Below are 56143 nucleotides of genomic sequence, written 5' to 3' on the forward strand. Positions count from 1 at the left end.
GTGGTCGCCGACTCGGAGCCGCCCTGGCGGCCGCCGTCTCCGGTGTCGTCGTCCCGGGTGGGCGGCTGCGGCAGCATGGACTGCAGCGGCGCCACGTCGTCCTCTATGGCGTCGAAGACCGACGACACCTGCTCGCTGACGTCCCCGAGCTGCACGGGCAGGCGCTCGCGCAGTGCTCCCCAGGTTTCCCGGTGGGACTGGGAGAAGGCGGAGAGGGCCTGCATGGGGGCCAGTGAGTCGGGGTCGCGGGCGTAGGCCGCGCTGAGCAGGCGATGGCCCTCGGACGCGTCGTGCCGCATGCCGGACAGGGCGCGGCGGACCTCGCCGAGGGACTCGTGGTCGAGGGGTCCGCTGCGGTCGCGTTCCATCAGCCGGCGTGCTTCGTTCAGCCGGGTCGATGCCAGGTCCAGGTAGGCCCGGCCGCGCTCGTCGTCCCCGTCGGCGAGGCCGAGGCGGAAGTCCTCTATGCCGCGCTTGAGGCCGTAGAGCGAATCGCCGGGCAGGGCGTCCGAACTTGCGGCGGCGACTCCGCCGAAGGCTCCCGCGGCCACGCTCACGCTCAGTCCGCCCGCGGTGAGGCCCTTGGCCAGCCGCGAGCGCGGCCGGAACCTCTTCAGCGGGGCCGCCCGGTGGGTGCCGCGCGCCCTGCGCTGCTCCGGGACCGAAGTGTCCGCCGCCCCGCCGCCCGCGGTGCCCTCTTGCAGCATGGCCTCGAAAGCGGCCACCAGCTGGGCCCGCTGGACGACCTTGACCTCGGGATCCAGCTGGGGCCGGGGCAGCGTCTCCAGACCGGTGGCGAGGGTCAACAGACGACCCTGCTCGGTCGGTTCCGCGGTGGCCCCGGCAGTCGCCGGTCCTCCGGACTGCTCGGTCGCCGCCCCGGGGTCGGACTGCTCCTCCAGAGCCTGGGCGAAGGCGTTCGCCCGCCGGTGTGCCGATACGTTCGCGATCACTGGCGGCACCTCCTCTCGTCATGACGGTCGACTCCCCAGGGGGTCCTGAGGGTTGCACCCCCTGATCGGAACCACCCGATCGTGTGATCGGAGTCGGTCGGGGCGCGACCACAGGGAGCCTGCATCCCGCACAACGAGCGGCGCGGCACTTGGGTTACGGACGGTGGATGATCGGACCGCGGACTCAACCGACTTTCACCGACGGTGATTTGGGGAATGCGGAGGGTTGCGGCGGCGGGTGGGGGTGCGGGTGGGGGCGGGAGTGGTGTGTTGCGGCGCCCCGGGGCGCCCGGGGCTCAGCGTGCGTCGTCCGGCAGCAGCCGGGCGAGGGTGCGCACGGCCCGGTACTGGAGCGTCTTGATGGCGCCCTCGTTCTTGCCCATGACGCGCGCGGTCTCGGCGACCGAGAGGCCCTGGAGGAAGCGCAGGGTCACGCACTCCTGCTGCTGCGGGTTGAGTCGTCGTACGGCGTCCAGCAGGGCGGCGTTGGAGAGTGATTCGAGGACGGAGTCCTCGGGGGACCGCTCGACCTCGTTGGCGTCGAGCATCTCGCCGGTGGTGACCTCCAGCCGGAAGCGGCTGGACTTGAAGTGGTCGGCGACGAGGTTGCGGGCGATGGTCACCAGCCAGGCGCCGAAGTCGCGGCCCTGCCAGGTGAAGGTGCCGATGCGCCTGAGCGCCCGCAGGAAGGTCTCGCTGGTGAGGTCCTCGGCGGTCGCCTTGCCGCCCACGCGGTAGTAGATGTAGCGGTACACGGTGTCGCTGTACTGGTCGTAGAGCCGTCCGAAGGCGTCGGCCTCGCCGGCCTGGGCCCGCTCGACCAGGTCCATCATGCGGGCGCTGTCGCTGTCCGCCGCGGGGCGGCGGTGGGTGGTGGCCGCGGTCCCGGACGAGGACGACCGGGCTCGTCTGCCGACGGCGGCGCTTCCTTCGGCCAGTGCGTAGCACGGACCGGCGGGCACGGCGGCCGCGGCGAGGGCGGGGACGGCATACGCGGTGGGGACAAGGCCGCGCAGCAGGTCTTGGGCTGATTTGACCGTCGCGCGCAGCGTAGCCAGGCCCGAGGCGTCAACCCCGACGTGTGGGTACACGGGACTCCCAGAGGCAGAGCTTCCATCACGTGCAGTACGGAACCATTCACCCGTCGTAGCGAAGGTGGGGTACCGGAATGCGTCTGAGGAGAATAACGCTTCGTGCAGGCACTGCTACGCCCAGTTGCTCAAATCATCGATTACGTCGCTTCTGTGGCCGATTGACGCTCGATCAGATGCTGCAGAGTGATCAGTTAATGACCGGAACGGTTCGGGTTCCTGGTGACTACAGAGCGTGTTGTGGTCGATGTGAGGAAAGTGGACTGGAGAGGGTGTCCCGCGGGTACGTCACATCGATTGGGTCAACGACGGCGGCGGTGCAGCGCGATGGCCGCCGCGGTGCCGCCGGCCACCGCGCCGACGCCCGCGGCCGCGGGGATGCCGACCTTGGCCGCCTTGCGGCCGGTGCGGTAGTCGCGCAGGCGCCACTCCAGCTCGCGGGCGTGCTTGCGCAGCTTGGAGTCCGGGTTGATCGCATAGGGGTGGCCGACCAGCGACAGCATCGGGATGTCGTTGTGGGAGTCGCTGTAGGCGGCGCAGCGGGTCAGGTCCAGGTACTCCGCCGTCGCCAGCGCGCGCACCGCCTCGGCCTTCGCGGGGCCGTGCAGCGGTTCGCCGACCAGCTTGCCCGTGTAGACGCCGCCGATCGACTCGGCCACCGTGCCGAGCGCGCCGGTCAGGCCCAGGCGGCGGGCGATCACCTGGGCGATCTCCACCGGGGCCGCCGTGACCAGCCAGACCTTCTGTCCCGCGTCCAGGTGGGCCTGGGCGAGGGCGCGGGTGCCGGGCCAGATCCGCTCGGCCATGTACTCGTCGTAGATCTCCTCGCCGATCGACTTCAGCTCGGAGACACGGTGGCCCTTGACGATCGACAGGGCGGAGTCGCGGGCGTCCTGCATGTGCTCCGGGTCCTCGAGCCCGGCCAGCCGGAAGTACGCCTGCTGCCAGGCGAACCGGGCGAGGTCGCGGGTCTCGAAGAACTTCCGCTTGTACAGGCCCCGGCCGAAGTGGAAGATCGCGGCGCCCTGCATCACGGTGTTGTCGAGGTCGAAGAAGGCGGCTGCCCTGTCGTCGCCGTGGACCGGGAACTCCGCTTCCACGCCGGTGTCGGGCGCGGTGGCCTCGGTGGACTGCGCGGATTTGCGGGCTGCCTCCGCCGAGGCCTCGCCTGCCAACACGCTCCGCGCCGTGGCGGAGCGCCTACGGGGGGTGAGCCATCGAAGAGCGGCCATGCCCGTGAGCATAGCCAGTTTGTTCGGAGGGTTCGGAGTCGAGAGGTTCGCAGGCTGTGAACTCTGGGCGACCGTGTCGTTGAAGAGGCGCCCGCGCGGGCGCGTCGGCAGCCCGGCCCGGCAGGCGGTCCGCCCGCTGCCGAGGGCTCGGCGTACGCCGTCGTGCGCGCGAGAATGGCCGGCATGAGTCCCCTCTTCCGCCGAAAGCCCTCGCAGACCCCGGGGGCCCCGCAGCCCGCGCAGTCTCATGAGCACTCCGAGAACCATCTCGTCACCCTCATCCGCAAACCCGGTTGTCATCTGTGTGATGACGCACAGCTCGTCGTCGAGAAGGTCTGTGCCGACCTCGGTGTCCCCTGGGAGGGGAAGGACATCACCCAGGACCGCCAACTGCACGACGAGTACTGGGAACAGATCCCGGTCGTCCTCGTCGACGGCAGGCAGCACACCTTCTGGCGTGTGAACGAGGAACGGCTGCGCAAGGCACTGACCGACGAGTCCAAGTAGTCCGGATGGTCGCTTAGGATCGATGGTGACTTGGTCTCGGGGGCGTTGATCGTGAGGAGCGTGTGCGGCTTTGCCCCCGATGGGAGAGGAACGCGTGCGCGTATACGCCGGTTCCCGGTTCGTGCGCCGGGCGCGCGTGAGCCCGGTCACGTTGGCCGGGCAAATCGGACACCATCTTTGTGCACGCGTTCACAAAGACATAGCCTGCATTCGACGGGGCGGTCATGTAGGGACGTATGACCGCCTACAGCCCCGCTCTACCCGCAGGAGCACCGTGGCAACTGGCCGAACACACCGACCGGCGACCCGCAGCCGAGGGATTCCCGAGGCCACCGTCGCCAGGCTTCCGCTGTACCTCCGCGCCCTCACCGCGCTCTCCGAGCGTTCGGTGCCCACGGTCTCCTCCGAGGAGCTGGCGGCCGCGGCGGGAGTCAACTCCGCGAAGCTGCGCAAGGACTTCTCCTACCTCGGCTCCTACGGGACCCGGGGCGTCGGCTACGACGTCGAGTATCTCGTCTACCAGATCTCCCGCGAACTGGGGCTCACCCAGGACTGGCCGGTAGTGATCGTCGGTATCGGTAACCTCGGCGCCGCGCTCGCCAACTACGGCGGCTTCGCGTCCCGCGGTTTCCGGGTCGCCGCGCTGATCGACGCCGATCCGGGAATGGCCGGAAAGCCCGTCGCCGGTATCCCGGTGCAGCACACCGACGAGCTGGAGAAGATCATCCAGGACGACGGTGTCTCGATCGGCGTGATCGCGACCCCCGCCGGTGCCGCCCAGCAGGTCTGCGACCGGCTCGTGGCCGCCGGTGTCACCTCCATCCTCAACTTCGCGCCGACCGTGCTGAACGTCCCCGAGGGCGTCGACGTGCGCAAGGTCGACCTCTCCATCGAGCTGCAGATCCTCGCCTTCCACGAGCAGCGCAAGGCCGGCGAGGAGGCCGCGGCCGACGCCGGCGTCGTGCCGCCCGCCGTCGCCCGCAAGCAGCGGCCCTCCACCGACCAGGGACCCGACGGGGACGTGCCCGCCGTGATGCCGGCATGAGCCTCCTCGTCGTCGGACTGAGCCACCGCAGCGCGCCCGTCAGCGTCCTGGAGCGGGCGTCCCTGAGCGCGGACGCGCAGCTCAAGCTGTTGCAGGACACGGTCGCCGCCGAACCGGCCGCCGAGGCCGCGGTCCTGGCCACCTGCAACCGCATCGAGCTGTACGCCGACGTGGACAAGTTCCACGCCGGTGTCGCCGAGCTGTCCACGCTGCTCGCCCAGCACAGCGGGGTCGGCCTGGAGGAGCTCACTCCTTATCTTTACGTGCACTACGAGGACCGGGCCGTCCACCACCTGTTCTCGGTGGCCTGCGGGCTCGACTCGATGGTCGTGGGCGAGGGCCAGATCCTCGGCCAGATAAAGGACTCCCTGGCCCGGGCGCAGGACCTGCACACCGCCGGCCGGCTCCTGAACGACCTGTTCCAGCAGGCGCTGCGGGTCGGCAAGCGGGCCCACTCCGAGACCGGCATCGACCGCGCCGGGCAGTCCCTGGTCACCTTCGGCCTGGAGCAGCTGGCGGCGGGGGCCGAGGTCCAGACGTGGGTGCGGGGCAAGAAGGCCCTGGTGATCGGCGCCGGCTCGATGTCCTCGCTGGCCGCGGCCACGCTGGCGCGGGCCGGGGTCGCCGAGATCGTGGTCGCCAACCGCACCTTCGAGCGGGCCGAGCGGCTCGCGAGGATCCTGACCGAGGGCGACGACACGGACGTGCTGGCCCGCGCGGTACCGATGGACTCGGTGCCGGGCGAGCTGACACGTGCCGACGTGGCCGTCTCCTGCACCGGTGCGACCGGGATCGTCCTCACGGCCGACGCCGTGGCGGCCACGGTGGAGGGCCGTACCGGCGCCCCCGCCGCCGAGCTCGGCGACGCGCACTCCGAGGCCGACGCCGGCGTCGGCGCCGTACGGGAGGCGGCCGAAACGTCGCTGCCGGGTGCCGGTACGGACGAGAACTGTCCGCTCGACCTGTCCCCCGTACCGACCGGCTTCTCCGTCATGGGTGAGGCCGCCGTGGCCGGCATGGACGCGGCGACGCTGGAGCAGCACGGGGCCTGGGCCGCGGGCGGCGCGGTCGCGGACCGGACGCGCGAGGCCGGACGGCCGGGCGCCGAGGCGGACGCCGAGCTGATCACCGCGCTCGCCGCGACGGCCGCGAGTGTCGGGCGCATCCCCGAGCGGCGGCGGCCCGAGCCGGTCGCCGAGGTGCCGCGCCCGCAGCCCGTGCTCTTCCTGCTCGACCTCGCCATGCCGCGCGACATCGACGCCGCCGTGCACCGGCTGGCCGGGGTGCGCCTGGTGGACATCGAGTCGCTCGCCGACGCGTCCGCGGACGCACCCATGGCCGCCGACGTCGACATGGTCCGCCGGATCGTCGCCGACGAGGTCGCCGCGTTCGGTGCCGCCCAGCGGGCCGCGCACATCACGCCCACCGTGGTCGCGCTGCGCAGCATGGCCGCGGATGTCGTGGCCGGTGAGATCGCCCGCCTCGAAGGGCGGCTGCCGGGCCTGGACGGCAAACACCGCGCCGAGATCACCCAGACCGTCAAGCGTGTGGTCGACAAGCTGCTGCACGCGCCGACGGTACGGGTCAAGCAGCTCGCCGCCGAGCCCGGCGGTGCCGGGTACGCGGACGCGCTGCGCACCCTGTTCGACCTCGACCCCGAGACGGTGGCCTCCGTCTCCCGCGCCGAGAACAGCACTGAGAAGAACCGAGGGCCGGCATGACTGAGAAGGCACTGAGGCTGGGGACCAGGCGAAGTAAGCTCGCCATGGCCCAGTCCGGGCAGGTGGCGGACGCCGTGAGCCAGGTGACCGGTCGGCCCGTTGAGCTGGTCGAGATCACCACGTACGGGGATGTCTCCCGCGAGGCGCTCGCGCAGATCGGCGGCACGGGCGTGTTCGTGGCCGCGCTGCGCGACGCGCTGCTGCGGGGCGAGGTGGACTTCGCGGTTCACTCGCTCAAGGACCTCCCCACCGCGCAGCACGAGGGCCTGGTGGTGGCCGCCGTTCCGGAGCGCGAGGACCCGCGGGACGTGGTCGTCGCCCGGGACGCGCGCAAGCTCACCGACCTGCCCCGCGGGGCGCGGATAGGTACGGGCGCGCCGCGACGCATGGCGCAGCTGAACGCGTACGCCCGCACCCACGGGCTGGAGATCGAGACGGTCCCGATCCGGGGCAACGTCGACACCCGCATCGGGTACGTCCGCAGCGGTGAGCTCGACGCGGTCGTGCTGGCCGCCGCCGGGCTGAACCGGGTGGGCCGCATCGACGAGGTGACCGACTTCCTGTCGGTCGACACGGTTCTGCCCGCCCCCGGCCAGGGGGCACTCGCGATCGAGTGCGCGGCGGACAACGCCTCGCTGATCGCCGCGCTCGCCGAACTCGACGACCCGTACACGCGGGTCGCCGTGACGGCCGAGCGGTCACTGCTCGCCGCCCTGGAGGCCGGCTGCAGCGCCCCGGTGGGCGCGCTTGCCGACCTCCTGGCCGACGGGCAGATTGTCAAGGAAATGCGCCTGCGCGGCGTCGTCGGCACGACCGACGGCTCGACGCTGGTGCAGCTGTCCACCACCGGTCCCGTGCCTGAAACGCACGAGGCGGCACTGGCACTCGGTCGCGAACTCGCCACCGAGATGCTCGCCCAGGGCGCGGCCGGTCTGATGGGGGAGCGAGCACAGTGAGCCCCACCACCTTTACCGCCGGTCCGGAACACGGGCACGTCACCTTCCTGGGTGCCGGACCCGGAGATCCGGGACTGCTGACTCTGCGCGCCGTGGAGGCACTGGCGCACGCGGACGTCCTCGTCGCCGAGCACGAGGTGCTCGACGTCGTACGCACGCACGCGAGGCAGGGCGTGTCGGAAGTGCACACGGACACCGATCCCTCGGATCCGGGCACAAGCGCGCCCCAGCTGAAGGTAGTTGACGGAGCGTCAACGACCTCGGGCGTCCCCGCCGTGCGGGATGCCGCACATCTTGTCATGGAGGCCGCACGGGGCGGCAGGCGGGTCGTGCGTGCGGTGACCGGGGACCCCGGGCTCGACACGTACGCCGCCGAGGAGATGCTGGCGTGCGCCGCGGCCGGCGTGCCCTTCGAGGTCGTCCCCGGTATCGCGAACGCCGTCGGCGTGCCCGCGTACGCCGGTGTTCCGCTGCGGGACGCCGAGGGCGCCGACGTGCGGTTCGTGGACGCCCGTACGGCGTCGGGCCGCTGCTGGACCGAGGTCGGTGCCTCCGACGGGACGGTAGTCGTGTCGACGACGCTCGACTCGGTGGCCGCGGCCGCCGGTGAGCTGGTGTCGGCCGGCCGCAAGCCGGACACCCCGATGACGGTGACGATCGCCGGTACGACGACCCGGCAGCGCACCTGGTCCGCCACCCTCGGCACGGTCGCGCAGACGCTGAAGCAGGCGAAGGTGCTGCCGTCCCCGGACGGTGGCCGGCCGGTGATAGCCGTGGTCGGCGAGCGTTCCGCCGCCGCCCGGCGCGACCAACTGTCGTGGTTCGAGTCCAAGCCGCTGTTCGGCTGGAAGGTCCTCGTGCCGCGCACGAAGGAGCAGGCGGCGTCGCTCTCCGACCAGCTGCGCTCGTACGGCGCCGTGCCGCACGAGGTGCCGACCATCGCCGTCGAGCCGCCGCGCACACCCCAGCAGATGGAGCGGGCGGTCAAGGGCCTGGTGACGGGCCGGTACGAGTGGATCGCGTTCACGTCGGTCAACGCGGTGAAGGCGGTCCGGGAGAAGTTCGAGGAGTACGGTCTCGACGCCCGTGCCTTCGCGGGCATCAAGGTCGCCGCGGTCGGCGAGCAGACCGCGAACGCGCTGATCGCCTTCGGTGTGAAGCCGGACCTGGTGCCGAGCGGGGAGCAGTCGGCCGCCGGTCTGCTGGAGGACTGGCCGCCGTACGACCCGGTCTTCGACCCGATCGACCGTGTCTTCCTCCCGCGTGCCGACATCGCGACCGAGACGCTGGTCGCGGGGCTGATCGAGCTGGGCTGGGAGGTCGACGACGTCACCGCCTACCGGACGGTGCGCGCGTCGCCGCCGCCGGCCACGACCCGCGAGGCGATCAAGGGCGGCGGCTTCGACGCGGTGCTCTTCACGTCGTCGTCCACGGTGCGCAACCTGGTCGGTATCGCGGGCAAGCCGCACAACGTGACGGTGATCGCGTGCATCGGCCCGGCGACGGCCAAGACGGCCGAGGAGCACGGTCTGCGGGTGGACGTCATGGCCCCCGAGCCGTCCGTCCACAAGCTGGCGGAGGCCCTGGCCGACTTCGGCCTGCGGCGCCGCGCGTCGGCCTTGGAGGCCGGGGATCCGGTGACGCGGCCGAGCGAGCGGCGGCCGGGGGCGCGGAGGCGGCGGTCTTCGACCTGAGGTGACGTGAGGTGAGGTGAGGCGGGGCGCTCTTTGCGGGGCGCCCCGCTTGCGATCAGCCCTCGGCCTCTGCGGCGTACGGCAGGAAGGTCGCCCAGGTGGCGGGGGTGAGGGCGAGGCGGGGGCCTTGGGGGGTTTTGGAGTCGCGGACGAGAATGCGGTGAGGGGCGGCGGCCACCTCGACGCAGGACGGGCCGTCGTCCGAGCTGTAGCTGCTCTTTATCCACTCCAGCTTGCCATCGGCTCCGTCAGAGGGCTTGAGGGTCATAACTCTCCCAGCACTTTCTCGATGAAGGCCAGCGACTCTCGTGGTGTGAGAGCCTGCGCGCGGATAATCCCATAGCGCATGTCGAGGACCGTGGTCTCTTTCGGGTCGGTGATCACGCGGTTGGTCAGCTGAACTTCGTTCAGGCCCACGGTCGTCCCGTCCTTGAGCTTGAGCAGTCGCAAGGGGCCGCCGAGGCCCGAGTTCTCTTCTCGGCTCAGCGGGAGGACCTGTAGGTCCACGTTCCGCGTGCGGGCCACACCTGACAACCGCTCGATCTGGCTGCGCATCACCATCTTGCCCCCGATCAAACGGCGCAGCGTCGCCTCGCACAGCACGAAGCTGAAGAGCGGACGAGCCGTTGGGCTGCAGAGGATCTCCTGACGAGCGAGCCGAGCGGCTACTCGCTGCTCCAACTCTTCCTCCGCGAACTGCGGTCGTCGTGAGCCGAACACGGCTCGTGCGTATGCCTCGGTCTGTAACAGCCCGTCTACGACCGAGTTGTTGTAGGAGCAGATCTCCACGGCCTCGGCCTCGAGCCGCTTAACATCCCGTACCTTCTTCGGATACCGGGCTTCCGTCACGTCCCCCTTCATCGCGGCAATCTTCCCGCCCGCGCCCAACACCTCGTCCGCGCGGTCCAGATACTCCGGCCGGGGAATCCGCCGCCCCCGCTCCACCGAGGACACCAGGTCCTCGCCGTACCCGATCGATGCCCCGAACTCGGCCTGGGTGAGGCCTGCCGACTCTCGCCACAGCTTCAACTGCCGCGTGACGGTTCGCATCACCGCCCCGGCTTCCTCGTCGTCCGGCCCTGCTTCCCACTCACTCATGTCCGCAGCCCTCCCGCAATCACGACCGCACGGTCCGGTCGTCTTCACAACGTAAGCACGTCCGATCACACTGGGTGACGTAACCGGAGAATCTCCACCCTTCGACCGTGTCGCCCGGGCCTGCGTTGACAGGCGGCGGGCGGGTGCGTGTAATGGGGGCGGTGCCGCGTGGCGCCGGTCAAAGAGCAGTGGGCCGGCCGGCGATCGGGCGAGCGCCCTCACTCAAGGGGTACGTGTTGAGTTCCTGCTCCGCGCCCTGACATGACGTAGCGCGTTCGCACGTCGTCGTCCCTCTCTCCCTTCATGGAGACACAGAAACGTATGCCCACGTCACCTTCGCGGCCTTCGCGGCCTTCGCGGCCTTCCGAGTCGTTCCAGTCTTTCCATCAGTCCGTCATTGACGAGTTCCGCGCCAACGGGGGGAAGGTCGGTGGCCCCTTCGAGGGCGGGGACCTGCTTCTGCTGACGACCACCGGCGCCCGGTCGGGAGCCTCGCGGACCACCCCCCTCGGATACGTCCGCCACGGGGACTCGCTCCTGGTCGTCGGGTCCAACCTCGGCGGTCCGCGGCATCCCGGCTGGTACCACAACCTGCTCGCCCATCCCGTGGTCCGGGTCGAGATCGGCACCCGTTCCTTCGAGGCCCTCGCGGTCCCCGCCGAAGGCGCCCGGCGCGAGGAGCTGTTCGCGCACGTCGTGCGGGCGGAGCCCGGCTACGGCGACTACCAGGCCGGAACCGATCGGCTCCTGCCGGTCGTGGTGCTGGAGCGAGCCGAGCCCGACGGCTGGGAGGGGCCCGGCGAGGTCCGCACCCTCGCCGACAAGCTCATGGAGGTCCACACCTGGCTGCGGGCGCAATTGGCCCAGGTGCGGGCGGAGGTCGACGCGCACTTCGCCGCGCGTGCCGCGCACCAGGGGGCCGGTGCGCCGCCGGCACCGGGGCTCGGGTTGCAGATCCGGCAGCGGTGCCTGGCGTTCTGTCAGGCGCTGGAGTTCCATCACGCGAGTGAGGACGGGCACTTGTTCCCGGGCATCGCCCGTCACCATCCCCACCTGACCGACGTCTTCGACCGGCTCGACGGCGAACACCGCACGGTCGCCCGCATCCAGGGTGAGCTGGCGGCGCTGCTGGCCGGCATCGCCATCGCCGATCCGCGGCGCTTCCGTACGGAACTGGCGGCGATGTCGGCGGAGCTGAACGCGCACCTCGACTACGAGGAGCATGCGCTGCTTCCGCTGCTGGCCGATGTGCCGTGGCCGCCGGTCATGCCCTGACGCGGGCGTCGTCCGGGCCCGTCGAGCCGACCGCGGAAGCTCGGCCGCGCCGAGGAACAGGGGTCGCGTGGGCCGACTCCCCGTCGGCAAAGGCACGGGTGGGGCGGGCGTAGCGTAGGAGGTATGTCGACGTACGGTTCCTTTCCCGGCACCCGGCCCCGGCGGCTGCGGAGCACTCCTGTCATGCGTCGGATGGTCGCCGAGACCCGGTTGCACCCCGCCGACTTCATCCTCCCGGCCTTCGTGCGCGAGGGCGTGGGCGAGCCGGTGCCGATCGCGGCGATGCCCGGGGTCGTGCAGCACACCCGGGACACGCTGAAGAAGGCCGCCGCGGAGGCGGTCGAGGCGGGGGTCTCCGGGATCATGCTCTTCGGGGTGCCCGAGGAGGAGAAGAAGGACGCCGCCGGGACGGCGGGCACCGACCCCGACGGGATTCTGCAGGTCGCCCTGCGTGACGTGCGGGCCGAGGTCGGGGACGAGCTGCTCGTCATGTCCGACCTGTGCCTCGACGAGTTCACGGATCACGGGCACTGCGGGGTGCTGGACGCTCAGGGGCGGGTCGACAACGACGCCACCCTTGAGCGGTACGCCGAGATGGCGCAGGTGCAGGCCGACGCGGGCGCCCATGTGGTCGGGCCGAGCGGGATGATGGACGGGCAGATCGGCGTCGTCCGTGACGCGCTCGACCAGATCGGGCGGGAGGACGTCGCCATCCTCGCCTACACCGCCAAGTACGCGTCCGCCTTCTACGGGCCCTTCCGCGAGGCCGTCGGGTCCTCGCTCAAGGGCGACCGGAAGACCTACCAGCAGGACGCCGCCAACGTGCGGGATTCGATGCGGGAACTGGCCCTCGACCTGGAGGAGGGCGCCGACATGGTGATGGTCAAGCCGGCCGGTCCCTACCTCGACATCGTGGCCAAGGTCGCCGAGGCCGTGGACGTGCCCGTCGCCGCCTACCAGATCTCCGGCGAGTACTCGATGATCGAGGCCGCCGCCGAGAAGGGCTGGATCGACCGCGACCGGGCCATCCTGGAGGCGCTCACCGGCATCAAGCGGGCCGGTGCGCGCAACATCCTGACCTACTGGGCCACCGAGGTCGCTCGCACACTGCGCTGAGCGGCGACCTCGACCGGTGCCTGGTGCAAGGGGTGCGTGGGGTGTGGGCACCCGCACCCCTTCAGTACCCGAGGGCTGCGTCCATGCTGGTCTGCCAGTAGGTGACCGTCAGCGCGGTGTCGACGTACACGCCGCCGGACGGCAGGGCGACCGTGGCGATGGAGCCGTCCTCGAAGGGGATCGTGAGGGTCTTCGTCTCGTAGCCGTTCTCGCCGCTGCCGTCGCCGGACGACAGCACCACACCGGCGTAGCCGGACTTGCCGGGCTCGACGCCGGTCAGCGACTGCGGCTTGGTCGCCTCCGCGACCGGCGGCACGGACTGGGCCTCGCCGAAGCGCGCCGCCGGGTACGGGGGCAGCATGCAGGTCTTCGAGCCGGTGTTGGTGGCGGTCAGCAGGAGGTGGTTGATCGGGCGGGACACCTTCGTCGCGGTGATCTTCACGTCGGAGGCGGAGCACTTTCCGGGCATGTCCCCGTCGTCCTGGCCGTCCGAGTCCGACGCGCCGGTGTTCGAGGAGCCGGACTCCGACGACCCGGAGCCCGACGATCCCGAGTCCGTGGCGTCGCCGCCGTCGGCGGAGCCATTCGCGGCGTCGGATCCCTCGCCGCCGTCCGAATCGCTCCCGCCGGTGGACGGCTTGGCCTGTTCGCCGGCCGGGACGGAGGAGGACCCGGCCGGGGCGCCCGTGTCCGATCCCTCGCCCTCACAGGCCGTCAGGGCGAGTGCGGCCAGCGCGACCGTGGTGGCGGCGAACAGGCGGGTGCGGCGGGTGGTGCGTGCGGACATGAGAGGTCCCCTTCGGGTGGAGTCGAGGTGAGCCGCTCGACCGTTGGCCGGGAGCGGCTGCTTGGATGACCACAGCTTGGGTCGGGGGCCGTCCCGGTCGCCAGCGGTGCCGGGACATGCGGGACGCTGGGACGCTGGGAGCGGCTCTGACCTGCTGAAACGGTGTTCCGCTGGGATGCCGTACGGGGATATGGGAGAGGGAGAGTCGGGTGGCGGGGGACGACTTCGCGGTACTGCTGCGGGAGCTGAAGGAGCGGTCCGGGCTCAGCTACGGGGCACTGGGCAAGCGGCTGCACATGAGTGCGTCGACCCTCCACCGATACGTCAGCGGGGAGGTCGTGCCCACCGAGTTCGCCCCCGTCGAACGCCTCGCGCGCGTATGCCGGGCGACCTCCGAGGAACTGCTCGAACTCCACCGCCGCTGGATCCGCGCGGACGCGCTGCGCGGCGTGAAGAAGGAGGAGACCGAGGAGAAGGAGCAGGCGCTCACGCCGCACGAACCGCCCGCCCCCGGCGCCCCGCCCACGCCCCGCGAACCCGCCCCGCCCCGTCGCCGGGTCCCGCGCGCCGCGCTCTACGCCGCGACCGGCGTCGTCGCCGTCAGTGCCGCCGTGGCGCTCGTGGCGAACCTCGTGTCGGGCACCGACGGCGGCGGGCGGCACGGTCCGGCCGGGGCGGCCGCGGAGACCTCCGCGTCGGTGTCCGGGACCTCGACCGCCGGGTCGGCGTCCCCGAGCGCGAGCGCCTCCTCGTCGCCGTCCGCGTCCTCGTCCGCGTCCCGGTCCGGGTCGCCCTCCGCGTCCGCGTCGCAGCCGGGCACGGCCACGCCGAGCCGCCGCGCACCCGCCGACGGTCCCGTGCTCACCGTGTCGACCACCCCGTACCACTGGGACGTGCCCTGCGAGCACGCGTTCCTGGTCGACCGCAGCCCGCAGAACGTGCCGGAGCCGCCCGCCCAGCAGGACGCGGTCGGCTGGGCCACCCCCCTCGGCGCGGTCTCCGCGAACCGGCAGATGGCCGTCCTCACCGTGCAGGGCACCGGCGCGGAGACGGTGGTCCTGAAGGACCTGCACGTCCGCGTGGTGAGCAGCAAGCCGGCGCTGGACTGGAAGCAGTACGTGATGGGCAACGGCTGCGGCGGCCAGGTGGACACCGGGTCCTTCGACGTCTCCCTCGACCTGGGCAACCCCCTGGTGACGCCGGTCTCCGGACAGCGCGACTTACCGTACAGCGTCAGCGAGTCCGACCCTGAGGTCTTCAAGGTCAACGCGCACACCAGCGGCCACGACGTCAGCTGGTACCTGGAGTTGGAGTGGTCCAGCGGCGCGCGGCACGGCACCGTGCGCGTCGACGACCACGGCAAGCCGTTCCGCACCAGCGCCTCCCTGGACGGCTCCTACTACGCGTACCCCCTCGGCGGCGACGGCTGGGAGCTGGTCGAGGGCGACTGAGGCGGGGGCGGGGCGGGGAAGGTGCGGATGGCGGATCGCCGTCAAGTCGCTGCGGGGGCCGGGTAACGACATCGAGCGCTTCTCCACGGAGACCGGGCTGGAGCTCGCGGCCGGCGGTCGCACGGGTGTCCGGATCGCGGAAAGTCGCCTGTAGACGGCACGTACTTCCTTAGGGTGCGGGCATGACCGTGACTGAGAACGTGTCCGCCCCACCCGCGCCACCGGCCCCACTCGCCGCTTCCGCCTCGTCCGCCCCCCCGCCGCCGCTCGCCGCGCGGACCCGGTCGGTCGGCGGTTCGCCCGTGCGGGACATCCTCGCCGTCACCGCCCGCCCCGAGGTGATCAACTTCGCGGGCGGGCTGCCGGCCCCGGAGCTGTTCGACGCGGAGGGCATCGCCGCCGCGTACCGGGACGTCCTCGCCGAGGTGCCCGCGCGGGCGCTCCAGTACTCCACCACCGAGGGCGAGCCCGTTCTGCGGGCCGTGCTCGCCGCCCGCACCTCGGCGCGCGGACTGGACACCGACGCCGACGACATCCTCGTCACCACCGGCTCGCAGCAGGCGCTGTCGCTCCTCGCCACCGCCCTGCTCGAACCCGGCGACACCGTGCTCGTCGAGAGCCCCTGCTACCTGGCCGCGCTCCAGGCCTTCGGCCTCGCGGGCGCCCGGGTCGTCGCCGTGCCCGGGGACGAGGACGGGATCGACCCCGAGGCGCTGGAGGAGCTGGTGCTGCGCGAGCGCCCCAAGCTGCTCTACACCGTCCCCACCTTCCAGAACCCCACCGGCCGCACCATGCCCGCCGCCCGCCGGGCCGCCGTGGCCGAGGTCGTCGGCCGGTGCGGGCTGTGGATCGTCGAGGACGACCCGTACGGCGAGCTGCGTTTCGAGGGCGAGCGGGTGCCGTGGATCGCCTCCTACGAGGGTGCCCGGGACCGGACCGTGCTGCTGGGGTCCTTCTCCAAGGTCATGGCACCCGGCCTGCGCCTCGGCTGGCTGCGGGCGCCCGCCGGACTGCGCCGGGCCTGTGCGGTGGCCAAGCAGGCCGCCGACCTGCACACCCCGACCGTCAACCAGCTCGCCGCCGCCCGTTACCTGGCCGACCGGGACCTGGACGCCCACGTCGCGCGCGTCGCCGCCGCCTACGGCGCACGCCGGGACGCCATGCTCGCGGGGCTGGCGGAGGCGCTCCCGGCGGGGTCGGCGTGGGCGCGCCCCGAGGGCGGCATGTTCCTGTGGGCGCGCCTGCCGGAGCGGTACGACACCACGGCGCTGCTCCCCGGGGTGGTCCGGCACGACGTCGCGTACGTCCCCGGCGCTCCCTTCCACGCCGGCGAGCCCGACCGCGCCACGCTGCGGCTGTGCTTCGTCACGCAGGCGCCGGACCAGATCGCGGAGGGGCTGCGGCGGCTGGGGGAGGGGCTGCGGGAGGCGTCGGGAGAGGCGTCGCGGGAGGCGTAGGCCCCTGGCCCAGGTCCAAGAGCCGAGGCGCGGGCGCCGCACCCGCGCTTACGGTGAGGCCATGCCTGACAGCGCACGGACGACGACGGACTTCGACCTCGACGAGTACCTCGACGCGTACCTCGACCGGATCGGATGGGAGGGGGAGCGGCCCGCCGTCGACGCGGACACGTTGCGCGGCCTGCAGCTCGCGCACCTGAGGGCCGTCCCGTTCGAGAACCTCGACGCCCTCGCCGGTACGGCACCCTCCCTCGAACTCGCCGACCTGACGGCCAAGCTGGTGCACGGCCGTCGGCGCGGCGGCTACTGCTACGAGCACAACACGCTGTTCGCGGCGGCCCTGGAGGCGCTGGGATTCGGGGTGACCCGGCTGACCGCCCGGGTCGTCGTCGGCGCGGACCGCTTCGAGGACCGCCCGCGCACCCACATGGCGCTCCTGGTGGAGATCCCCGGCGACCCACGGCCTTACCTGGCCGACGTCGGTTTCGGAGCGATCGGTTCCTTGCTGGAGCCGGTGCCGCTGACGGCGGACACCGAGTTCCACGACGCCGGCCGCCGGCACCGGCTGGTGCACGTACCGCACCGGGGGCCGCTGGAGATGTGGGTGCTGGAGGCGTACCGGCAGGCGTCCACGGGCGGTTGGGCGGCCCAGTACGCCTTCACCCTGGAGCCGTTCGAGCGGTCCGACTACGAGATGATCAACTGGCACGTCGCCACGAACCCGCGCTCTCCGTTCTCCCGGCGCCCCTACGTCCAGCGCCTCATGCCCGACCGGCACGTGCTGCTCGACGGCGACCGCGTCACCGAGACCCGCGACGACGGCACGGTCACCGAGCGGAAGCTGACGGACGAGGCCGAGGCCCGCCGGGTGCTGGCGGAGGACTTCGGCATCGACGCGCCCGAGGGTCTGACGCTGCTGGGATGAGGGCGGCCCGCCCTCCCCACGGGGGAGAGGACGGGCCGTGTGCCGTGTGCCGGTGAGGGGGTCAGAGCCGCTCGGGCGTGCGGATGCCCAGCAGGGCCATGCCCTGGTGCAGCGTGCGGGCCGTGACGTCGGACAGGAACAGGCGGTTCTCCGCCACGTCCCGCGGCGGCGCCGGTTTGATCACCGGGCACTTGTCGTAGAACGACGTGAACAGGGACGCCAGCTGGTAGAGGTACGCCGTCAGCTTGTGCGGGGCGTACTCGCGGGCCGCCTCCGCCACCGTCTCCGCGAAGGCGTCGAGGTGCAGGCCGAGGGCGCGCTCCGCCTCGTGCAGCTCCAGCTCCGGGTGGGCCCCGGGGCGTACGTCGCCGGCCTTGCGCAGGATCGACTGGATCCGGGCGTAGGCGTACTGGAGGTAGACGGACGTGTCGCCGTTCAGCGAGACCATCTGGTCCAGGTCGAACTTGTAGTCCCGGTTGGCCGACGTCGACAGGTCCGCGTACTTCACCGCGCCGATGCCCACCTGGGTGCCCCGCTCGGCGATCTCCTGCTCGGAGAGGTCCTGCGCCTTCTCCCGGACGACGGCGGACGCGCGGTCGATCGCCTCGTCGAGGAGGTCGACCAGGCGGACCGTCTCGCCCTCACGGGTCTTGAACGGCTTGCCGTCCTTGCCGAGGACCGTGCCGAAGGCCAACTGCTGCGCCGTCACGTCGTCGTTCAGCCAGCCGGCCCGGCGGGCGGTCTCGAAGACCATCTTGAAGTGCAGGGACTGGCGGGCGTCGACCACGTACAGCAGCGTGTCCGCCTTCAGGTTGAAGACGCGGTCGCGGATCGCGGAGAGGTCGGTGGCCGCGTAGCCGTAGCCGCCGTCCGACTTCTGCACGATCAGCGGGACCTGCTTGCCGTCCGGGCCCTTGACGTCCTCGAAGAAGACGCACAGCGCGCCCTCGGAACGGACGGCGACGCCCGACTCCTCCAGCAGGCGGCAGGTCTCGGCCAGCATGTCGTTGTAACCGGACTCGCCGACGATGTCGGGGTCGCGGATCTCCATGTCCAGCTTCTCGAAGACGGAGAAGAAGTAGATCTTCGACTCGTCGACGAACTTCTGCCACGCGGCGAGCGTCTTCGGGTCCCCGGCCTGGAGGTCGACCACCCGGCGCCGTGCCCGCGTCTTGAACTCCTCGTCGGAGTCGAAGTGCCTGCGCGCGGCCTTGTAGAGACGGTCGAGGTTGGACATCGCCTCCTCGCCGCTCACCTCGCCGGCCTCGTGGTCCAGCTCGTGCGGGTGCTCGTCCAGGTACTGGATGAGCATGCCGAACTGGGTGCCCCAGTCGCCGATGTGGTGCCGGCGCACGACGCTCTCGCCGGTGAACTCCAGCAGCTGGACGACGGAGTCGCCGATCACCGCGGAACGCAGGTGGCCGACGTGCATCTCCTTCGCCACGTTGGGCTGGGCGTAGTCGATCACCGTCGTGCCGGGGTGCTGGGCGTGCGGGACACCGAGGCGGCCGGTGTCGTCCGCGTACCGCGCGGCGAGGTTCCCGGTGATCGCCCGGTCGCCGATCGTGATGTTCAGGAAGCCGGGCCCGGAGACCTCGACGTCCTTGATCAGGTCGCCGGTGACGATGTGCGAGACGACCTCGGTCGCCAGCTCCCGCGGGTTCGCCTTCGCCTTCTTGGCCAGGGCGAGGATGCCGTTGGCCTGGTAGTCCGCCCGGTCGCTTCGTCGCAGCAGCGGGTCCGCGGACGCCTCCGGCCGGGCGGCGGAGAGGGCGGACGTCAGCTGCTGGTTGACGAGATCGGTGAGTGACGCGACCGAGGCCATAGGAGTGGGTGCCGTTCTCCTCGTGGGTTCAGATAGACCTGGTCAGTATCCCACGGGTGGGGAAGCGGTTTTCGGCTGCGGGCCGGTGGGGGCTGGTCGGGCCCGCGCGGCGGAGCCGCATATCGGCACTGCCCCGCGCCCCTTCGGGGCGCTGATGAGAAGCGCCGGTTTTCGCGGATGCGGGCCGGGCTGGGAGAATGGAGCGGTCAGCCGTGCGACCGTCCGGCTGCTCAGCAGAACTTTCAGGGAAGAGGACGTGCCGATCGTGGCTCAGAGCACAGAGACCACCGACTGGGTCTCCCGTTTCGCGGACGAGGTCATCGCCGAGTCGGAGCGTCGTGCCCCGGGCGCGAAAACATCAGTCGCTACCGCTCCGGTCGTCGTCGTCGCGTCCGGACTCTCCCCGTCCGGTCCCATCCACCTGGGCAACCTGCGCGAGGTCATGACCCCGCACCTGGTCGCCGACGAGGTCCGCCGCCGGGGCCACCAGGTGCGGCACCTCATCTCCTGGGACGACTACGACCGCTACCGCAAGGTGCCGGCCGGAATCGCGGGTGTCGACGACTCGTGGGCCGAGCACATCGGCAAGCCCCTCACCTCCGTCCCGGCCCCCAAGGGCTCCGCGCACCCGAACTGGGCCGAGCACTTCAAGGCCGCGATGACCGCCTCGCTCGCCGAGATGGGCGTGGAGTTCGACGGGATCAGCCAGACCGCGCAGTACACCTCCGGCGTCTACCGCGAGCAGATCCTGCACGCCATGAAGCACCGGCGGGACATCGACGCGATCCTCGACCAGTACCGGACCAAGCCGAAGACGGCCGGCAAGAAGTCGCAGAAGCCCGTCGACGAGGCCGAGCTGGAGGCCGCCGAGGGCTCCGGCGCCGCCGCCGAGGACGACGGATCGGGCTCGGCCGCCGGATACTTCCCGTACAAGCCGTACTGCGGCAACTGCGAGAAGGACCTGACGACGGTCACCTCCTACGACGACGACTCGACCGAGCTGACCTACGCCTGCACCGAGTGCGGCTTCTCCGAGACGGTCCGGCTCAGCGAGTTCAACCGCGGCAAGCTGGTCTGGAAGGTCGACTGGCCGATGCGCTGGGCGTACGAGGGCGTGGTCTTCGAGCCGAGCGGTGTCGACCACTCGTCTCCCGGCTCGTCGTTCCAGGTCGGCGGGCAGATCGTCGGCATCTTCGGCGGCAAGCAGCCGATCGGGCCGATGTACGCCTTCGTCGGCATCAGCGGCATGGCCAAGATGTCCTCGTCGAAGGGCGGGGTGCCCACCCCGGCCGACGCGCTGCAGATCATGGAGCCGCAGCTGCTGCGCTGGCTGTACGCCCGCCGCCGGCCCAACCAGTCCTTCAAGATCGCCTTCGACCAGGAGATCCAGCGGCTGTACGACGAGTGGGACCGCCTCGACGCCAAGGTCGCCGACGACAGCGCCCTGCCCGCCGACGTCGCCGCCCACTCGCGCGCCGTCCGCACGGCCGCCGGTGAGCTGCCGAGGACGCCCAGGCCACTGCCGTACCGCACGCTCGCCTCCGTGGCCGACATCACCGCCGGGCACGAGGACCAGGCGCTGCGCATCCTCAGCGAGCTGGACCCGGCGAATCCGCTGCGGGCGCTGGAGGATGCCCGCCCGCGCTACGACAAGGCCGAGGCGTGGATCAACACCCACGTCCCCGCCGACCAGCGCACCCTCGTGCGCGAGGAGCCGGACGCCGAGCTGCTGAAGTCCCTCGACGAGCAGGGCCGGGCCTCGCTGCGGCTGCTCCTTGACGGGCTCGCCGACCACTGGTCGCTGGACGGACTCACCCACCTCGTCTACGGCGTGCCCAAGGTCCAGGCGGGCTTCTCCGCCGACGCCACGCCCAAGGAACTGCCGCCGGAGATCAAGACCGCCCAGCGGTCCTTCTTCGCGCTGCTGTACCACCTGCTCGTCGGCCGCGACACCGGCCCGCGCCTGCCCACGCTGCTGCTGGCGGTGGGGCAGGAGCGGGTGCGGGCCCTGCTCGGGGAGTAGGCCCGGACCGGACCGTGCTGACACGGCGACGGGGCCGCCGGCTTCTGCCGGGCGCCCCCGTCGCCGTACGTACACCCGCTACGCGATGTGCTCGTCCTCCAGCTCCGCGCTGTGGCGGTTGGTGAAGCGGCTCACCAACCGCTTGGCCTCCGGATCGGCGAGCGGCGTGCCGAACGTTGCCTCCACGTTGTCACCGAACTCGCGGGGCGTCGGATAGCTGCCGTTGATGGACTGCTTGAACACCTGGTAGTAGGCGTCCTCGTCCGGGCCCTGGGGCTCAGGCGTGCCGCCACCCTCCCCCAGCTCGCGGGTGCGGCGGGGGCCGACCGGTATGGGGAAGCTGCCGGTGTCCTCCGGAGAGGGCTCCCGCACGGGCGGCTCCTCCTCGAACTGCTGCCGGTACTGCTCGGCCTGCCGCTGTTCCGCTTCCCACTGGGCGTACTGGTCCGGGTCGTAGGCGGGGTCGTAGTCGCCGTGGTACTCGACGGACTGGGGGTCCCGGGCGTGCAGCCACGGATTCTGGTTCGGGTCCATCGCGGGGTTCTGGCCTGCTGCCGGGTGCTGGCCCGCCAGGTGCTGGCCCGCCGGGTTCTGGCCCGCCGCCGGGTTCTGGCCCGACGGGGAGTTCGGGTCCACCGCGGGGTTCTGGCCCACCGCGGCCTGCTCCCGCACGGGCTCGGGCGCCGGCTCCCGGCCGCCGACCAGCTCGGGGCGCTGCTCACCGGCGGGCTCGGCCTTCCGCAGGGAGGGCGCCGTCCCGTGGGCCGCCCTTCCGTCCGGGAGCGCGTCGGCCTGCGGCGCCGGCGGCAGCAGCGCCGGCTCGATGCCCGCCGCCGCCAGGCCCGCCGGGGCCGTCTGCGACAGGGGCACCCCGTACCGGGCCAGGCGCAGCGGCATCAGCGACTCGACGGGGGCCTTGCGGCGCCAGCCGCGCCCGAACCGCGAGCGCAGCCGGGCCTGGTAGACCAGACGCTCCTGCTCCAGCTTGATGACCTGCTCGTAGGAGCGCAGCTCCCACAGCTTCATACGGCGCCACAGCAGGAAGGTCGGCCCCGGCGAGAGCAGCCAGCGCGTGAGGCGGACGCCCTCCATGTGCTTGTCGGCGGTGATGTCGGCGATCCGGCCGATCGCGTGCCGGGCGGCCTCGACGGACACCACGAACAGGATCGGGATCACCCCGTGCATGCCCACACCCAGCGGGTCCGGCCACGCCGCCGCGCCGTTGAACGCGATCGTCGCCGCCGTCAGCAGCCACGCCGTCTGCCGCAGCAGCGGGAACGGGATGCGGATCCAGGTCAGCAGCAGGTCCAGGGCCAGCAGCACGCAGATGCCCGCGTCGATGCCGATCGGGAAGACGTAGCTGAAGTTCCCGAAGCCCTTCTGCAGGGCCAGTTCCCGCACCGCCGCATAGGAACCCGCGAAGCCGATCCCGGCGATGATGACGGCACCGAAGACGACCATGCCGATGAGAACGCGATGCGTCCGGGTCAGCTGTAGTGGCGCGGCCACCCGTACTCCCCTCCACGTGCCTGTTGTTGCGCGCAACAGAGTGGCACATGTGTGCGGGGGACGGGTGGCCGGTGGGCCGATACGACCTGTCAGCTCGACTTCGACGACGACTTCGACGACGACTTCGACGATGACTTCGGCTTCGACGACGACTTCGAGTCCGACGCCGACTTGGACGCCGACGGCGAGGAGCTCGACTTGGCGCCGTCGGTGTCGGCGGTGTTGGCCTTCGTCACCGCGGCCACCGCCTCCTTGGCCGCCTTCTGCGCGTCCTTGACCATGTCGTCGGCGTCCGGTGTCTTGTCACCGGCCAGGCCCGCGCCGTTGTAGTCGACGGTGACGACGACGTTCTCGACGCGCGCCACGACCGTCTGCTGCTTGAAGGTGCCTTCCTTCTTCTTCAGGTCGTAGCGCACGACCGACGCCTCGTCGCCCGTGCCGCTCACCGGCGCGGTCTTCACGCTCTTCGCGCCCTGCGCGGACTGGGCGTCCTGCAACTGCTTCGTGTAGTAGTCGCGCGCCAGCTTGTCGCCCTCGCCGCGCGACGCGTCCGACTCGAAGCGCAGCATCGACACGCTCAGCCAGCGGAACTGAGAGCCCTTCACGCCGTTGTCGTCCAGGCTGTCCCAGGAGCAACCGGCGCGCGTCGCCGTGTCGTTGGACGCGCCCTCCTTGCCGGAATCGGCCTTCGGCGCCAAGTCTTCCAGCGTCTTCTTCGACAGCACCGAACACGGCTCCGGAAGCTTCCCGTACGCCGCGGCCTGGACCGTCGGGGAGGGCTTCGCCGACTTGGACGCGGCCGACTTGGACGCGGCCTTGTCCTTGCCGTCGTCGGAGCCGGAGTCCGAGGAGCAGCCGGCTGCCACCAGCATCACGGGGACGGCGGCCGCGCAGACAAGGACGCGGGGGAGACGCTTCGCTTGCTGGTTTCGCTGGTCACGCTGGGCTCGTCGCTGCATGGTTCCTTCACTCATGGCACTCGTGGTTCCTGCGGTCGGAACGGGTCCGAGGGGCCACCGTACGCGGTGGGGAAACCGCGCGGCCCCGCTTCGGACGCGTCGCGCGCGGACGCGTGGGAGTCCGGGCCGGGCTCAACCGCTCAGTGAATCCGCCAGCTGGGAAGCCAGTTTCCGCGCCATGTCCTGCATTTCCTCGCTGTCCGGCACGACTCCGAGCATCGCCGACTGCTCCGCGTACTCGATGGTCACCACGACGTTCGACGTGCGGAACGCCACAGTCACCGTGCGCCGCTTCGCCGTCGAACCGGAGCTGCTCAGCTCGTCGTCCACGAACGCCTCGTCACCCAGATCGTCGAGGAGCCGGGGCTGGAGGTCGGTGGGCGTGGCACTGGCGGACGCGCTCGACGAGGGGGCGTTGGACGACGCGGAGCCGGAGGCCGGGGCGGAGGGCGCGCCGGGCGACGCGGTGCCGGACGGCGAGCCGGATCCCGGCGTGGAACCGGACGCGGACGGCGAACCCGACTCCGAACCCGACTCCGACTCCGACTCCGACCCCGAGGCCGCCGGTTCGGGGAGGTCGGCCGTCTCCACCTGCTTCGCGAAGAGCGTCTCGGCCTCGCTGTCGTCGCTCACGGAGCTGTCGTACGACACCACCCGCTCGAAGTCGACGAAGAGGTGGTTGGTGGCGTCCGCCGAATCCACCTTCCAACGGCAGCCGACCTTGCGGTCGGTGTCGTACGCGAGCGTCGCCTCGCCCGCGTACGCCTTCTCCCGCTGCTCCTCGTCCGCGATCTCCTCCAGGCCGGGCAGGAGCGAACCGAGCGCCTTGTCGCCGACCGCGCCGCACGGCTCCGGGAGGGTGCGGTACTTGCCGGGCTCGGCGGCCTCGGTCGCGACACCGGGCCGGCCCGGGTTGGAGTCGTCCGCCGTGGGACCGTCGCCCGAGCCGCCGGTGCAGCCGGCCAGCACCGCCGCCAGGACGGCGGCGACGCCGGGTACGTAGGCCTTCCGCTGCACGGTGCGGCTCCTCTCGCCGGTGTGGCTGTGGTCGGTACTCCAGTGTCCCCGCTGGTTATTCGCTTGCCGCACGGGGGCGTCCTCTGCGGACAATGTGTATCGCACGCGCTGCCGTGAACGCCGGTCGGTTGTCCCTTTGACTGCCCTTGGCGCCGGTTTTGCGCTTTGAGACTTCTGTTTGTTTTCCGGGGGAATGAGGACGAAATGTCGTACGTGGAGATGCCAGGCGCGAAGGTACCGATCCGGATGTGGGCGGACCCCGCGACGGTGGAGGAGGGCGCGCTCCAGCAGCTGCGCAACGTGGCGACCCTGCCGTGGATCAAGGGCCTGGCCGTCATGCCGGACGTGCACTACGGCAAGGGCGCGACGGTCGGGTCCGTGATCGCGATGCGGGGTGCCGTGTGCCCGGCGGCGGTGGGCGTCGACATCGGCTGCGGGATGTCGGCGGTGAAGACGTCCCTGACGGCGAACGACCTGCCGGGCGACCTGTCCCGGCTGCGCTCGAAGATCGAGCAGGCGATTCCGGTGGGACGGGGGATGCACGACAGTCCCGTCGAGCCGGGGCGGTTCCACGGGCTGGCGACGGCCGGGTGGGACGACTTCTGGGGGCGGTTCGACGGGGTGGCGGAGGCGGTGAAGTTCCGTCACGAGCGGGCCGGTAAGCAGATGGGGACGCTCGGAGGCGGAAATCACTTTGTTGAGGTATGTACTGATACGTCCGATTCTGTGTGGCTCATGCTCCACTCCGGTTCCCGCAACATCGGCAAGGAACTTGCCGAGCATCACATCGGCGTCGCCCAGAAGCTCCCGCACAACCAGGGCCTGATCGACCGCGACCTCGCGGTGTTCGTCGCGGACACCCCGCAGATGGCGGCGTACCGCAACGACCTGTTCTGGGCGCAGGAGTACGCCAAGTACAACCGGACCATCATGATGGCGCTCCTGAAGGACGTGGTCCGCAAGGAGTTCAAGAAGGCCAAGCCGGCCTTCGAGCCGGAGATCAGCGCACACCACAACTACGTGGCCGAGGAGCGCTACGAGGGGATGGACCTGCTCGTCACCCGCAAGGGCGCGATCCGGGCCGGTTCCGGTGAGTACGGGATCATCCCCGGTTCCATGGGCACGGGGTCGTACGTCGTGAAGGGCCTCGGGAACGCCAAGTCCTTCAACTCCGCCTCCCACGGCGCCGGGCGGCGCATGAGCCGGAACGCCGCCAAGCGCCGCTTCTCCACCAAGGACCTGGAGGAGCAGACGCGGGGCGTGGAGTGCCGCAAGGACTCGGGCGTCGTGGACGAGATCCCGGGCGCCTACAAGCCGATCGAGCAGGTCATCGACCAGCAGCGCGACCTCGTGGAGGTCGTGGCGAAGCTGAAGCAGGTCGTCTGCGTGAAGGGCTGACGCCCGGGACGCCGTCCGGCGTCAGCCTTCCCGGTGCACCTTCGTGTTCGACGCCTGGGCGCGGGGGCGGACGACCAGGAGGTCGATGTTGACGTGGGCGGGGCGGGTGACCGCCCAGGTGATGGTGTCGGCGACGTCGTCGGCGGTCAGGGGCTCGGCGACGCCCTGGTAGACCTTGGCCGCCTTGTCCTCGTCGCCGCCGAAGCGGGTCAGGGCGAACTCGTCGGTCTTCACCATGCCCGGCGCGATCTCGACGACGCGGACCGGGCGGCCGACGATCTCCAGGCGGAGGGTCTCTGCGAGGACGTGTTCGGCGTGCTTGGCGGCGACGTAGCCCCCGCCGCCCTCGTAGGCGGCGAAGCCCGCGGTCGAGGAGACGACGACGACCGTGCCGTCGCCGCTCGCCTCCAGCTTGGGGAGCAGGGCCTGGGTGAGATTGAGGGTGCCGAGGACGTTCGTCTCGTACATCCGGCGCCAGTCCTCCGGGTCGCTGGCGGCCACCGGGTCGTCGGCGCCGAGCGCACCGCCCGCGTTGTTGACGAGGACGCCGACGGTCTTGAAGGCCGACGCGAACTCGTCGACCGCCGCGCGGTCGGTGACGTCCAGGGGGTACGCCGTCGCCTTGTGGCCGGCCGCCTGGATCTCCTCCGCCAGCGCCTCGATACGGTCCTTGCGGCGGGCGGTGAGGACGACGCGGTAGCCGGCCCCGGCGAGCTGCCGGGCCGTGGCGGCGCCGATGCCGCTGCTCGCACCGGTGACGACGGCGATGCGGGAGGCGGCGGACGGGGCGGCTGCGGGGGCCATGGGCTGCTCCTGAGGTGGGCACGGGGCGGTACGGCGGTCGCCGCCCAGCGTAGTCAGCCGCCGTTCCTCGGCGCCCACATGATCACGGCCATCCCGGCGAGGCAGACCAGGGCCCCGGTGACGTCCCAGCGGTCGGGGCGGTAGCCGTCGGCGACCATGCCCCACAGGATCGAGCCGGCCACGAAGATCCCGCCGTACGCGGCGAGGATGCGGCCGAAGTGGGCGTCGGGCTGGAAGGTGGCGACGAAACCGTACGCGCCCAGGGCGAGGACACCGCCGGTGGCCCACAGCCAGCCGCGCTGTTCGCGTACGCCCTGCCAGACCAGCCAGGCGCCGCCGATCTCGAAGAGGGCGGCGACGACGAAGAGGGCGGCGGAGCGCAGGACGAGCATGCGGGCAGCTTCGCACGCGCCGAGTGCGCACCGGGCGGCGGACCTGCGGAATAGACGGCCGGGGCGCTCCGTACCACCGATCTTGCCGGGCATTCTTTAGGGCCGGGGCGGATGCCCTCTCCCGCGTAGCGGGGCAGGAGTGGCCGGATCGACGTCGGGGCGATCCGGCGTACCAGCCGGCTCGGCGGCACGTCGCACTACGGAGATCAGCCATGAGTTCAGAGAGCGGTCGTCGGCGGCAGCCGCAGCCGCAGCCATCGCGTGCACGTCGTCGGGAAGCCGGAGGTTCACATGCTTGGTCATAGGACCATTTTGGCACTGGACCCATGATGGAGCTACTATGGGTCCATGAGTCGTTTCCGGATGTATCCGACGAGCGAGCAGGAGCAGCGGATGCTGCTGCACTGCGCGCACGCCCGGTACGTCTGGAACCTGGCCGTTGAACAGCACGCGCACTGGTGCAGGTGGCGCAAGGCCGCTCCCGGTTTCGCCGAGCAGTGCCGCCAGCTCACCGAGGCCCGCCGCGAGAGTGAATGGCTCGGCCTGGGAAACGCCGACGTGCAGCAGCAGGCGCTCAAGGACTTCGCCAAGGCCAAGAATGCCCGCTTCACCTCCGGCTTCGGTGAGCCGACCTGGCGCAAGAAGTTCCGGCACGAGGGCTTCCGTGTCATCGGTGCCGACCGCGTACCCGAGTACAGCACCGACGGATCGCCGAAGCTGAACGCGAAGACCGGCAAGCAGGTCATGGGCCGCTCCGTCACCCTGCGGAAGTTGAACCGCAGGTGGGCGCAGGCCAAGGTGCCTGGCTGCGGATGGGTCCGCTTCCGTCTCAGCGCCAACGGCAAGGGCGCCCGGCTCCCGCAGGCAAAGACGTTCCGCGTCACCTTCCGCAACGGGCAGTGGCACATCGCCTTCGCGGTCCTTCCTGAGCCGACCCCGGTGCCAGGTACGGGCGAGGCCATCGGTATCGACCGGGGCGTGAAGATCACCGCCGCCCTGTCGGACGGCCGCACTCTCAACTGCCCCCAGCTCACCACCCGGGAACGCGCTCAGATCCGCAAGCACCAGCGGCGCGCGGCCCGAGTGGAGAAGGCCAGCCCCACGAAGGCGGTCGAGTACGCGAAGGTCGCCAAGCTCAAGGCGCGGGAGGCGGACCGGCGCAAGGACTGGTGCGAGAAGACCAGCACGATGCTCGCGCGCATCTACGACCTCGTTCGGTTCGAGAAACTGAACATCAAGAACATGACCCGCTCCGCCCGGGGCACCGTGGAGCTGCCCGGCAAGAACGTGGCCCAGAAGTCCGTGTTCCGTCCTTCGCCATCTTGTCGCTGTCCCGCGTGACGTTGTTCAGTTCGCTGTTCGTCCCGGGGCAGGTTGCCTCTCCTCGTGTACGGACCGGGACAGGTGTCCCACGGTGTCTTGTCGCTCGCTGATGCCTGTCCCGCTTCGTATTCGCTCTCAGGGGCGGTTTGGACGTTGATCCGTTGCTGGCTGACGGGGCTGTGTGGCTCTCTGGTGATCGGGGTTGGTGCGTTCGCTCTGGTGAGGGGGCTGGGTGACTGCCGATGCGTTCGCTGATGTCGGGCACGGCGTTTTGGAGGTCGAGTACATCGATGAGGGCCGTGTACGCCGTCGTGAGCCTCTGTCGTCGGTGTGGACGGCGAGGTTCGAGTCGCTGCCGTCGGTGCGGAAGGTGCGTACGTACGACGGGCAGCGGTCGGTGACTCGGGACTACTGGTCGACGACTATGCGGAGGGCTCTCGTATGTGAGTCGCGGCTGGAGCGCGATCACGCGATGCTGATGGACTTCGATTCGCAGGTGACGGGTCTGGTGTCGCAGCCGTTCCGACTGTTCTGGCCCACGCGCCGGGGACGGTTGGGGCACGTCCCGGACTTCTTCGCCCGGCGCTGCGACGGTGGCGGGGTGGTGGTCGACGTGCGTCCGGTGGATCAGATCGAGGCGGAAGATGCCGAGGCGTTCGCGGCGACCGAGCGGGTCTGCGAACTGGCTGGCTGGTCGTTCCGGCGGGTGGGGGCGATCAATCCGGTCCTGCTGGCGAACGTGCGCTGGTTGCGGGGCTACGGCCATCCCCGTTGTTGGCGGCAGGAGACGGCCGCGCGGCTGCTGGAGGTGTTCGTCGAGCCGAGGCCGCTGTTCGCCGGGGCGGAGGCGGCGGGGGACCGGATCGCGGTGCTGCCGGTGCTCTACCACCTGCTCTGGCGGGGCATGTTGGCCACGGATGTGGAGTCGCAGGTTCTGGGGCCGGGCTGCATGGTCCGTCGACAGATGGGAGTCGATCCGTGGTGATGCGCAATCCGTTGGTGGTCCGTCCTGGCGACCGGGTCAGGTTCGACGGCAAGGTGCAGACGGTCGCCGGCCTGTCGGGGATGCTGGTGCGGCTGGCGGACGCGGCGGGCGGCACGAGCGCGATGCATCTGCCGACGCTGATGATGTCGCCCGGCTTCGAGGTGCTTGGCTCCGGCAGCAGGAGGGTGATGCCCGCGGGGCTGCTCGACCCCGTCCCGGCGGTTCAGGCCGAGGAGGTCTTGTGGTGGCACCGGCACATGGTCGAGCTGCGCACGGGACTGCCGCCGGATGCTCCGCAATGCGCCTCGCCGCGGCCTGAGTATGACCCGGTCACGCGGACGCTGGCCGAGCGCGAGGCGTCCAAGGCCGCGGAGTTGTCGGTCGAGCTGGGGCGGCCGGTCAGTGCACACACGGTGCGCTGGCGGCGGCGTCGTCATCAGGAGCGGGGCATCGCGGGCATGGTCGACGGGCGGCACGCGCCTCGCCGGCCGGTGCATGGAGGGCTTCGGCCGGAAGTCGTGGACGAGTTGCAGCAGATGATGAGCCAGGCCACGGATGGCTCGACCCGGACGGTCAGCTACTACTTCGAGCGTGTCAGCAAGACGGTCAAGGACAAGTACGGGCCGGAGGCGGTGCCGAAGCGGTCGGCGTTCTACCGGCTGTTTCAGCGCCTGGAGCGCGGCCGGCACACCACCGGGTCGGCGCGCACACGCCGGTCCCTGGCAAATCAGCCCGAGGGTGCCTTCGGCCAGGTGACGGTCTGCCGGCCGGGCGAGTTGATGGAGATCGACTCCACCCCGTTCGACGCGTTGGTACGCCTGGACCAGGGCGTGGTGGGCAGAGTCGAGCTGACCGGGCTGGTTGACGTCGCCACCCGCACGGTCACCGCGGCGGTGCTGCGGCCGACGACGAAGTCAGTCGACGCGGCCTTGCTGCTGGCCCGCTCGGTGACACCGGCGCCGATGCGCCCGGGCTGGACGGATGCTCTGCGCATGGAGCGGTCGGTGCTGCCCTACCAGCGGTTGCTCGCGCTGGACGAGCGCCTGCGGCACGCGGCGGCGGTCCCGCTGATCATTCCCGAGGCGATCGTGGTGGACGGCGGCAAGGCGTTCTTGTCGAAGAACTTCCACATTGCCTGCGACGCGTTCGGCACCGAGGTGATCCATGCGCCGCCCAGGACACCGACGCACAAGCCGCACATCGAACGCACGCTGGGATCGGTGGCCACCATGTTCGCGCAGTTCGTCTCGGGTCACACCGGCCGCTCGGCCGAGCACCGCGGGAGCCGGGTCGAGGACGAGCCGCTGTGGTCGCTGCCGCAGTTGCAGGAACTGCTGGAAGAGTGGATCACCGCAAGGTGGCAGAACCGGCCGCATGACGGTCTGCGGGACCCGCTCGCTCCGGGACGGACGTTCTCACCGAACGAGAAGTACGCCGCGCTCGTGGAGACGGCTGGCTACCTGCCTCTCGCGCTGTCGTCCGAGGACTACCTGAAGCTCCTGCCGACCCGCTGGCAGGCGGTGAATTCCTACGGAATCAAGATCAAGCACCGGATCTACGACTGCGGCGATCTCGACGGGCTGCGGCGAGAGAGGTCCGGCCTGGCCGATCACCAGGACCGGTGGGAAGTACGGCACGACCCCTATGACGTCCGTGTGGTCTGGCTGCGCGACCACCGCGAGGAGACCTGGATCACGGTTCCCTGGAGGCTGTTGTCGTCCCAGCCGGTCCCGTTCGGGGAGATGGCCTGGGACCACTCCGCCAGGGATCTGCGCGACCAGCAGGGCGCCACGGTGACCGAGGAGGCGATCTCCGAGGCGGTGGGGGAACTACTGGAACGGGCGGGCACCGGTCCCGTCGAGGAGAACGCGGCGCCACCGGTTCGCAAACGCGCCCGCAGCCGTCGAGCCGAGCGGGCAGCCGCCCGCACCCGCGCCGCTTCTGATCCTTCCTGGCCCCGCCTGGCCCCGCCGTCTGCGTCCGCTCAGGTCGAGGAGCCGGAAGACGAAACCGACGACGAGGCGGTCGCCGATGTCGTTCCGCTGCGTGTCTTCGACGCCCGCAAGGAGTCAAAGAAGTGGTGGTAGGGCCCGAGCATTTCGGCATGCCCGACAAGCGGCGCATGCCGACGACAACGCTGCCGAACTGGCGATGCTTCGTGAACGAGGACTCGCCAGAGTTCGAACTGTTCAGCGAGGCGCAGTGGCGGGCAATGGCCGATCCGGAGAGGGATGAGTACGACGAGGCACGCGTCGACTACCACTCCGAGCTGGTCATCGTGGAGACCCCGGCCATCCGGGAGATCTTGCACCAGGGACGTCTGCTGACGTTGGTGAACCGGCGGGAGATCAGTGCCCGCCGTGGTCTGATCGTCTCCGGTCCCTGGGCGACGGGGAAGTCCACCGCGATCAAGCAGCTCGGCCGAGCCCATGAACTGCGAGTACGGCGGCGATATCCCGACCATGACCGCATCCCGGTCGTCTATGTCTCGGCCCCGCCGAACGGCTCCCCGCGCAAGCTGGCCACGCGCTTCGCGCACTTCCTCGGGCTGCCCCTCAAATCCCGTCACAACGAGATGGACATCGCCGACGCGGTCTGCGAGATCCTCACCGAAGCCCGCTGTGATCTGGTCCTGGTCGACGAGATCCACAACATCCAGATGGGCACGTCCAGCGGCAAGGACATGTCCGACCATCTCAAGTACTTCGCCGAGCACATTCCAGCGACGTTCGTCTACGCCGGCATCAACGTCGAGCGGGAGGGGTTGTTCACCGGCGTTCGCGGCAAACAGATTGCCGCCCGTTGCGTCATGCAGCACACCGCGAACTTCCCCTACGGCAGCGAATGGCGCTCCATGATCGCCACGATGGAGCACGCCCTGCGGCTGCACCGCCACGAGGTCGGCACTCTGGCCCGCCAGGCAAAGTATCTCCACACCCGCACCGGCGGCAGCATCAGCAGCCTGTCCCATCTGATCCGCGCCGCCGCGATCAGCGCGATGCCGACGGCAGCGAACAGATCACCCGCCGCCTGCTGCACACCATCACGGTCGACCACAACACCCAGTCCGACAGCCCCCGCCCGCCGAGGGAAACCGAGGACGACATCGGGGACGCAGCGTGAGCGCTTCCCTCTCGTCGCGTCGGCTCCAGGCCCTGCCCCGCACCGTCGCCCCACTGCACCGCGAATCATGGGATTCCTGCATGAAGCGGCTTGCCAGGGCGAACCGGCTCCCGTTCACGCTCTTGCACGAACACCTCGACGACCCTGCTCGCATCCAGCCGGAGCCTTTGCCCTTGCTGGACGCGATCTGTGATCTGTCAGGACAGCCCCGTGACCGGCTTCTTCGCGCGCTTCCCGATCTGTGGCCATCCGGGCCCGACGACAGCGAGCCCGTCGCCAGCGTGCGGTTGGCGCGAAGTGGCTGGAAGCTCCATCCCGCATGCAGCCGCTGCCTGATGGGGAAGGGCATCACAGAAGTGCTCCCCAGGTCTTGGCACTGGGCCCCGGTCAGCACCCGGCTCTGCATGCGGCACGCTCAGTGGACAGACGACCGGGCCACGCAATTCGCTCTCCACACGGTTCCGGAAGTCGTCCAGGCCCAGCGTCGCCATCATCGCCTGAGCCGTCGACACGGGTGGGGCCCGGTCGTCCTCGCCATGCGCGCGGCCACCACCATGGTGAGCGGCTGGTGGGAGTACGACGCTCTCGTGGATTCTCGGCACAAGCGGATGTCTGCGTTGCGCGGCCCCGGCTGGCGGGCCTATGACAACGATTCGATGATCATTGCCAGCGTCTATCCCGAAACGGTTGCCCTGGCCGGCCTGCTGGCCGCACCCGGCCTGAGAGACCTGGCGTTCACTGGCCACCCGGCAGACATGCGGCGCTTCATCGACGAGGTCCGGGTACGTGTCCTGCCCGGGTACCAGTACGACTACGACGATCACAAAGACCCGCTGGTGGGCTGGATCGAACAGGAACGCCGCCGGCGCACGCTTCCCGATCCGATGACCGCGAGCCTGTGACTGTCATCCCCGCTTTCACCGGAAAGCGCCTCGTCCTCGCGCGGCACCGCCGCCGGATGACGCTGGCAGATCTCGCTCGCGCATCGAAACTGACGACGCACAGCCTCACTCATTTCGAAAACCGCCTGAAGTACCCGTCACCCCAGTCGCTGGACCGGCTGGCTGGCGCTCTGGACGTCACCCCTGAGTTCCTTCTAGCCCCACCGCCCCAACCGATCCTGCCGGAAGCGATGAGCCTGCGAAGCCCGACCAGACTGACCGCGCCCAAACGCAACAGCGCCGTTGCTGTCGCCGAACTCACCGTAGCCTTCGTCGCGTGGATCGAAACACACCTGTGGCTGCCATGCCCCAACCTGCCCTTATGGCCGCAGCTCGACGCCGAGCACGCCGCCGAGGCCCTACGGGCCCACTGGCAGATGGGCGACGCCCCCAGCGGTGAGCTGACGCCGCTCCTCGAAGTAAACGGCATCCGCATCTTTGCTCTCCCGATCGACTGCGGAGATGTTGGAGCGTTCTCCACACGCCAGTCCGGGACACCATTCATCTTTCTCCCGCCCCATCTGGACGGCGAACAGGCGCGGCAGCATCTCGCGCACGAACTCGGGCAACTCGTCCTTGGCCACAGTCGGCCAGGCCAACGGGACTCGCGCACCGCGGCCGACCAGTTCGCCTCTGCGTTCCTCATGCCCCGCACTGCCGTCGTCGCCGCGATGCTCCGCACAGCCACCCCCGAACGCCTGACAGCAGCAGCCAGCGCCTGGGGCGTTCCCACATCCGCCGTTCAACACCGCCTTCATGACCTGGAACTCCTGCCTGAGTGGACCCACAGATCGAACATCCAGAGACTCGGGGACGAAACGCCCCCTGACCACCAGCCCCGAGCCAACTCCGTTGCACGCAGCCACCTGCTGCCCAAAGCCGTGGCTTACCTCCGAGCCCGCGGGCTTCCCGTCGACTCCGTCGCGGAGCTGACCGCCCTTCACGCCGACGACACTCCACACTGGGCGACGACGATCAGCCCAGCACCTCCTGCTCCCGCCGACGAGTAGGAGCACCGAGAGGGCACCCTGGCCCAGGGGCCGGGCGGCGAACGACGTCGCCCGGGCCACCGAACGTTCCGGGCGGCGCGTGAGCGGCGCATCGTGTCATCACACGTAGCCGTCCCGCTCGCCGTCGCGGGTGCTACGCGCCAGCCTGCGGGGTCATCGACTCGGGGTGGAAGCACTCGGGGCGGTTGCGCTTGGTGTACATGGCCCAGTAGTCCTGTACGAGGTCGTCGGAGTCGGCGACGGGGAACTGCGGTCCGTCGGCCGGCAGGGCGGACTGGACTCACCTGGGCAGTCATCAGTCTCATGACCCGCCGACTCAACCGCAGCACAGCACGTTGGGCCGAGCAGCGCTCGGCCCAACGGAATCAGCTTGCACACGGCACCTGACCTGAACGAGCCGTCAGCAGGCTGACGGCGAGCCGTTCAGAGCTGCTGCCGAGCGGTCGGTGCCGCTCGCTCAGTGCATGACGATGGAGAACCAGGAGTCAGCGGGCTGGCCATTGGCGTTGTGGGTCAGCTCCTTGGCCGAGTGGTTGCTCTTGTCACAGCCGCTTCGCCAGGTGTAGCTGACGATCAGGGCCGACTGGAGCGAGGAGACGCTGGGGATGACCTTCGCCGGGTCAAACTCGGTGTTGGTGAAGGTCACGCAGTACTCGCCGGGACCGAGACGCTTGACGTTGTCGATGCCCTTGGCGTTCCGCAGCTCGCCTGCACTGGGGACTGTCGCGCCAGTGGCCCACGGCATCGCGACGGCCTCCGAAGGCGAGCCGGATGCCCGCGAGCGCACGTTGACCGTCATGTTCGACGGGCTGCGCCCCGCCTGACCGCCTCGCGCAGATCTCGAAGCCAACTCCCGACCCGCGGGTCCGTCCCGCATGCCTTGAGGGAACGTGGAGCTGCGGCGCAGGACGTGCTCTTCCGGCGTGGATAGAAGAGCACAGGGGGCAAGCCACGTTGCAGCGAACTGCGCTTCAAGCTGAGTATCCATACACTTATCCTGCCCGCAAGCAGCACTGACAATGTTTGTGCGGTGCACTGATTTGACTCTGGATCGAATATATATTCACATAGGAGAGGAGAAGGTCTCGGGAGCGTTCGACTCCCGGGCAGCAAGAAAGCGGTTCTCACATATGGCGCGTGTAAAGTACATCGACCCTGACGGCGCTTCTGGCCCCGTGGGTGCGGCCCTGCGGCAGATGCCTCGTTCGAACGTCCTGAGCCTCCTGGCCCAGGCGCCCACCGCCTTCGTTCCGTGGGTGCGGTACGGGGGCGTCCTGCTCAACGACCTCGTCCTCGACCCAGGGCTGCGTGAGCTGGCCATCCTTCAGGTGGGCAGGCTCGCCCAGCGCTACGAGTGGGAGCAGCACCTCCCGTTCGCGCGGGCCGCAGGAGTCGCTGAACAGCAGATCGCCGCGCTGGAGCGGGGTGAGACCGACCACCCGGTGTTTGACCCCGTCCAGCGCGCGGTCCTTGGATTTGTCGCCGATCTCACGCTGCGTGACGGCCAGGTCGGTGAGGCCGACTACGCGGCCCTGGCGGCTCTGCTGCCGGAGCGCCAGATCGTCGAACTGGCCCTGGTGACCGCCCATTACGTCGGCGTCGCGCGGCTGATGACGGCTCTGCGGATCGACTCGGACCAGGTGCCGATGGGCCCGGAGGCGGTCGGCCGCGGCCTGGACGGGCTGGAGGACGCCGCGGCGTCCTGATGTGTTCGGCCTCTCTTCCGTGTCCGGGGACGGAAGTCACAGAAGCGTACGCATCATCGTCCGCCACCCCGAGGCGGTGAGAAAGAAGAACCAACGCATGTCCATAACCGCGTCGAAGGACGCTTCCACTGTCGCGATCGTGACCGGCGCCGCCGGCGGGATCGGCGGCGACATCTGCCGTCGCCTCATCGACGAGGGCCGTACCGTCGCCCTGCTCGACATGGCGCTTGGCGTCCACGACACCCGCGAGGAGCTGGGCGGGCACTTCGCGGCCCAGCTCGACATCAGCCAGCCGGACGCCGTCCGGAGCACGATGGCGGAGATCGTCGCCGAACTCGGATCCGTGGGTGTCGTCGTGAACTGCGCCGGTACCGGCCACCGCGAATCGTTCGAGGACATCACCGCCGAGCAGTTCATGACCGACGTCAGGACGAACCTGCTGGGCACCTTTCTGATGAGCCAGGCCGCAGTCTTTCCCTACATGAAGGACGCCGGCTGGGGACGGCTGATCAGCATCGGTTCGGTCTCCGGCAAGCGCGGCGGGATCGGCCCGGTGCACGAGGACGGCTCCGGCGGTCGTTCCGGCGTGGCCTACGCCGCCTCCAAGGCCGGTCTCATCAACATGGCCCGATGGATGGCGCGCGAAGTGGGCAAGTACGGCGTCACCAGCAACGTGATCACTCCCGGAGTGATAGCCACGGCGCGGACCGAAGGCGTGACCTACGACTTCTCGGAGATCCCGCTCGGCCGGATCGGCCGCGGCGAGGACGTCGCCGCGGCGGTCTCCTTCCTGGCGGGCCCGGATTCCGCCTACGTCAACGGTGTCGTCATCGATGTCGATGGCGGCCTCACCCGCGCCTGACCAACCCGTTTCCGACAAGGAGAGACAGCTCATGTCGTTCGCGTCGTCCTCAGCAGGACAGGCCCGCATCTGGTGGGAGAGCGCCGGGGACGGAACCCCCGTCCTCCTCATCAACGGCCTCAGTTCTCCCTCGGCGGTCTGGTTCCGCCTGGTGCCCATGCTCGCGGGCCGGCACCGGGTCCTGTCGTTCGACAACCTCGGTACCGGCCGCACCTGCTTCGAGGGGGATTCCTTCTCGATGGAGATGATGGCCGAGGCCGCCGCCGACGTCCTGGGCGCCGTCGGGGCCCCCCGGGCTCACGTCCTGGGCATGTCCATGGGAGGACTCATCGCCCAGCAGCTCGCCCTCACGCACCCCGGACTCGTCTCCAGTCTGACCCTGGTCTCCACCCATGCCGGATCACCTCACATGGCCCAGGACCAGAGCAGTCTCGAAGCGATCAGCCGGGCGCAGGGGATGTCTCCCGAGCAGCGCACCAGCTACCTTTCCGACCTGACCTACGCCTGTGCGGGCCAGGCGGAGCGCGAGGCCGACCTCGCCGTCCGGGCCCAGTACCCCACCTCCGAGGAGGGCTACGGCAAGCAGCTCGCCGCGACGATGGGCTGGGAACGCCTCGATGACCTTCGTGGGCTCACCTGTCCCGCACTGGTCCTGCACGGGGCGCGGGACCAGCTCGTGTCCGTGGGTAACGCGCGTCAACTGGCCGAGTACATCCCCGGGGCCCGGCTGACCGTCCTGGAGGACTGCGGACACCAGGTCTTCAGCGACCAGCCCGTGATCGGCGCGCAGGCTCTCCTCGACTTCTTCGCCGACGTGGACGCCGCCGCGTAACCATCACCCGCGCACAGGCTCCCCGGCGGTACTCGCGCCGGGGAGCCTGCGCTCGTTGTCTCACACCACCGCAGACGATCCCAGGGCGGCCTTCGCGATGTGGAGGAGCGCCGGCTCCGCATGAGGCAGCCGGCGCAGGTCAGGAGTGCGCGCCGCATGATTGATGATCATGATGGCCATGTTCACGCGCACCCGGGCCGCCGCCTCCTCCTGCTGGGATCCGTCGGGGCTCAGCAGGGCCGACCATTCGCGCAGGTAGTCGTGCTGGGCCTGGCGGAAGCGCTCGCGGTCCTGCGCGGCGAGGTGGCCGAGGTCACCGATGAGCACCGAGGCCATGCCGTGTTCGACGGCCAGGACCAGGTAGGAGCGCAGCAGCCCGTCCACGGCCTCCTCTGTGCTGCCGGCATGGGCGAAGACGCGGGTCACTTCCGCCCACAGCCATTCGTTGCCGCGGTTGAGTACCGCTGCCAGCAGTTCCTGCTTGCCGGAGAAGTAGTTGTAGACGCTGGGGCCGGCGATGCCGGCCGCTTCTCCGATCTCCTCGATGGTGAGGGAGGCGACCCCGCGTTCGGCGATCAGCCGGGCAGCCGCCCCGACGATGCCCTCGCGCCGGGACCGCATCACCAAGCGCCCGCTGCCACTGCTCCCCTCCACGGGGGCCGGGGGGCCTGCGTGCATCTCTGGAAGAGAAGCGTGCGCCACGCGCCGGAAGGCTTCGTAGAGCAGCTTGGTGAAGCGGCGCGGTGGCAGCTGGATGCGGTGGAAGGAGACACTCGCCAGACCCGCCAGAATGCAGGCCGCCAGCAGCTCGGCCTGCTCCTCCTCCAGACCGGGACGCTCCCGGCACAGCCCGGTGCGCAGCAGCCCGGCCACCTCGGCGTACTCCTCACGCAGCTCGCCGCGTACGTCCGCCGGAGCGTGGCGGGCCTCGCGCAACCACAGAACGCCTGCGGCCCTGCTGTCGAGGGCCGCCGCGGCCAATGCTCGCAGTATCCCGTCGAAGTCGGCGGGATGATCGAGTGCCGCGCGGACCGGTGCGATGCTCTGCCTGGCCGCGGCAGCGAACAGCGCGTCCTTGCCGCCGAAGTGGCGGTACAGCGCCGATGGCTGGACGTTGACGGCCCGGGCGATGTCGGCCATCGAGACCCCGGTGTAGCCGACCTCGGAGAACAGACGGATGCCCGCTTCGACGATCAGGGCACGCCGGTGCGCCGGCCGCGTCCCGACGGGCGGCACCGTGTTCATTTCCTGCGTACCCACGTCAGCTCTCCAAGGAATCGGTCGACAAGTGAACGACGCTTCGTCTTCAGAGCGCAATTGTAGGAGGCGCATGTCGGCCCTCTCCGGTGCCGGGATCGGCCGGCCAGGGCTCAGCGGCTCTCGCTCGCGCTCCAGGCGACGTGGTGATGTCCTGCCGCAGGGGAGCTGCGGGGTGTGCCGGCCGGGGTCCTGCTGAAGCGCGGGGCGGGTGCAGGTTGGAGCACACCGTCGATCTCCAGCCAGTTTCGGCGGGCGGTGTTGTGCGGATCAGCGGCCGCTTCGTCGGCGGTCAGGACGGGGCTGACGCACGCGTCGCTGTCCTTGAAGACGTCTTCCCAGTCGTCGCGGGTTCTGCGCCCGATGAGCCGCGCGAAGAGGGCGTGCTGCTCGGCGGGGGCAGGGAGGTCGTCGGGATCGAGCCCGAGCCCGCGCAGGAACTGCTGGAAGAACTGGGGTTCGAGTGCCCCGACGGCTATGTGGCGGCCGTCGGCGCACTCGTACACGGTGTAGTTCGCGGCACTGCCGTCGAGCTGATTGTGGCCTCGCTCATGCCACTGTCCGGAGCCTCGGAGGCCGCTGAGCATGGCGAGCATGCTCACGGTCCCGTCGACGATGGCGGCGTCCACGACCTGGCCCTGCCCCGAGGCGCGTGTTTCGTGGACTGCGGCGAGTATGCCCAGGGCCAGGAGCATTCCGCCGGCGCCGAAATCGCCGAGCAGGTTGAGGGGCGCGACAGGCGGGCGGTCCGGCGGGCCGAAGGCGGCGAGCGCGCCGGACCGGGCGATGTAGTTGAGGTCGTGTCCGGCCGTGCGGGCGAGCGGACCGTCCTGCCCCCACCCGGTCATCCGGGCGTAGACCAGGCGCGGGTTGCGTCGCAGGCATGGCTCGGGGCCGATGCCGAGACGATCAGTGACGCCCGGTCGGAAGCCTTCGACCAAGACGTCGGCGCCCGCGACCAGGTCCATGACCGTGGTCACGCCTTCCGGGGTCTTCAGGTCGACCGCGGTTCGCCGGCGGTTGCGGAAGAGCACGGTGTGGGCGGCAGCGTGCAGGTGATCGGCAGCGGCAGGGCGTTCGACGAGGATCACGTCGGCGCCGAGGTCGGCCAGCATCATGCAGCCGTACGGTGCCGGGCCGATTCCGGCGATCTCGACGACGCGGAGGCCGGCCAGCGGCCCCCCGCTCATCGTGTGCCGCCCTGGGCGTTGTCAGAGATGGCGGAGCGCAGTTTGTACTTCAGGAGCTTGCCGGAGGGGTTGCGGGGAACGGTGCCGAGGATCAGGACGTGCGGCACCTTGTACGAGGCGAGCCGTTCCCGGCAGAAGCCGCGGACGTCCTCAAGGGTCAGGTCGGCCCCCTCGCGTGGGGTGACCACGGCGACGATGCTCTCCCCGTAGTCCGGGTGGGGGCGTCCGATGACGGCGCAGTCGGTGATGTCGGGGTGGGCGGCGAGGGCGTTCTCCACCTCCACCGAGTAGACGTTGCGGCCGCCGGTGATGATGAGGTCCTTCAGCCGGTCGACCAGGGTGACGAAGCCGTCGCCGTCGACCCGGGCGAGGTCCCCGGTGTGCAGCCACCCGTCGCGCAGCGCTTCCGCGGTCTCGGCGGGCTTGTTCCAGTAGCCCTTCATGACGGTCTCGCCGCGTAGGACCAGCTCACCGACCTCGCCCGGCAGGGTGTCCTGTCCGTGCAGGGAGACCACCCGCGACTCGGTGAGCGGCAGCGGCTGGCGTCCGCTGGCGTCGGGGCGTGAGCGGACCTGTTCACCGGTCAGGTAGATGCCGCCCGGTCCGCCTTCGGTCTGGCCGCACAGTTGCATGAACTCCACGTGCGGCAGCAGCTCGGTGAGTTGTTCCACCGTGCTCGCGGGCATGGGGGCGGCGCCGAACAGACCGGTGCGCCAGGCGGACAGGTCGCGGTCGCCGATGTCGGGCCGGCGCAGCAGGAACTGGAACATCGTGGGGACGCCGAAGTACATCGTGACGCGTTCGGCCTCCAGCGTGGCCAGGACGGTGGCGGCGTCGAATCCGGGCAGGACGATGTGCTTGGCGCCGATCAGTGTCCCGGGGATGAGCATGATGCACAGCTGCGCCCCGTGGCACAGCGGGGCGCTGTGCAGGAGCCGGTCGCCGATCCGCATGTTGCAGGTGGCGATGATGTTCACCGCGGTCCACATCACCCGATGGTGGTCGAACAGGGCGCCCTTGGGCCTGCCGGTGGTGCCGGAGGTGTAGAGGATGAGCGCGTCGTCCGCCTCGGTCACATGGTCCTCGGCCAGGTGTGCGGCACTGCCGGCGGTGAGCGCCAGCAGGTCTTGCTGGCCGTCGCTCTCGCCCAGTGACAGCAGGTGCGCCAGGGTCGGCGGGAGGCCGGCCGTCCGCGCCTTGTTCACGGTGGGGGCGACCGCCGGGTCGAACACGAGCGTGGTGGCCCCGGAGTCGGTGAGCAGGTACTCCAGCTCGGGGGGCGCGGCCGAGGGGACGACGGGGACGAAGATGACGCCGAGCCGGACCGCCGCGTAGAAGGTGATGACGAAGTGGTCGGAATTCGGCGCCATCAGAGCGAGGCGGTCGCCCTTGGCCAGGCCGAGGCCGGCGAGTGCCGCGGCGGCCTTGTCGACGGCGGCGTCGAGTTCGGCGTAGGTGTAGGTGCGGTCGTCGAAGGCGAGGGCCGGGGCGTCGGGGGTCCGACGGGCGCTGGCTCTCAGCGTGCTGCCGATGGTGGGCATCGGTGCTCTCCTTGGTGTGCGGGTGGGAGGACGCCCGAGAATTGGTGGGGGCCGGAATTCAGCCGAGGTCGAGGGATTTGCCGATGATCTCTTTCATGATTTCGGTGGCGCCGCCGTAGATGCGGGAGACGCGGCTGTCGGCCCAGATCCGGGCGATGGGGTACTCGGGTATGTAGCCGTATCCGCCGTGTAGTTGGACGCATGCGTCGACGAGGCGTCCTTGCAGTTCGGTGCACCACCACTTGGCCTTGGCCGCGTCCTGGGGCAGTAGCTGTCCGGCGTTGAGTTCGAGCACGCAGCGGTCCAGGTACTGCTGGGCGATGTCGACCTCGGTGACCAGTTCGGCGAGCTTGTGCCGGATGGTCTGCTGGGCGCCGAGGGGCTTGCCGAACGCACGCCGTTCGCGCACGTAAGTGAGGGTTGTCTCCAACGCGGTCGTGGCCTGGGCGAGGCCGGCCACCGCGATCGAGATCCGCTCCTGGGCCAGGTTGCGGGTGAGACCGGCGAATCCCTCGCCCTCGACGCCCAGGAGGTTGGCCACCGGTACCGGGGCGTCGGTGAAGGAGAGTTCCGCGGTGTCCTGGGCGTGCATGCCGACCTTGTCGAGGTTCCGGCCACGCGCGAAGCCGGGGGTCCCGCGTTCGACGACGACCAGGCTCAGACCCCGGTGGGGGTGGTCGCCGGTACGGACGGCGGCGATCACCAGGTCGGCGTTGACGCCGTTGGTGATGAACGTCTTCGCACCGTCGAGGACGTAATGTGCGGCATCGCCGTCACCGCGGCGCACCGCTCTGGTGCGGATGCCGGAGAGGTCCGATCCGGTGCCCGGTTCGGTCATCGCGATCGCGGTGATCAGCTCGCCGGAGGCGATGCCCGGCAGCCAGCGCCGCTTCTGCTCGTCGTCGGCGAGTTCGAGGAAGTACGGCAGGCAGATGTCCGCCTGCAGGGACGGGCCGAGGATGGCGGGTGCGATGCCCGCCCTGGCGGCCTCTTCCTGCAGGATGACGTTGTACCGGAAGTCACGTATACCCGAGCCGCCGTACGCCTCCGGCACCGCGAAGCCGAGTGCGCCGAGTTCGCCGAGCTTGGTGAACAGCTCCTGCGGCACGATCCCGGCGGCTTCCCAGGCGGGGTAGTGCGGTACGGCCTCTTTGGCGAGGAAGGCCCGCACGCTCTCCCGGTAGAGGACGTGCTCGGGGTCGAAAAGTGTCCGCTTCACCGCGACCTCACATGTTGAATCCGCCGCCGCAGACCAGGGTCTGGCCGCTGACGTAGTCCGACTCGGGTGTGCAGAACAGATAGACCGCGCCGGCCGCCTCAGCCGGCGTTCCGGCGCGGCCCAGCGGGATCGTCCGCTCCATCGCGGACAGCAGGTCCGTGTTGACTCCGACCTTGATCCTGTTGCCCTGGATGTCGATCGCCGCGTCGGCGCCGGCCGGCGCCTCGGTGAGCCGGGTCCTGATGAGGCCGAACGCGACGGTGTTGACCGTGACGTTGTAGCGGCCCCACTCCTTGGCCAGGGTCCGGGTGAGTCCGGTGACCCCAGCCTTCGCGGCGGCGTAGTTGGCCTGCCCGGGGTTCCCGCCGAGCCCGGCCAGGGAAGAGATGTTGACCACCTTGCGGCAGGGCGCCCCACCGTTTGCGGCCTCCTGCTTCGCGCGAGCGCTGATTACCGGTTGCGCGGCCCGCAGGATGCGGAACGGCGCCTTGAGATGGACGTCGAGGATCGCGTCCCACTGCTCGTCGGTCATCTTCTGGATGACCGAGTCCCAGGTGTAGCCGGCGTTGTTCACGATGATGTCGAGTCCGCCGAAGTTGTCCACGGCTGTCTGCACGAAGCGTTCGCCGAAGTCGGCGTCGGTGACGCTCCCGACGCAGGCGACGGCGGTGCCGCCGGTGGCCTCGATGGCGGAGACGGTCTCCTTGGCCGGTACGGCGTCGAGATCGTTCACCACGACCCGGGCGCCCTGCGCGGCAAGTTTGAGTGCGATCTCGCGCCCGATGCCCCGGCCCGAGCCGGAGACGACGGCGACCTTCCCGTCGAGTGTTCCCATGTCAGTGGTGCTCCGTTCCTCGGTGTTCGGTATCCGACGGGTCGCCGGCCGTGAGGGCTACGCCGGCGTCGCCGGTCAGGGTTGTGGTGCCGTCGGGCAGCGTGACTGTGACCGCCAGCGTCAGGTGTCGTTCGTTCGCGACGTGCTCGACGGCTGTGACCTGCGCGCGGCACACGGGCCGCGCGTGGACCGGGGTGACGGCCAGGAAACGCACCCGAAGCGAGCGGACGTGCTCCTGCGGTACCCACCCCGTCAGCAGCCGCCCGAGGTAGGCCATCGAGAGCATGCCGTGGGCGAACACGTCGTCGACACCTGCCGACCGTGCGACGTCCGTGTCGATGTGGATCGGGTTGTGATCACCGGAGGCGCCGGCGAACAGGGCCAGCGTGGCCCGAGAGATCGCCGGGACTTCGAGCGGTGGGAGTTCGGTGCCGACCGCGGCGGTCATGGTCGAGATGTCCACGGACGCGTTCACGGCGTGACCTCCGGGTTCTGGACGACCAGGACACTGCGCAGATCGGCGATCCGCTCGCCGTCCCCGCGCGTCACGGCCGTGTCCTTGACGAGGAATTCCAGCGCGCCGCCCTTCTTCTGGTACGTGTCGGTGATCGTCGACCGGGCGACCAGCGTGTCCCCCGCGTAGCCGAGCGCGTGATAGGTGAACGACTGCTCGCCGTGCAGCACCTGGCGCAGATCCACGCCCAGGTCCGTGAGGTAGGCGAACGGGTCGCTCTGTTCCAGCTCTATCGCGAACAGGAATGTGGGCGGTACGGGCAGATCCCGGTGTCCCTGGGCGCGGGCCGTCCTGACGTCGGTGTAGACGGGGTCGCTCTCGCCGATGGACTGGGCGAAGAACCGTAGCCGTCCGCGTTCGACGTCCATGCTCACCGGTGGCAGGCCGGTCCCGACCGCCGCGGAGGGGATGGTCATACTCGGTCCACTTTCTGGTAGAGGGTGACGACCGCCGCGCCGCCGAGGCCGATGTTGTGCTGGAGTGCGAGGTCGACGTCGTCGACCTGCCGGGCGCCTGCCTGGCCGCGCAGCTGCCACACCAGTTCGGCGCACTGCGCCAGGCCCGTGGCGCCCAGCGGATGGCCCTTGGACAGCAGCCCGCCGGACGGGTTGGTCACGACCTGGCCGCCATAGGTGTTGTCGCCTTCGACGACGAACTTCTCCGCGGTGCCCTCCGGCGTCAGCTCCAGTGCCTCGTAGCTGAGCAGTTCGTTCGTGGTGAAGCAGTCGTGCAGCTCCACGACCCTGATGTCGCGCGGGTCGGTGCCGGACCGCTCGTACACCTGCCGGGCCGCAGCCTGGGACAGGTCGTAGCCCACCAGCTTGATCATGTCCTGCTCGTCGAAGGTCGACGGCGTGTCGGTGGTCATTGCCTGGGCAGCGATGGCCACCGAGGCGTCCAGGCCGCGGGACCTGGCGAACTCCTCACTGACGATCAGTGCGGCGGCCGCGCCACAGGTGGGCGGGCAGCACTGCAACCGGGTCAGAGGACCGTAGATCTGCGGGGAGGCGAGCACCTCCTCGACGGTGACCGGGTCCCTGAAGACTGCGAACGGGTTGTTCGCCGCGTGCCCACGGGCCTTCACCGCGATCCTGGCGAGCGTGTCGGGCGCCAGACCGTACTTCCGCGCGTACGCGTCTCCGGCGCCGCCGAAGTACCTCGCGGCGAACGGCGCGTCGCTCTCGCCGACCGCGGCCTGCGCCACCTCGTCGAAGCGGGTGAACGGCGAGGGCCGGTCCGCCCAGAGCATGTCCAGCGCTCCGCGCCGCATCTGCTCGAACCCCAGGGCCAGGACGCAGTCGGCGGCTCCGCTCTCCACCGCCTGCCGGGCCAGCCACAACGCGGACGAGCCGGTCGAACAGTTGTTGTTCACGTTCACGATCGGGATGCCGGTCTCACCGACCCGATACAGAACAGCCTGACCGGATGTCGAGTCCCCGTACACATAGCCCGCGACCGCCTGCTGGACGTCCCGGTACTCGACGCCCGCATCTGCCAGCGCTGCCCGGACTGCTTCCTCTCCCAATTCCCCGTAAGGCTTTGCCCTACCAGGTGTGGCGAACGGGGCCATGCCGACCCCTGCCACCCGTGCCTTGCCAGCCATGCCCACTCCTTCGTCGGCGACATCAAAAACGCTACCCTCAACCGAATCAGATTCCTAGTGTTAATTCACATAGCGTTGGTAGCGTGGGCGACTGAAGGTTCAGGACACGGGTGCTGGGCCCCTGCGCGGGGCCTGCGCTCGTCCGGATGCGAAGAGAGGTCATCACCCATGCGGATCGAAGGACACGTAGCCCTGATCACCGGCGGCGCCTCGGGCCTCGGCCTGGCCACCGCCCGTCTGCTGCACACTCAAGGCGCGGCAGTGGTCCTGTTCGACCTTCCCGGCTCAGCCGGCGAGGAGACGGCAGCCCGTCTAGGGGAAGACGCGGCCTTCGTCCCTGGCGACGTCACCAGCGAGGAGAACGTCACCGCCGCGCTCGACGAGGCCCAGCGACTGGGCCGTCTGGCCATCACCGTGAACTGCGCCGGCATCGGCAACGCCGTCAAGACCGTCGGCAAGCACGGGCCGTTCCCGCTGGCAGAGTTCTCACGTGTGGTCAATGTGAACCTCGTCGGCACCTTCAACGTCGTCCGGCTCGCCGCCGCACGCATGGTCAGCAACGACCTCGTCGACGAGGAGCGGGGCGTTATCGTCAACACCGCCTCCGTCGCAGCCTTCGACGGCCAGATCGGACAGGCCGCCTACGCGGCTTCGAAAAGCGGCGTCGCCGGCATGACCCTCCCCGTGGCACGCGACCTGGCCGACCAAGCGGTCCGAGTGATGACGATCGCGCCTGGACTCTTCGAGACCCCCCTGCTGGCCTCCCTGCCCGAGAAAGCGCGGCAGTCCCTGGGGCGCCAGGTGCCGCACCCCTCGCGCCTGGGGCGTCCGGCCGAGTACGCCGCGCTGGTCGCGCAGATCGTCACCAACCCGATGCTCAACGGGGAGACCATTCGCCTCGACGGTGCCGTCCGCATGGCCCCACGCTAGCCTGGGGGCAGATAGTTCCGGTGGAATCTTGGGTCGATCCGCAAGACGAGCGCGGAGCCCCGAGGCCGGTACAGCGCGGAATGACTGCCGCACGGGTGCTGGGGCTGACCGACCTCACACCCGGAGTGCCCTCCCAGCATCACCGCCACCAGATGCAAACGAGCCCTCGGACCGGGACGGCTCTGTATCCGGTGCTGCCCACCGGCAACGAAAACTGGGACAACCGTTCTCGAAGCGATGCCGGAGGCAATGCCTCCTGGGATTCCGCAAGACATCACGGACACCGCAACTTGCCTACCTCCTGGTCACCGAGGCGCTCGGCGGGAACGTGCAAAGGGACGGGACAGTCCGGCCTGAACCGGGCGATCCTCGCCCAGGGCTGGAGCTTGCTCCGGCAGCGCACCGAGCACAAAGCCCCCGGCCGGGTCGAGGACGTACCCGCCCCCTACACCAGTCTGCGCTGCAGCGCCTGCGGATGGATCGACAAGAACTCGCGCAAGAGCCAAGCCGAGTTCGTCTGCTCCTCCTGCGGCTTCACCTGCAACGCGGACACCAACGCGGCAGTCAACGTCGCGGCAGGACAGGGCGGGATTCCTCGCCCCCGGCGAACAGCCGGTGCCGGAGGGACGACACCGCCCACACAGCGGTCGAGCGTCCGTGAACCTCAGCCCGTACGGGCTGGAATCCCTCTCTTTTAGGAGGGGGAGGATGCCAAAACAACATCTTCTGGCCCGCCGCCGCGCCTCGATGCGGCCTCGGCCTCGTACAGCGGGCTGTTCAAGTCGTTCTTCGACGCGCTGAGCGTCACCGACGCCGACGCCCTCGCCGGGAAGCCGGTGCTGATCGGCGCGACCGGCGGCACGGTCCGGCACTCGCTGGTGCTGGACCACGCCCTGCGTCCGCTGTTCGCCTACCTCAAGGCCGTCGTCGTCCCGACCGGCGTCTACGCCGCCTCGGAGGACTGGGGCGCCGAAGGGCTGGACGGGCGGATCGAGCGGGCGGCGGGGGAGCTGGCCGCGCTGATGGCCGGGGTGTCCGGCGGGCTGCCGGGCGAACTGTCTGAGGCCCGGGAACCGGCCGGGAAGCCGGCGGGTGACGCCTTCGAGGTCGTGCCCTTCGAGGAGCGGCTCGCCGCGCTGCGGCCCGCGGGGTGAGATCTCGGTAAGAAGCCCGGCCGTCCGGTCGCCGGGCCCCTGGCCTTGGCAGACTGGACGCGTGCCCCGGACTGTTCTGCTCGCCGAAGACGACCGCGCGATCCGGCACGCCCTGGAGCGCGCCCTCACCCTGGAGGGGTACCGGGTCACCGCGGTCGCCGACGGCACCGAGGCGCTGGCGCGGGCCCACAGCGGCCGGCCGGACGTGCTGGTGCTGGACGTGATGATGCCGGGCATCGACGGCCTCCAGGTCTGCCGGAAGCTGCGCGCCGAGGGCGACCCCACGCCGATCCTGATGCTGACGGCGCTGGTGGAGACCGCCGACCGCATCGCGGGCCTGGACGCGGGCGCCGACGACTACGTCGTGAAGCCCTTCGACGTCGAGGAGGTCTTCGCCCGCCTCCGCGCCCTGCTCCGCCGCACCGGCCGTGAGGAGGCGGGCACCCCGGACAACGCATCCGCATCCGCATCCGCATCCGCACCCGCACCCGCCTCCGCCACGGCCGACGTGCCGGAGGAGCCGGACGCCGCCCGCTGCCTGGAGGCGGCCGGGCTGCGCATGGACCCGCTGGCCCGCCGTGCCTGGCGGGGCGGGCGCGAGCTGGAGCTGACCCGCACCGAGTTCGAGCTGCTGGAGCTGCTGGTCCGCAACGTCGGCATCGTGCTCGACCACTCCACCATCTACGACCGTATCTGGGGCTACGACTTCGGTCCCGGCTCCAAGAACCTCGCCGTCTACGTCGGCTACCTGCGCCGCAAGCTCGACCAGCCGGGTGCGCCGCAGCTGATCCAGACCGTGCGCGGCGTGGGTTACGTGCTGCGGGAGGACTGAGTGGGCCCCTCGCCGCTCGGGCGCCGGCCCCGGCTGCTGTCGCTGCGGACGACGTTCGCGGTGTCGTTCGCCACGGTCACCGCCGTGGTCACGGTCCTCGTCGGCGTGCTGTCGTACAGCGGCGCGGCCCGGCTGGTGCGGGTGGACCAGGAATCCGTCTTCGCACAGGTCGTGCAGGATCTGCGGGCCGAGGTGCGCCGGCAGCGGTTGTCGCCCGACGACTTCTCCTCCTCCGCGCCCGGCCACGACATCGTGCGCCCGGCCCGTACGGACGTGCAGGTGCTCGGGCCGGACGGCAAGGTGTCCGACCCGGCCGGTCCGCCGCTGCCGGTCACCGACGCCGACCGGCGGACCGCGCACGCCGACGTGGCCGGGCGGACCGTCCAGCACGAGGACGTCGGGGTCGGGCGCGACGTCTTCCGGGTCGCGACCGTGTCGCTGGGCGGTGGCCGGGGCGCGGTGCAGGTGGCGCAGGAGTTCAGCGACACCGAGGATCTGCTGCGGGCGCTGCAGCGGCGGACGCTGCTGCTGATGGCCGCGGTGGTGACGGCCGCCGGGCTGTTCGGCTGGTGGCTGGCGCGGCGCATCACCCGGCGGCTGGTGCTCCTGACCTCCGCCGCCGAGGACGTGGCCCGCACCCGTCGGCTGGGCGTCCAGGTGCCGGTCAGCGGGCCCGACGAGGTGGGCCGCCTCGGCCGCGCCATCGACCTGATGCTGGTCCGCCTCGCCCAGTCGGAGGAGGACCAGCGGCGCCTGGTCCAGGACGCGGGGCACGAGCTGCGGACGCCGCTCACCTCGCTGCGGACCAACATCTCGCTGCTGCGCCGGATCGACGAGCTGCCGTCCGGTGCTCGCGAGGAACTGGTCGCGGACCTGGGCCAGGAGGCCCGCGAGCTGACCGATTTGGTCAACGAACTGGTCGAGCTGGCGGCCGGACAGTCCGCCGGGGAGCCCCCGCAGCGGGTCGACCTGGCGCGGGTCGCGCGCGACGTGGCGAGCCTGGCCCGGCGCCGCACCGGACGGGAGATCGGCGTGAGCGTCCGCGGCGAGACGGTGACGGAAGGCCGGCCCGCCATGCTGACCCGTGCGCTGTCCAACCTGGTCGAGAACGCCGCGAAGTTCGACCCGGGCGGCACCGGACCCATCGAGGTCGCCGTCGCCGGGCCCGCCTTGGAGGGCCCGATCCGCGTCGAGGTCCGCGACCGTGGTCCGGGCATCGCCGCCGACGACCTGACCCGGGTCTTCGACCGCTTCTTCCGCACCGCCGGCGCCCGTTCGCGGCCCGGTTCCGGCCTCGGCCTGTCCATCGTGCGGGAGGTGGCGCTGGCGCACGGGGGAGCGACGTTCGCGTTCCGGCGGGACGGGGGCGGGTCGGTGGTCGGGTTCACGGTGGGCGGAGGGGGCGCGGAGGACGGGGACGACGGGCGTGCGTGAGGGGGAGGGACCTACCTGAGGGTGACGGGTGTACGTGAGGGCGGGGCGTGCGCGACGGTGGGACCTACCTGAGGGTGATGGGCGTGCGTGAGGGGGAGGGGCTTCAGCTGTGGGTGACGGGCGTACGTGACCTCCCGCCGGCCCCGTGACGGGACCGGAAGCCGTCCGGAAGCGGTTCGGCAGCGGTGTGCGGCTGGCACCGGAAGCGAGGCCGCTGATGCCCTGGGGGCATGACGACGTCACCAGCGGGCCTGCGCGCCTCCGTCGCCGCGGCCTGCGCTGCCGGTGCCACTGCCGGCACCGTTGCCGACACCGCTGCCGGTGCCGGTGCCGCTGCCGCTCGCGGTGCCTACGCCGGTGCCGTCGTGCCGCGAGGTGCGCAGGAACGTGCCGAGCGCGGACAGGTCGGTCCGCTCCAGGTCCGCCGGCCGGATCACGATGCGCAGTTCCGGCGCGGTCGTCGGCTCCCGGCGGCAGTGGGCGGTGAAGCTCTCCACGATCATGAGCAGCAGCTGGGTGCGGTCGAGTTCCACGACCCGGGCCAGTCCGGAGCCGATCAGCGGGATCGCGACCGGCTTGTACATGCCGTACCGGGCGACGGCCGGCCAGAGGGCGTCCAGGCTCGCCCGGAGTTCGGCCGGCGCGGAGCGGGCGACGAGGTCGTTGCCGAGCCGGGAGTAGGCCACGGCGAAGACCCGGCGGCCGTCCACCGTCAGGGGGACGGCGGTGCCGAGCGGGTAGCGGACGCGCCGGCCGCGGGGCTTGTCCTGGGGCCGTTCCGTGCGCAGCGGGGTGAACGCCTTCAGCCCGGCCTGGAGCCGGTCGTCGAGCAGCTTGCGCTCGCCGCCGAACAGCCGCTCCACCAGCTGCCCCTGCACGCTCTCCCGGCTGATCACCAGGTCCCGTTCGGTGGCGGTGTCGAAGGTGTCGGTGAACCCGACGACCAGATTGGCGTCCTCCTGGTCGAACAGGTCGCCGCGCACCACCACGAGGTCCCCGGCGCCGGGGAACGGCTGCCGCAGCAGTTCCTGCCCGTGCCGCTCCCGCAGCCGGGCCCGCAGGGAGCCGAGCAGCTCGGCGACGTCGCGGTCGTCCGGCCGCTCCATGGCCATCCGTTCGGCGACCGGGAGGGCGAGGTCGTGCCGGCCGAGGTCCATGCGGCTGCGGATCAGCTGGCGGCGGGCCGTCTCGCGCAGCGCGGTGAGCCGGCGGAGCAGTGGCAGCGCGAACTCCTCGTCGCCCACTTCGGCCAGCGGGCGGCCGCGTACGAGGTCGAGCGCCGCCGCGAGCCGGTCGGCGGCCGACGCGGGGGGCGCGAGCAGCCCGGAGTGGACCAGGTCGGTGAACTCCGCGCAGTCCAGCTCGTCGGGCGCGAGCACCAGCCGGTACGCGGTCTCGGGCGCCGGGGCGGCCAGCAACTGCTCGGTGCGCAGCACCCGGGCGCCGTCACCGTTCTGGGCGGGGTCGAGGGCGCGGCGCAGTTCGAGGACGCGCTTCTGCACGTCGTTGCGGTGGCGCCCGGTCCGGTGCGGCTGTTCACCCGCGACCGCCCACACGTCCCGGTGCAGCCGGCGTACCGGTACGGGCTCGCCCTCCGCCGCCACCAGGCGGACCAGCAGCCGTGTGGTCAGCGGGGTCAACCGGACGGGCGCGCCGTCGACTTCGAGTTCTGCCGGTCCCAGGACGCTCACACGGATGCGCGCCATACAAGTGGTCTCCACTCGCTTCACTCTCTCCCGCCGAGCGGTGGCGGGGGAGGTTTCGGCAGCGTATCAATTGTCCGTTTGGGGGAGTTGTGGATTCGGTCGGTTCACGTGGGGCCGGTCCGGTCGTACGTCGTCCGTCGCGGCGGAGCGGTCGGCTGAGCCCCGGGGGGCGGCGGGGCAGGGGTGGCCGTCGCGGACTGTTCGGCGGGGAGCGGACCCGGCGGGTGTTCGCCGGCAGTGTGATGGCGGCCTTCGGCGGGGTGTCGGCGGTCGTCCAGTTCGTCGGGCAGGTGTGGCCCGCGGCCATCCCCGCCCCGGCTCCGGTGATGGCGGCGTCGGCGCTGCTGTGCCTGGCCTGGGGTGTGCTGCGCAGCCGGCCGACGGTTGCGGTGCGCCAGGAGTTCCGGCGGCCGCAGATGGCGGTGACGGTCGGACCCGGCGATCTCTTCGACGAGTCCGCCCACCTTGTCGTCGGGTTCTGCGACACGTTCGACACCGACGTCCGCGACGGCGTCGTCATCAGTGGCGCCAGCGTGCAGGGGCAACTGCTGGAGCGCCGGTACGACGGTGACGCGCGGCGGCTGGACGACGAGCTGGACGCGGCCCTGCGCACGGCCGTGCCGGTCGCCCGGGAGTCCCGGGAGGACAAGCCGTACGGCAAGCTCGGCCGTTACCAGGTCGGCACGGTGGCGGTGCTCGGCAGCCGGCCGCGGCTGGTCTTCGGGGTCGCCTACAGCCGGCTCGGCAACGACTGCGTGGCGCGGTCCAGCACGGAGGAACTGTGGCTCAGCCTCAGCCGCGTGTGGGACGCCGTCTACCGGCACGGTCAGCTGGACTGCGTGGCCGTGCCGCTGATCGGCTCGGGGCTGTCCCGGCTGCACGGGCTCGACGAGGAGAGCCTGCTGCGCCTGATCCTGCTCTCCTTCATCACCCACTCCCGGGAACGGGTGATCTGCCGCGAGCTGCGGGTCGTACTGCGCCCCGCTGAGCTGGAACGGATCGATCTGGCGGAGGTCGCGGCGTTCCTCGGGGTGCTGGCGGCGGCGGATTCCGGGGGTGCGGGGTAGGAGCGGGGGCTGCCTGGGGGAGCCGGGCCCCTGCCAGGGGCGTCGGGCCTTTGGGTGGGGCAGCGGTCCTTGGGTGGGGCGTCGGGCCTTTGGGTGGGGCAGCGGTCCTTGGGTGGGGCGTCGGGTCCTTGGGTGGGGCAGCGGTCCCTGGGCGGGACAGCGGTCCCTGGGCGGAGCATCGGACCCCTCGGTGGGACGCCGGCCCCCCGGGACGCGTTCCGCGGTGGCGGGACGCGCTCCGGGGGGCCGGTTGCGCCGGTCCCCCGATCGGCGCCGGATCCGCCGGGCTACGGCCGGCGGTGGTAGGCGGACAGGTGCTGGAAGGGGTAGGTGTGGCGCCAGTCGGACCCGGTGTCGTTGACCGTGCAGCCCGCCAGCTTCAGCCGCTCAACGATCTTGCCGAGCGCGGTCCCGGAGCCGTCGAAGCGGATGACGTTGCGGCCCGCGATGTCGGCGATCGGCCGCAGGCCGCCGACCTCGACGATCAGCGTGCGCTTGGGGTACGCCATCAGCACCATGCCCAGCTCGATCAGGACGTTGGGGCGCGGCTGGCACACGGGCCGGGTCTCGTGGTCGGGCTCGTTGTGCCCTTGCAGGTCCGGGTGGAGTGAGACGACGTCGTCCGGCGTGAGCAGGACGAGTGCCGCCTGGGCCTGCGCCGGAGCGCCGGCGACCACGTCACCGAGGAAGGGCGAGGCGTGGCCGGTCGCTCTGACCAGGTCCTCCCACTCCTTGGGGCGCAGATCGAGCCGGCGCAGCAGCTCGTACATCTCGCGCCGTACCTGGTCGTCGCGGCCGTGGACGACGAAGACGCTCCGCGCCCGGTCGGCGTCGCTCGGCAGCGCGGCCGGGTCGGGCCGCCACCCGCCGGCGTGCGGCTGCCCAGCCGGTCCGGACGGTCCGGTCGGCGCGGTCGGCGCGGTCGGGCCGGACGGCGCGGAGTGCACCGGGGAGTTGTCGCCGAAGGTCTGGGTCGTGCCGCTGTTGCCGACGCTCTGGTTGCCCCCGAAGTTGTTGTTGCCGCCCTGGCCGAAGCTGTTGCCGTGGAACTGCTGGCCGCTCATGCCGGTCGTGCCTCCCTGGTGATGCCGGAGTTGTTGCCGAAGGTCTGGGTGGTGCCGGTGTTGCCGACGCTCTGGTTGCCGCCGAAGTTGTTGGTGCTGTGGGCGCCGAAGTTCTGCTGGAGGATGTTGGTCTGGTTGGCCTCGTGCTCACGGGTGTCGACGTCGTGGTCGCTCAGGAAGTCACCGACGATCTGCAGCAGATGACGCTCGATGATCTGGATGTACTTGATCGCGTCCGTTTCCTGGAAGAAGTGGTGGAAGTCGCTGTTGGGCGCCAGTTCGCGGACGCTGGTGAGCGCGCCGCAGTCCACGACGGTCAGCGCGTAGCGGCCGAGTTGGAACTCGCTGGTGTCCGCCGGCTGGCGCACCAGCGTGCGGACGGTGTCGGAGCCGGAGCGGCTGGGCAGCCGCTCGCGCAACGGGTTGGTGATCAGCCGCAGGAGTTCGCCGGGCGCGCTGCGGGTCACGTCCCAGGCGATGCGCCACATGAGCCTGCCGTCGATCGTGGCGGGCAGCCGGTCGGCGAGGTGGAAGCTCTCCGGCACGGGACCGAGCACGTAGGTGTAGAACTCGGTGTGCAGGGTGCTGCCCTTGATGTCGAAGCCGATGAACACCGAGGTCACCAGCTCCTGTTGCCACGCTCCGATCCGGACGCACAGGTACTCGCGGCGGGCGTCGTAGTCCTCCCGCCAGTGTTCGCCGGTGTGGCCGGGGCCGGGCGTGTCGAGGAGCGCGTCGACGGAGTCGTCGCCCTCGGTCGTACGGACGGCCTTGGCGAACCGGCGCCGGTCGACGGAGAGCAGCTGGATCCGGTCACTGGGGGCGGGTCTGTCACGCAGTTCCGCGAGCAGCTGCTCGCAGACGCGGTCGGTGATGTCCCCGACGGTGAAGGGGATGATCGGTTTGCGCTCCGCCGGTCCGTGGTCGTCGCCCGCGCCGTCCGCGGGTCCGTGCTGGGCGGGGACGTGCCCGTTGAGCAGGCCTTGGCCGAGCACGCCGTTGCGCGGCACCGGGGCGCCGAGCAGCAGCTCCGCGTTGGCCCACCGGCGGATCGAGTGGCCGGCGCCGACGAACGGCTTGTAGCCGCCGTAGTACACCGTGCCGGAGGCCTGCTCGCGGTCGATCTTGCCGACCAGTTCCGGGGTCAGGCGCGAGGTCATCGGGTAGCCGCCGTTGAATCCCGTACGGTCGTCCGCCGGCGGCGCGAGGTGCTCGGCGAGGGTCTGGAGGACGGCGAGCCGGCGCAGGAACATCGTGGCCCAGGCGAGCCAGAAGACGAGCAGGGCCGCCGAGACGCCGGTGAGCAGCCCCGCCGCGAGCAGCAGCGCGATGACGGCGGTGCCCGTCCAGAGGGCGATCAACTGGTTGCGGCGCAGGTTGTGGGCGGCGAGGGCGTGCGCCAGTACGGGCGCCGCGTCGTAGCCGTAGGAGGGGGCCACCACCCGGTATCGGTGGGTCAGCAGCTCCCGGATCACGGCCTTGCGGTAGACGGGGTCGAGGTAGGTGCCCGCGCACAGCAGGCGGGTGGCGTTGCTCGTCGCGTCCGGGGGCGGCGGGGCGGCGTGGGTGGTCATGGTTGCTCAGTTCCCTTCCCGCATGTCCGCCGAGGTGATGACGCCGTCGGTCACCGTGTAGGTGCCCTCGTACGTCGTCCGCGAGCCGTCGGTCTCCCAGGCCACGACCGTGAGCGACACCTCGTCGCCCGTCGTGCCGGTCACGGTGACCTCGTCCCGTTCGGTCGTCTCGAAGCCGGCGACGAAGTGGTCGTAGTCCGCGTCGA

General features: G+C 70.6%; 52 protein-coding genes and 1 pseudogene (1 of these 53 cut by a window edge). 27 read left to right on the top strand and 26 right to left on the bottom strand.

Annotation, left to right across the window (positions count from 1 at the left end):
- From ACFCZF_RS04930 to ACFCZF_RS04940, 3 genes are all read right to left on the bottom strand, one after another.
- The coding region (locus ACFCZF_RS04930; RefSeq protein WP_376670448.1) for a DUF5667 domain-containing protein at positions 1–953 on the bottom strand (953 nt) is incomplete at its 3' end.
- 296 nt (positions 954–1249) lie between these two features.
- A complete protein-coding gene (locus ACFCZF_RS04935; RefSeq protein ID WP_375922173.1) occupies positions 1250–2044 on the bottom strand; it encodes an ECF subfamily RNA polymerase sigma factor, BldN family in 795 nt (264 codons plus the stop codon).
- 302 nt (positions 2045–2346) lie between these two features.
- Complete coding sequence (locus ACFCZF_RS04940) at positions 2347–3276, bottom strand: HAD family hydrolase (protein ID WP_375922176.1); 930 nt, start codon at positions 3274–3276, stop codon at positions 2347–2349.
- 174 nt (positions 3277–3450) lie between these two features.
- Between ACFCZF_RS04940 and ACFCZF_RS04945 the strand changes: the two genes are divergently transcribed.
- The 5 genes from ACFCZF_RS04945 (at position 3451) to ACFCZF_RS04965 (ending at position 9199) form a co-directional block, all read left to right on the top strand.
- Entirely contained in the window at positions 3451–3783 is a 333-nt protein-coding gene (locus ACFCZF_RS04945; RefSeq protein WP_375922179.1) for a glutaredoxin family protein, read from the top strand.
- Positions 3784–4057: 274 nt separating this feature from the next.
- The gene (locus ACFCZF_RS04950) at positions 4058–4828 is read left to right on the top strand and encodes a redox-sensing transcriptional repressor Rex (RefSeq protein ID WP_375922182.1); all 771 of its coding nucleotides are present in this window, start codon (positions 4058–4060) and stop codon (positions 4826–4828) included.
- Positions 4825–6549 carry a glutamyl-tRNA reductase gene (locus tag ACFCZF_RS04955; protein ID WP_376670449.1) on the top strand — a complete coding sequence of 575 codons (1725 nt, stop codon included), beginning with the start codon at positions 4825–4827 and terminating at the stop codon, positions 6547–6549. The genes ACFCZF_RS04950 and ACFCZF_RS04955 overlap by 4 nt, the downstream gene beginning before the upstream one ends.
- Positions 6546–7505 carry a hydroxymethylbilane synthase gene (hemC, locus tag ACFCZF_RS04960; RefSeq protein ID WP_376670450.1) on the top strand — a complete coding sequence of 320 codons (960 nt, stop codon included), beginning with the start codon at positions 6546–6548 and terminating at the stop codon, positions 7503–7505. The genes ACFCZF_RS04955 and hemC overlap by 4 nt, the downstream gene beginning before the upstream one ends.
- Positions 7502–9199, top strand: coding sequence for a uroporphyrinogen-III synthase (locus ACFCZF_RS04965; RefSeq protein WP_376670451.1), 1698 nt, complete (start codon positions 7502–7504; stop codon positions 9197–9199). The genes hemC and ACFCZF_RS04965 overlap by 4 nt, the downstream gene beginning before the upstream one ends.
- Positions 9200–9254: 55 nt before the next feature.
- On the opposite strand, the gene ACFCZF_RS04970 is transcribed toward ACFCZF_RS04965, so the two are convergent.
- Both ACFCZF_RS04970 and ACFCZF_RS04975 read right to left on the bottom strand, forming a co-directional pair.
- Positions 9255–9467 carry a DUF397 domain-containing protein gene (locus tag ACFCZF_RS04970; protein ID WP_375922193.1) on the bottom strand — a complete coding sequence of 71 codons (213 nt, stop codon included), beginning with the start codon at positions 9465–9467 and terminating at the stop codon, positions 9255–9257.
- Positions 9464–10297, bottom strand: a complete 834-nt coding sequence (locus ACFCZF_RS04975; protein WP_376670452.1) for a helix-turn-helix transcriptional regulator — start codon at positions 10295–10297, stop codon at positions 9464–9466. Before ACFCZF_RS04975 ends, ACFCZF_RS04970 begins: the two co-directional genes overlap by 4 nt.
- Before the next feature lie 321 nt (positions 10298–10618).
- Between ACFCZF_RS04975 and ACFCZF_RS04980 the strand changes: the two genes are divergently transcribed.
- Entirely contained in the window at positions 10619–11572 is a 954-nt protein-coding gene (locus ACFCZF_RS04980) for a nitroreductase/quinone reductase family protein (protein WP_376670453.1), read from the top strand.
- A 123-nt stretch (positions 11573–11695) separates the two neighbouring features.
- Positions 11696–12688, top strand: coding sequence for a porphobilinogen synthase (gene hemB, locus ACFCZF_RS04985; RefSeq protein ID WP_376670454.1), 993 nt, complete (start codon positions 11696–11698; stop codon positions 12686–12688).
- A gap of 61 nt (positions 12689–12749) precedes the next feature.
- On the opposite strand, the gene ACFCZF_RS04990 is transcribed toward hemB, so the two are convergent.
- Entirely contained in the window at positions 12750–13475 is a 726-nt protein-coding gene (locus tag ACFCZF_RS04990; RefSeq protein ID WP_376670455.1) for a DUF4232 domain-containing protein, read from the bottom strand.
- Positions 13476–13684: 209 nt separating this feature from the next.
- Here ACFCZF_RS04990 and ACFCZF_RS04995 point away from each other — a divergent pair, with 209 nt between their 5' ends.
- The 3 genes from ACFCZF_RS04995 to ACFCZF_RS05005 all read left to right on the top strand — a co-directional run bounded on the left by ACFCZF_RS04995 (position 13685) and on the right by ACFCZF_RS05005 (position 17308).
- Positions 13685–14926, top strand: coding sequence for a helix-turn-helix domain-containing protein (locus ACFCZF_RS04995; RefSeq protein WP_376670456.1), 1242 nt, complete (start codon positions 13685–13687; stop codon positions 14924–14926).
- Positions 14927–15108: 182 nt separating this feature from the next.
- A complete protein-coding gene (locus ACFCZF_RS05000; RefSeq protein ID WP_376670457.1) occupies positions 15109–16383 on the top strand; it encodes a PLP-dependent aminotransferase family protein in 1275 nt (424 codons plus the stop codon).
- Positions 16384–16444: 61 nt separating this feature from the next.
- Entirely contained in the window at positions 16445–17308 is an 864-nt protein-coding gene (locus ACFCZF_RS05005; RefSeq protein WP_376670458.1) for an arylamine N-acetyltransferase, read from the top strand.
- Between the two features lie 61 nt (positions 17309–17369).
- Here the strand turns inward: ACFCZF_RS05005 and argS are convergent, their stop codons facing one another.
- The gene (gene argS / locus ACFCZF_RS05010) at positions 17370–19133 is read right to left on the bottom strand and encodes an arginine--tRNA ligase (protein WP_376670459.1); all 1764 of its coding nucleotides are present in this window, start codon (positions 19131–19133) and stop codon (positions 17370–17372) included.
- A gap of 256 nt (positions 19134–19389) precedes the next feature.
- On the opposite strand from argS, the gene lysS reads away from it, so the two are divergent.
- A complete protein-coding gene (lysS, locus tag ACFCZF_RS05015) occupies positions 19390–21156 on the top strand; it encodes a lysine--tRNA ligase (RefSeq protein WP_376670460.1) in 1767 nt (588 codons plus the stop codon).
- A gap of 78 nt (positions 21157–21234) precedes the next feature.
- On the opposite strand, the gene ACFCZF_RS05020 is transcribed toward lysS, so the two are convergent.
- The 3 genes from ACFCZF_RS05020 to ACFCZF_RS05030 form a co-directional block, all read right to left on the bottom strand.
- Complete coding sequence (locus ACFCZF_RS05020) at positions 21235–22665, bottom strand: DUF2637 domain-containing protein (protein WP_376670461.1); 1431 nt, start codon at positions 22663–22665, stop codon at positions 21235–21237.
- Positions 22666–22754: 89 nt separating this feature from the next.
- Positions 22755–23639 carry a DUF3558 family protein gene (locus ACFCZF_RS05025; protein WP_376670462.1) on the bottom strand — a complete coding sequence of 295 codons (885 nt, stop codon included), beginning with the start codon at positions 23637–23639 and terminating at the stop codon, positions 22755–22757.
- Between the two features lie 117 nt (positions 23640–23756).
- Positions 23757–24641, bottom strand: coding sequence for a DUF3558 domain-containing protein (locus ACFCZF_RS05030; protein ID WP_376670463.1), 885 nt, complete (start codon positions 24639–24641; stop codon positions 23757–23759).
- 204 nt (positions 24642–24845) lie between these two features.
- On the opposite strand from ACFCZF_RS05030, the gene ACFCZF_RS05035 reads away from it, so the two are divergent.
- Positions 24846–26039 carry an RtcB family protein gene (locus ACFCZF_RS05035; RefSeq protein WP_376670464.1) on the top strand — a complete coding sequence of 398 codons (1194 nt, stop codon included), beginning with the start codon at positions 24846–24848 and terminating at the stop codon, positions 26037–26039.
- A gap of 21 nt (positions 26040–26060) precedes the next feature.
- On the opposite strand, the gene ACFCZF_RS05040 is transcribed toward ACFCZF_RS05035, so the two are convergent.
- The 3 genes from ACFCZF_RS05040 to ACFCZF_RS05050 form a co-directional block, all read right to left on the bottom strand.
- Complete coding sequence (locus tag ACFCZF_RS05040) at positions 26061–26843, bottom strand: SDR family NAD(P)-dependent oxidoreductase (protein ID WP_376670465.1); 783 nt, start codon at positions 26841–26843, stop codon at positions 26061–26063.
- 53 nt (positions 26844–26896) lie between these two features.
- Positions 26897–27235 carry a YnfA family protein gene (locus ACFCZF_RS05045; RefSeq protein WP_053135097.1) on the bottom strand — a complete coding sequence of 113 codons (339 nt, stop codon included), beginning with the start codon at positions 27233–27235 and terminating at the stop codon, positions 26897–26899.
- A gap of 96 nt (positions 27236–27331) precedes the next feature.
- Positions 27332–27538, bottom strand: coding sequence for a toxin-antitoxin system HicB family antitoxin (locus ACFCZF_RS05050; RefSeq protein ID WP_376670466.1), 207 nt, complete (start codon positions 27536–27538; stop codon positions 27332–27334).
- Between the two features lie 45 nt (positions 27539–27583).
- On the opposite strand from ACFCZF_RS05050, the gene ACFCZF_RS05055 reads away from it, so the two are divergent.
- The 6 genes from ACFCZF_RS05055 to ACFCZF_RS05080 all read left to right on the top strand — a co-directional run bounded on the left by ACFCZF_RS05055 (position 27584) and on the right by ACFCZF_RS05080 (position 34617).
- Positions 27584–28576, top strand: a complete 993-nt coding sequence (locus ACFCZF_RS05055) for an RNA-guided endonuclease InsQ/TnpB family protein (RefSeq protein WP_376670467.1) — start codon at positions 27584–27586, stop codon at positions 28574–28576.
- Between the two features lie 214 nt (positions 28577–28790).
- On the top strand, positions 28791–29543 hold the full coding sequence (locus ACFCZF_RS05060; protein WP_376670468.1) for a TnsA-like heteromeric transposase endonuclease subunit: 753 nt from the start codon (positions 28791–28793) through the stop codon (positions 29541–29543).
- Positions 29543–31630: an integrase gene (locus ACFCZF_RS05065; protein ID WP_376670591.1), complete on the top strand. Its 2088-nt coding sequence runs from the start codon at positions 29543–29545 to the stop codon at positions 31628–31630. The genes ACFCZF_RS05060 and ACFCZF_RS05065 overlap by 1 nt, the downstream gene beginning before the upstream one ends.
- A gap of 17 nt (positions 31631–31647) precedes the next feature.
- Positions 31648–32859 carry a TniB family NTP-binding protein gene (locus tag ACFCZF_RS05070; protein WP_376670469.1) on the top strand — a complete coding sequence of 404 codons (1212 nt, stop codon included), beginning with the start codon at positions 31648–31650 and terminating at the stop codon, positions 32857–32859.
- On the top strand, positions 32840–33568 hold the full coding sequence (locus ACFCZF_RS05075) for a hypothetical protein (protein ID WP_376670470.1): 729 nt from the start codon (positions 32840–32842) through the stop codon (positions 33566–33568). Before ACFCZF_RS05070 ends, ACFCZF_RS05075 begins: the two co-directional genes overlap by 20 nt.
- Complete coding sequence (locus tag ACFCZF_RS05080) at positions 33565–34617, top strand: ImmA/IrrE family metallo-endopeptidase (RefSeq protein WP_376670471.1); 1053 nt, start codon at positions 33565–33567, stop codon at positions 34615–34617. Before ACFCZF_RS05075 ends, ACFCZF_RS05080 begins: the two co-directional genes overlap by 4 nt.
- A 457-nt stretch (positions 34618–35074) precedes the next feature.
- Here the strand turns inward: ACFCZF_RS05080 and ACFCZF_RS05085 are convergent, their stop codons facing one another.
- Positions 35075–35416 (bottom strand): hypothetical protein, encoded by a 342-nt coding sequence (locus ACFCZF_RS05085; RefSeq protein ID WP_376670472.1) that lies wholly within the window; start codon positions 35414–35416, stop codon positions 35075–35077.
- Positions 35417–35813: 397 nt separating this feature from the next.
- On the opposite strand from ACFCZF_RS05085, the gene ACFCZF_RS05090 reads away from it, so the two are divergent.
- The 3 genes from ACFCZF_RS05090 (at position 35814) to ACFCZF_RS05100 (ending at position 38017) form a co-directional block, all read left to right on the top strand.
- Positions 35814–36323: a carboxymuconolactone decarboxylase family protein gene (locus tag ACFCZF_RS05090; RefSeq protein ID WP_376670473.1), complete on the top strand. Its 510-nt coding sequence runs from the start codon at positions 35814–35816 to the stop codon at positions 36321–36323.
- Between the two features lie 97 nt (positions 36324–36420).
- Entirely contained in the window at positions 36421–37185 is a 765-nt protein-coding gene (locus tag ACFCZF_RS05095; protein WP_376670474.1) for an SDR family NAD(P)-dependent oxidoreductase, read from the top strand.
- Between the two features lie 31 nt (positions 37186–37216).
- The gene (locus ACFCZF_RS05100; protein ID WP_376670475.1) at positions 37217–38017 is read left to right on the top strand and encodes an alpha/beta fold hydrolase; all 801 of its coding nucleotides are present in this window, start codon (positions 37217–37219) and stop codon (positions 38015–38017) included.
- 60 nt (positions 38018–38077) lie between these two features.
- Here the strand turns inward: ACFCZF_RS05100 and ACFCZF_RS05105 are convergent, their stop codons facing one another.
- The 8 genes from ACFCZF_RS05105 to ACFCZF_RS05140 form a co-directional block, all read right to left on the bottom strand.
- Positions 38078–39277, bottom strand: coding sequence for a TetR/AcrR family transcriptional regulator (locus ACFCZF_RS05105; protein WP_376670476.1), 1200 nt, complete (start codon positions 39275–39277; stop codon positions 38078–38080).
- A gap of 110 nt (positions 39278–39387) precedes the next feature.
- Complete coding sequence (locus ACFCZF_RS05110; RefSeq protein WP_376670477.1) at positions 39388–40464, bottom strand: CaiB/BaiF CoA transferase family protein; 1077 nt, start codon at positions 40462–40464, stop codon at positions 39388–39390.
- Complete coding sequence (locus ACFCZF_RS05115) at positions 40461–42005, bottom strand: class I adenylate-forming enzyme family protein (protein WP_376670478.1); 1545 nt, start codon at positions 42003–42005, stop codon at positions 40461–40463. Before ACFCZF_RS05115 ends, ACFCZF_RS05110 begins: the two co-directional genes overlap by 4 nt.
- Positions 42006–42063: 58 nt before the next feature.
- Positions 42064–43224: an acyl-CoA dehydrogenase family protein gene (locus ACFCZF_RS05120; RefSeq protein ID WP_376670479.1), complete on the bottom strand. Its 1161-nt coding sequence runs from the start codon at positions 43222–43224 to the stop codon at positions 42064–42066.
- A gap of 7 nt (positions 43225–43231) precedes the next feature.
- Complete coding sequence (locus ACFCZF_RS05125; protein WP_376670480.1) at positions 43232–44059, bottom strand: SDR family NAD(P)-dependent oxidoreductase; 828 nt, start codon at positions 44057–44059, stop codon at positions 43232–43234.
- A gap of 1 nt (position 44060) precedes the next feature.
- The gene (locus ACFCZF_RS05130) at positions 44061–44534 is read right to left on the bottom strand and encodes a MaoC/PaaZ C-terminal domain-containing protein (protein WP_376670481.1); all 474 of its coding nucleotides are present in this window, start codon (positions 44532–44534) and stop codon (positions 44061–44063) included.
- The gene (locus tag ACFCZF_RS05135; protein ID WP_376670482.1) at positions 44531–44989 is read right to left on the bottom strand and encodes a MaoC family dehydratase N-terminal domain-containing protein; all 459 of its coding nucleotides are present in this window, start codon (positions 44987–44989) and stop codon (positions 44531–44533) included. The genes ACFCZF_RS05130 and ACFCZF_RS05135 overlap by 4 nt, the downstream gene beginning before the upstream one ends.
- Positions 44986–46176, bottom strand: a complete 1191-nt coding sequence (locus ACFCZF_RS05140) for a lipid-transfer protein (RefSeq protein ID WP_376670483.1) — start codon at positions 46174–46176, stop codon at positions 44986–44988. Before ACFCZF_RS05140 ends, ACFCZF_RS05135 begins: the two co-directional genes overlap by 4 nt.
- Positions 46177–46344: 168 nt before the next feature.
- On the opposite strand from ACFCZF_RS05140, the gene ACFCZF_RS05145 reads away from it, so the two are divergent.
- The 5 genes and pseudogenes from ACFCZF_RS05145 to ACFCZF_RS05165 all read left to right on the top strand — a co-directional run bounded on the left by ACFCZF_RS05145 (position 46345) and on the right by ACFCZF_RS05165 (position 50526).
- Entirely contained in the window at positions 46345–47106 is a 762-nt protein-coding gene (locus ACFCZF_RS05145) for a 3-hydroxyacyl-CoA dehydrogenase (RefSeq protein WP_376670484.1), read from the top strand.
- A 152-nt stretch (positions 47107–47258) separates the two neighbouring features.
- Entirely contained in the window at positions 47259–47804 is a 546-nt protein-coding gene (locus ACFCZF_RS05150; RefSeq protein ID WP_376670592.1) for a zinc ribbon domain-containing protein, read from the top strand.
- A gap of 57 nt (positions 47805–47861) precedes the next feature.
- Positions 47862–48260 (top strand): annotated as a pseudogene (locus tag ACFCZF_RS05155) (NAD(P)H-dependent oxidoreductase); the annotation flags it as partial.
- A gap of 61 nt (positions 48261–48321) precedes the next feature.
- Positions 48322–49092 carry a response regulator transcription factor gene (locus ACFCZF_RS05160; RefSeq protein ID WP_376670485.1) on the top strand — a complete coding sequence of 257 codons (771 nt, stop codon included), beginning with the start codon at positions 48322–48324 and terminating at the stop codon, positions 49090–49092.
- Positions 49093–50526: an ATP-binding protein gene (locus ACFCZF_RS05165; RefSeq protein ID WP_376670486.1), complete on the top strand. Its 1434-nt coding sequence runs from the start codon at positions 49093–49095 to the stop codon at positions 50524–50526.
- 239 nt (positions 50527–50765) lie between these two features.
- On the opposite strand, the gene ACFCZF_RS05170 is transcribed toward ACFCZF_RS05165, so the two are convergent.
- A complete protein-coding gene (locus tag ACFCZF_RS05170; RefSeq protein WP_376670487.1) occupies positions 50766–52232 on the bottom strand; it encodes a macro domain-containing protein in 1467 nt (488 codons plus the stop codon).
- 224 nt (positions 52233–52456) lie between these two features.
- Between ACFCZF_RS05170 and ACFCZF_RS05175 the strand changes: the two genes are divergently transcribed.
- The gene (locus tag ACFCZF_RS05175; protein WP_376670488.1) at positions 52457–53299 is read left to right on the top strand and encodes a macro domain-containing protein; all 843 of its coding nucleotides are present in this window, start codon (positions 52457–52459) and stop codon (positions 53297–53299) included.
- A 287-nt stretch (positions 53300–53586) separates the two neighbouring features.
- Here the strand turns inward: ACFCZF_RS05175 and ACFCZF_RS05180 are convergent, their stop codons facing one another.
- The 3 genes in view from ACFCZF_RS05180 to ACFCZF_RS05190 are tightly spaced (at most 6 nt apart) and all read right to left on the bottom strand, a layout consistent with a single transcriptional unit that may run on beyond the window.
- Positions 53587–54363: a TIR domain-containing protein gene (locus ACFCZF_RS05180; RefSeq protein WP_376670489.1), complete on the bottom strand. Its 777-nt coding sequence runs from the start codon at positions 54361–54363 to the stop codon at positions 53587–53589.
- Complete coding sequence (locus tag ACFCZF_RS05185) at positions 54360–55937, bottom strand: hypothetical protein (protein WP_376670490.1); 1578 nt, start codon at positions 55935–55937, stop codon at positions 54360–54362. The genes ACFCZF_RS05180 and ACFCZF_RS05185 overlap by 4 nt, the downstream gene beginning before the upstream one ends.
- Before the next feature lie 6 nt (positions 55938–55943).
- Positions 55944–56143 carry the 3' end of a hypothetical protein gene (locus ACFCZF_RS05190; protein WP_376670491.1) on the bottom strand. The gene runs 547 nt beyond the window's last position, so 200 of the gene's 747 nt are visible here — the last part of the coding sequence; its start codon lies beyond the right edge, outside the window — the gene reads right to left on this strand; it ends in the stop codon at positions 55944–55946.

It is taken from the genome of Streptomyces sp. NPDC056296 (genome assembly GCF_042268605.1).
Lineage (GTDB): Bacteria > Actinomycetota > Actinomycetes > Streptomycetales > Streptomycetaceae > Streptomyces.

Excerpts from the sequence above, each read along its gene's own strand:
- ACFCZF_RS04940 (WP_375922176.1), bottom strand. The coding sequence starts at position 3,276 with ATGGCCGCTCTTCGATGGCTCACCCCCCGTAGGCGCTCCGCCACGGCG.
- ACFCZF_RS04945 (WP_375922179.1), top strand. The coding sequence starts at position 3,451 with ATGGCCGGCATGAGTCCCCTCTTCCGCCGAAAGCCCTCGCAGACCCCG.
- ACFCZF_RS04955 (WP_376670449.1), top strand. The coding sequence starts at position 4,825 with ATGAGCCTCCTCGTCGTCGGACTGAGCCACCGCAGCGCGCCCGTCAGC.
- hemC (WP_376670450.1), top strand. The coding sequence starts at position 6,546 with ATGACTGAGAAGGCACTGAGGCTGGGGACCAGGCGAAGTAAGCTCGCC.
- ACFCZF_RS04970 (WP_375922193.1), bottom strand. The coding sequence starts at position 9,467 with ATGACCCTCAAGCCCTCTGACGGAGCCGATGGCAAGCTGGAGTGGATA.
- ACFCZF_RS04975 (WP_376670452.1), bottom strand. The coding sequence starts at position 10,297 with ATGAGTGAGTGGGAAGCAGGGCCGGACGACGAGGAAGCCGGGGCGGTG.
- ACFCZF_RS04980 (WP_376670453.1), top strand. The coding sequence starts at position 10,619 with ATGCCCACGTCACCTTCGCGGCCTTCGCGGCCTTCGCGGCCTTCCGAG.
- hemB (WP_376670454.1), top strand. The coding sequence starts at position 11,696 with ATGTCGACGTACGGTTCCTTTCCCGGCACCCGGCCCCGGCGGCTGCGG.
- ACFCZF_RS04990 (WP_376670455.1), bottom strand. The coding sequence starts at position 13,475 with ATGTCCGCACGCACCACCCGCCGCACCCGCCTGTTCGCCGCCACCACG.
- ACFCZF_RS05000 (WP_376670457.1), top strand. The coding sequence starts at position 15,109 with ATGACCGTGACTGAGAACGTGTCCGCCCCACCCGCGCCACCGGCCCCA.
- ACFCZF_RS05005 (WP_376670458.1), top strand. The coding sequence starts at position 16,445 with ATGCCTGACAGCGCACGGACGACGACGGACTTCGACCTCGACGAGTAC.
- argS (WP_376670459.1), bottom strand. The coding sequence starts at position 19,133 with ATGGCCTCGGTCGCGTCACTCACCGATCTCGTCAACCAGCAGCTGACG.
- ACFCZF_RS05025 (WP_376670462.1), bottom strand. The coding sequence starts at position 23,639 with ATGAGTGAAGGAACCATGCAGCGACGAGCCCAGCGTGACCAGCGAAAC.
- ACFCZF_RS05035 (WP_376670464.1), top strand. The coding sequence starts at position 24,846 with ATGTCGTACGTGGAGATGCCAGGCGCGAAGGTACCGATCCGGATGTGG.
- ACFCZF_RS05040 (WP_376670465.1), bottom strand. The coding sequence starts at position 26,843 with ATGGCCCCCGCAGCCGCCCCGTCCGCCGCCTCCCGCATCGCCGTCGTC.
- ACFCZF_RS05045 (WP_053135097.1), bottom strand. The coding sequence starts at position 27,235 with ATGCTCGTCCTGCGCTCCGCCGCCCTCTTCGTCGTCGCCGCCCTCTTC.
- ACFCZF_RS05050 (WP_376670466.1), bottom strand. The coding sequence starts at position 27,538 with ATGACCAAGCATGTGAACCTCCGGCTTCCCGACGACGTGCACGCGATG.
- ACFCZF_RS05055 (WP_376670467.1), top strand. The coding sequence starts at position 27,584 with ATGAGTCGTTTCCGGATGTATCCGACGAGCGAGCAGGAGCAGCGGATG.
- ACFCZF_RS05065 (WP_376670591.1), top strand. The coding sequence starts at position 29,543 with ATGCGCAATCCGTTGGTGGTCCGTCCTGGCGACCGGGTCAGGTTCGAC.
- ACFCZF_RS05070 (WP_376670469.1), top strand. The coding sequence starts at position 31,648 with ATGCCCGACAAGCGGCGCATGCCGACGACAACGCTGCCGAACTGGCGA.
- ACFCZF_RS05085 (WP_376670472.1), bottom strand. The coding sequence starts at position 35,416 with ATGACGGTCAACGTGCGCTCGCGGGCATCCGGCTCGCCTTCGGAGGCC.
- ACFCZF_RS05090 (WP_376670473.1), top strand. The coding sequence starts at position 35,814 with ATGCCTCGTTCGAACGTCCTGAGCCTCCTGGCCCAGGCGCCCACCGCC.
- ACFCZF_RS05095 (WP_376670474.1), top strand. The coding sequence starts at position 36,421 with ATGTCCATAACCGCGTCGAAGGACGCTTCCACTGTCGCGATCGTGACC.
- ACFCZF_RS05100 (WP_376670475.1), top strand. The coding sequence starts at position 37,217 with ATGTCGTTCGCGTCGTCCTCAGCAGGACAGGCCCGCATCTGGTGGGAG.
- ACFCZF_RS05110 (WP_376670477.1), bottom strand. The coding sequence starts at position 40,464 with ATGAGCGGGGGGCCGCTGGCCGGCCTCCGCGTCGTCGAGATCGCCGGA.
- ACFCZF_RS05115 (WP_376670478.1), bottom strand. The coding sequence starts at position 42,005 with ATGCCCACCATCGGCAGCACGCTGAGAGCCAGCGCCCGTCGGACCCCC.
- ACFCZF_RS05125 (WP_376670480.1), bottom strand. The coding sequence starts at position 44,059 with ATGGGAACACTCGACGGGAAGGTCGCCGTCGTCTCCGGCTCGGGCCGG.
- ACFCZF_RS05135 (WP_376670482.1), bottom strand. The coding sequence starts at position 44,989 with ATGACCATCCCCTCCGCGGCGGTCGGGACCGGCCTGCCACCGGTGAGC.
- ACFCZF_RS05140 (WP_376670483.1), bottom strand. The coding sequence starts at position 46,176 with ATGGCTGGCAAGGCACGGGTGGCAGGGGTCGGCATGGCCCCGTTCGCC.
- ACFCZF_RS05145 (WP_376670484.1), top strand. The coding sequence starts at position 46,345 with ATGCGGATCGAAGGACACGTAGCCCTGATCACCGGCGGCGCCTCGGGC.
- ACFCZF_RS05150 (WP_376670592.1), top strand. The coding sequence starts at position 47,259 with ATGCAAACGAGCCCTCGGACCGGGACGGCTCTGTATCCGGTGCTGCCC.
- ACFCZF_RS05170 (WP_376670487.1), bottom strand. The coding sequence starts at position 52,232 with ATGGCGCGCATCCGTGTGAGCGTCCTGGGACCGGCAGAACTCGAAGTC.
- ACFCZF_RS05180 (WP_376670489.1), bottom strand. The coding sequence starts at position 54,363 with ATGAGCGGCCAGCAGTTCCACGGCAACAGCTTCGGCCAGGGCGGCAAC.
- ACFCZF_RS05185 (WP_376670490.1), bottom strand. The coding sequence starts at position 55,937 with ATGACCACCCACGCCGCCCCGCCGCCCCCGGACGCGACGAGCAACGCC.